This window comes from Pseudomonas sp. PB3P13 (genome assembly GCF_054897735.1).
In genome coordinates, this window is the sequence record NZ_CM142702.1 from 4568932 (window position 1) to 4625320 (window position 56389).

The following is a 56389-nucleotide window of genomic DNA, read 5'->3' on the forward strand; positions in this document are numbered from 1 at the left end:
TCCATTCAGGCAAACCACCGAATAACGCACCGCCGACAATCGCAATCGCCGCACCCAGCGCAGCGCCGCTGGACACACCGACCAACCCCGGATCGGCCAACGGATTACGAAACAACCCCTGCATCGCCACGCCCGCAAGCGCCAGCACACCGCCCACCGCCAACCCCAGCAAAGTGCGCGGTAAACGAATCTGGCCGAGGATCAGTTCAGCCTGCTCCAGCCCGTCCGCCGCAATCGGCAAACCGAGCATACGCAAGCCAACCCGCAGCGTATCGAACAGTGGCAGGCTCACCGGGCCAAGCGCCAGCGACAGCCAGATCGCCAACAAACAGAGGAGACTCAGTCCAACGAACAATGTTCGAGGTTTGACCAGGACCGTCATGGACCGGTAGTGCCAGGAAAGAAACCGTCAGACAGTTTTTCAATCGCATCGGGCAAGCGTGGCCCGAGACCACCTACCAGCAACGTCGGATCCAGCTGCATGACACGTTCGGCCTTCGCGGCACGGGTGGAGGACAGGATCGGGTTTTCCTTGAACAACGCCGCACGAGCCGCGTCACCTGCCAGGACGCGGTCAGCGAACACCAGCACTTCGGGATCAAGGCTGATCAATGACTCGGTAGAAAACGGCTTGTAACCGGTATGGGTTGCCAGATTGTGTCCGCCGGCTTGCTGAATCAGCCAATCGGCAGCGGTGTCCTTGCCTGCTATGAGCGGTTTGCCGCCGGCATGGCCAAGCAGCATCAACACACCGGGCGATTGTTGCTTCCGTTGTGCTTTGGTCACGCGAATCTTTTGCTGCTCAAGCCGTTGCTGATAATCCTCGAACAGCTGCGCCGCCCTGTCCTGCGTACCGAGCAACTGGCCCAGATGCTGCAGGTTAGTCTGCAGGGTCGGCAGATCGGGCTGGGCTGAAAATACCTCGACCTGCACGCCGGCACTGCGAATCTGCGAGATCACCGGCGGCGGCCCCATTTCTTCAGTGCCAATCAGAATGTGCGGACGCAAGCTCAACACGCCTTCCGCCGACAACTGTCGTTGGTAGCCGATGCCGGGCAACGCCTTGAGGCTCGCCGGATGCTGACTGGTGGTATCGACGCCAACCAGTTTCGATTCACCACCCAGCGCACTCACCCACTCCGACAGCGCGCCGCCGGCACTGACCCAACGCTGGGGCAAGTCGGCCGCTGCGACGTGGTGACTCGCGAGCAATCCGAGACAAAGCGCAACAACGCGGGCAGTCAGGCGCATAGACAACTTCCTTGAAGGTTTGCAGGCATTGAGATGACAGGCCAAGTATCCTCGGCATCGAGCATCTGCACCCAAACGGGCGAAGCCGCCATTTGATAATTGTTTTCATTTGCACGTCAAGCCCGGACATTTCCGGTCACGCGTTACGCGTCTTTGAGGATACACATGAAGTTTCTTTGCGCAGGCACGCAAATCAGGGAAGCCGGCAGCCGTGGTTTCGACATCGACGGTCAGAAACTTTTTGCCGTACGCCGGGCCGGTCACGTCCATGTCTACATCAATCGTTGCCCGCACCGTGGCGTGGGGCTGGAATGGACACCGGACCAGTTTCTCGATGCCAGTAACAGCTTGATTCAATGCGCTACCCACGGCGCCTTGTTTCTCATTGAAAACGGCGAGTGTGTATCCGGGCCTTGCGCCGGTCAGTCGCTCACCGGCGTCAAATGTCGCGAGGATGAACAAGGTGTCTGGATCAACCTTTAACCGTTGAGCAGTACGTCCAGACGCCGATCCACAACCATTTCTTCATGGCTCAGTCGCACACCGTAAGCCAGCACCTCCACCCCGCATGCCACCGCTTCACGCAGGGCTGCCGCGTAGGCCGAATCGATTTCTTCTGCAGGACGCACGGCGTCGATGCCGCTGAGATTGACGCAATAAAGCTGCACTGCGCGAATCCCGTCCCGGGCCAGATGAGCCAATTCGCGTAGATGCTTGGCTCCGCGCTGCGTTACCGCGTCGGGAAAAGCTGCCACGGACGATCCGTCGTAACCCAGTGTGACGCTTTTGACTTCAACATAGGCCGGCCCGGCTGGGTAATCGAGGCGGAAGTCGATGCGACTGCTTTCCTGACCGTAAGCCACTTCGCGCCGCAAGTGCGTAAACCCGTTCAACTCAGTGATTACGCCCGCCCGCAGGGCTTCCTCGATCAAGCCATTCGCCCGGCCGGTATTCACACAAAACAGGCGTCCCTGCGGGGTTTCGCCAATCTCCCAGGTGCCAGGCAACTTGCGTTTCGGATCAGTGGATCGACTGAACCAGACCTGCCCGCCTTCAACCTGACAATTGAGCATCGAGCCGGTATTCGGACAATGAATTGTCAGCAATTGGCCGTGAACGGTTTCGATATCGGCCAGAAAACGCTTGTAACGACGGATCAAGCGACCTTCTTCGAGGGGAGGAGAAAAGCGCATCAGCCTTGCCAGCTGCGCAAACCGCGAGCGATGCGTTCGACCGCTTCCTCCAGTCGCACCAGACTCTGCGTATAAGCAAATCGCACGTGATGCCCGGCCTGATAACGCCCGAAGTCCAGCCCTGGCGTAATCGCCACATGCTCGGTTTCGAGAAAATGTCGGCAGAATGCGAAAGCATCGCCGCCGAAACGGCTGATATCAGCGTACAAATAGAACGCACCTTCGGGCTCGACGGCGATGTCGAAGCCGAGCTCGCGCAAGGCGGGCAGCAGGAAGTCGCGACGGCGACCGAACTCGGCGCGGCGCTCTTCCAGAATTCGCAGGGTCGCCGGCTCGAAGCAGGCCAGTGCGGCGTGCTGGGCCATACTCGGCGCGCTGATGTAGAGATTTTGTGCGAGTTTTTCCAGTTCACCGACCGCCGCTTGCGGCGCAACCAGCCAACCAAGTCTCCACCCTGTCATCCCGAAATACTTTGAAAAACTATTCAGGACGAAGGCGCTGTCGTCGACTTCCAATACGCTGGCCGCATCGGTGCCATAGGTCAGGCCGTGATAAATCTCGTCTACCACCAGGTGGCCATGCCGCGCTTTGATGGTCGATGAAAGCCCCGCCAGCTCGTCGCGGGTAAGAATCGTCCCGGTTGGATTGGCCGGGGACGCCACCAGGGCGCCGACACTGTCGTGGTCCCAATGGCGCTCGATCAGGTCCGGTGTCAGCTGATAGCGCACGTCAGGGCCGACCGGTACCAGCTGCGCCGCGCCTTCGACCAGGCGCAAAAAGTGCCGGTTGCACGGGTAACCGGGGTCGGCCAGCAGCCAATGCTTGCCAGGATCCACCAGCAAAGCGCTGGCCAGAAGGAGTGCGCCGGAGCCACCGGGGGTGATGAGGATGCGCTGCGGATCGATGTTCAAACCGTAACGCTGCTGATAGAAACCCGAAATCGCCTCGCGCAGCTCGGGAATGCCACGCGCGGCGGTGTAGCGGGTTTTGCCGGCCGTCAACGCGGCCTGCCCCGCTTGAATGATCGGCTCGGCGGTGGTGAAGTCCGGCTCGCCGATTTCCAGATGGATCACGTCGTGGCCAGCGGCCTGCAAATCGTTGGCCCGCGCCAGCAGCGCCATGACATGGAAAGGTTCGATCGCGCGACTGCGGGCACTGTAGGGCGAAGCCATTGGCGTACCTTCTACGGGGAAAAACAGCAATTCTACCCATGCGCTGGAACGAGCGAGAACTTAAAGCGGTCACAGGCCTTGAGACCCTGGCCGCAAACGACTCAAGCGAGTGTTCCAGGTTTGACTAAAATCATTAATTGATCAGGCCTTCATCACTTCCAGACGAGACTTGGCAACCTTTTGCAAGCACGACGGCGCATTCCCTCGACATCCGGGAGTAGCGCGGTCTGATTTGATCTGGTAAGTTCGCCCGCTTGCAGCCGCAGGGCCGGCAGGTGTCGGTGATGGAGCAATCCTGCGCAGATGGATTACAAGAGTAGAGGCGGTCCATTTCATGCCCACCCAAGCAAAGCAGCAAAATCAGTCGATCAGCGGCTTCGAACCCTACCAGGCAGTTAAGGGCGAGGAGTACATGGGCAAGCCCATGCGCGCTCACTTCACCAAGATCCTGAACAAGTGGAAACAGGACTTGATGCAGGAAGTCGACCGTACGGTTGATCACATGAAAGACGAAGCGGCCAACTTCCCGGACCCGGCAGACCGTGCCAGCCAGGAAGAAGAATTCAGCCTCGAACTGCGTGCCCGTGATCGCGAGCGCAAGTTGATCAAGAAGATCGACAAGACGCTTCAGCTGATCGAAGACGAAGAATATGGCTGGTGCGAGTCCTGTGGCGTCGAAATTGGCGTCAAGCGACTGGAAGCCCGCCCGACCGCCGACATGTGCGTTGATTGCAAAACCCTGGCGGAAATCAAGGAAAAACAAGTCGGCAAGTAATTGCGTTTTGATTCAGAAACGGAGCGTGCGAACGCTCCGTTTTTTGTTTCTGCAAGTTGCTGATATTGGCTGCGCACCAGCAATCGCCTTCGCAGCAAGCTTCGCTCCCACTGGGGCCGGGCGCATGACCGGAAATACATTGCCCTTATGACGGCCACTCCCTACATCGGACGCTTCGCACCAACGCCCAGTGGCCATCTGCATTTCGGTTCGCTGGTGGCGGCGCTGGCCTCGTACCTCGACGCACGCTCGGTCGGTGGGCGCTGGCTGATGCGCATGGAAGACCTCGATCCGCCGCGCGAAGAACCGGGTGCGCAGAAGGCGATTCTCAACGCACTGGAACGCTACGGTTTCGAGTGGGACGGCGAGACGGTCCGCCAGAGCGACCGGCACGACGCTTACGCCGAAGTCCTCAATCGCCTGTTCAATCATGGCCTCGCTTACGCTTGCACCTGCTCGCGCAAACAACTGGAGCCTTATCACGGCATTTATCCGGGCTCGTGCCGCAATGCCGGTCATGGCACCGAGAACGCCGCGATTCGCCTGCGCGTACCGGAGCTGGAATATCACTTTATCGACCGGGTGCAAGGCCAATTCCGTCAGCATCTGGGCCGTGAGGTCGGCGATTTTGTGATCCGCCGCCGCGACGGCCTCTACGCCTACCAGCTGGCCGTGGTGCTCGATGACGCCTGGCAAGGTATTACCGATATCGTCCGCGGTGCCGATTTACTCGACTCGACGCCGCGCCAGCTTTACCTGCAGGAACTGCTCGGACTGGCGCAGCCGCGCTACCTGCACATCCCGCTGATCACCCAGCCGGACGGCAACAAACTTGGCAAGTCGTACCGCTCGCCGCCGCTGACGGAAGATCAGGCAACGCCTTTATTGCTGCGGGCCCTGCGCGCACTCGGGCAGCATCCTGGCACCGAACTGGCGTACGCGACACCGCGAGAAGTGCTGAACTGGGGCGTCGCCCATTGGGATGCGTTGACAATCCCGCGCACGTTCGCCCTGCCTGAAGCGCAACTGCAGTGATCGCACTTGCAGTGGCGCACCCATCCGTTAACATCGCCGCACGTTTTCGGGCACGCGCATAAAAAAGAGAGGCCGGGATGTACATCTATCGCTTGGTCCTGCTTCTGGTAGTGGGGATTTACCTGTTCTCCCCCGCCATCATGGATTGGTGGATCGACGCCACTGGCGCCTGGTATCGCCCCTATCTGCTTTGGCTGATTCTGATCGTTGTGACCTTCATCCTGCAGAGCCAAAAAGATGCCGATGAGCTTTAGCCTGACCCAGATGATCCTGATCAGCGCCGCGTATCTGGCCGTGCTGTTTGGCGTCGCCTGGATCAGCGAACGGGGCATGATCCCGCGAGCGATCATTCGTCACCCGCTGACGTACACCTTGTCGCTGGGGGTTTACGCCAGTGCCTGGGCGTTTTACGGCACCGTGGGGTTGGCCTATCAATACGGTTACGGCTTTCTGTCGAGTTACCTCGGGGTATCCGGCGCGTTTCTGCTGGCGCCGGTGTTGCTCTATCCGATCCTGAAAATCACCCGCACTTATCAACTGTCGTCGCTGGCCGATCTGTTCGCGTTCCGGTTCCGCAGCACCTGGGCCGGGGCGCTGACCACGATCTTCATGCTGATCGGCGTGCTGCCGTTGCTGGCCTTGCAGATTCAGGCCGTGGCGGATTCCATCGGCATCCTCACCCGCGAGCCGGTCCAGCATCGCGTGGCGCTGAGCTTCTGCGCACTCATCACCCTGTTCACGATTTTCTTCGGTTCACGTCACATTGCCACGCGCGAGAAGCATGAAGGGCTGGTGTTCGCGATTGCCTTCGAGTCGGTGATCAAGCTGATCGCCATTGGCGGTGTCGGCCTGTATGCGTTGTACGGTGTGTTCGACGGTCCGCAACAGCTCGAATTGTGGCTACTGCAAAACCAGACCGCCCTCGCCGCCCTGCACACACCGCTGCAGGAAGGCCCATGGCGCACGCTGTTGCTGGTGTTCTTCGCCTCGGCGATCGTGATGCCGCATATGTATCACATGACCTTCACCGAAAATTTGAATCCGCGCTCACTGGTCAGCGCCAGCTGGGGCCTGCCGCTGTTCCTGCTGCTGATGAGCCTGGCGGTGCCACTGATTCTCTGGGCCGGATTGAAACTGGGCGCCACCACCAATCCGGAATACTTCACCCTGGGGATCGGCATCGCCGCCAACAGCAAAGCATTGGCATTGCTGGCTTACATCGGTGGTTTGTCGGCCGCCAGCGGCCTGATCATCGTCACCACCCTGGCCCTCTCGGGCATGGCGCTCAACCACTTGGTGCTGCCGCTCTATCAGCCGCCGGCGGAAGGCAATATCTATCGGTGGCTGAAATGGACCCGTCGGGCGCTGATCGTTGCGATCATCATGGCCGGCTATGGTTTCTATCTGATGCTCGGCGCGGAACAGGACCTGGCCAACCTGGGCATCGTCGCTTTCGTCGCTACGCTGCAATTCCTTCCCGGCGTGCTCTCGGTCCTGTACTGGCCGACCGCCAACCGTCGCGGCTTCATCGCCGGTTTGCTGGCGGGAATTCTGGTGTGGGTGGTCACCATGTTGTTGCCGCTGGTCGGCAATCTGCAGGGCTTCTATATTCCGCTGCTGAACATGATTTATGTGCTCGATGACACCAGTTGGCACATGGCTGCAATCGCTTCGCTGGCGGCCAACGTGCTGATGTTCACGTTGATTTCATTGTTTACCAATGCCAGCCCCGAAGAGGCGAGCGCCGCCGAAGCCTGCGCAGTCGACAATGTGCGCCGCCCGCAACGCCGGGAACTGCATGCCGCCTCGCCTCAGGAATTTGCCACGCAACTGGCCAAACCCTTGGGCGCCAAGGCTGCGCAGAAGGAAGTCGAGCAGGCCCTGCGCGACCTTTATCTGCCGTTCGACGAGCGACGGCCGTATGCGCTGCGACGTTTGCGCGACCGCATCGAAGCCAACCTCTCTGGCCTGATGGGCCCAAGCGTCGCGCAGGACATGGTCGAAACCTTCCTGCCTTATAAGGCCGGCGGCGAAAATTACGTCACCGAAGACATCCACTTTATCGAGAGCCGCCTCGAGGACTACCACTCGCGCCTCACCGGCCTCGCCGCCGAACTCGATGCCCTGCGCCGTTACCACCGTCAGACCCTGCAGGAGCTACCGATGGGTGTCTGCTCGCTGGCCAAGGATCAGGAAATCCTCATGTGGAACAGGGCCATGGAAGAGTTGACCGGGATTGCCGCGCAGCGTGTGGTCGGCTCGCGCCTGAGCACTATCGTCGACCCGTGGAAAGAATTGCTGCAGGGCTTCATCAACCTGCCGGATGAACATCTGCACAAACAGCATCTGGCTCTCGACGGCCAGACGCGCTGGCTCAACCTGCACAAAGCAGCGATTGACGAGCCGCTCGCGCCGGGCAACAGCGGTTTGGTGCTACTGGTTGAAGACCTGACAGAAACGCAGATGCTCGAAGACAAACTGGTGCACTCCGAACGGCTAGCCAGCATCGGCCGACTCGCGGCGGGCGTGGCCCATGAAATCGGCAACCCGATCACCGGTATCGCGTGCCTGGCGCAAAATCTGCGCGAAGAGCGCGAGGACGATGGCGAGCTGAGGGAAATCAGCGGGCAGATCCTCGAACAGACCAAACGCGTCTCGCGCATCGTTCAGTCGCTCATGAGCTTTGCCCATGCCGGTAGCCATCAGCACAGCGACGAGCCCGTTTGTCTGGCCGAAGTGGCGCAGGACGCGATCGGCCTGCTGGCCCTGAACCGGCGCAATTTCGAAGTGCAGTTCTACAACCTGTGCGACCCGGATCACTGGGTCGAAGGCGATCCACAACGTCTTGCACAAGTGCTGATCAATCTGCTCTCCAACGCCCGAGACGCCTCGCCTCCCGGCAGTGCAGTGCGGGTCAAAAGCGAAGCCGGCGAACACACGGTCGATCTGATCGTTGAAGACGAAGGCAGCGGTATTCCGAAGAACATCATGGACCGATTGTTCGAACCTTTCTTCACCACCAAGGACCCGGGCGAAGGCACCGGTCTGGGCCTTGCACTGGTCTATTCCATCGTTGAAGAGCATTATGGACAAATCACCATCGACAGCCCGGCTGATGTTCAAAGCCAGCGCGGCACCCGTATCCGGGTGACCTTGCCGCGTCATGTCGAAGCGACGTCCGCTGTGAACTGAGACCGTCGAGAGTATCGAATCAATGCCGCACATTTTGATCGTCGAAGACGAAACAATTATCCGCTCCGCCTTGCGCCGACTGCTGGAACGTAACCAGTACCAGGTCAGCGAAGCCGGTTCAGTGCAGGAAGCACAAGAACGCTTCACCATTCCCACGTTCGACCTGATCGTCAGTGACCTGCGCCTGCCGGGCGCACCGGGCACCGAGCTGATCAAACTTGGCCAGGGTACGCCGGTGCTGATCATGACCAGCTACGCCAGCCTGCGCTCGGCGGTCGACTCGATGAAGATGGGCGCAGTCGATTACATTGCCAAACCTTTCGACCATGACGAAATGCTTCAGGCCGTTGCGCGCATTCTGCGTGATCGGCAAGCGACGCCTGCCGGCAGCGAACCGGTTTCCGGCAAGACAGTTAACGGTATGGCGAAAACCGGGATCGATAACAGCAACGGCGAGATCGGCATTATCGGGTCGTGCCCGCCGATGCAGGACCTGTACAGCAAGATCCGCAAAGTCGCGCCGACCGATTCCAATGTTTTGATCCAGGGTGAGTCAGGCACCGGTAAAGAGCTGGTGGCGCGAGCCCTGCACAATTTGTCCAGACGCGCCAAGGCGCCAATGATTTCGGTCAACTGCGCGGCGATTCCGGAAAGCCTGATCGAATCCGAATTGTTCGGCCACGAGAAAGGCGCATTTACCGGCGCCAGCGCCGGGCGGGCCGGACTGGTTGAAGCGGCGGATGGTGGCACCTTGTTCCTCGATGAAATCGGTGAACTGCCTTTGGAGGCCCAGGCCCGTCTGCTGCGGGTTTTGCAGGAAGGCGAGATTCGGCGCGTGGGTTCGGTGCAGTCGCAGAAGGTTGATGTGCGATTGATCGCCGCCACGCACCGCGACCTCAAGAGCCTGTCCAAGATCGGCCAGTTCCGTGAGGATTTGTTTTATCGCCTCCACGTTATTGCGTTGAAACTGCCGGCCCTGCGCGAGCGCGGTGCCGACGTCAATGAAATCGCCAACGCGTTCCTGGCGCGGCAGAGCGCGCGGGTCAACCGCACCGATCTCAAGTTTGCCCCGGACGCCGAGCAGGCGATTCGTCATTACTCCTGGCCGGGCAACGTACGCGAGCTGGAAAACGCGGTCGAGCGTGCAGTCATTCTGTGCGAAAGCCCGGAAATTTCTGCCGAGCTGTTGGGCATCGACATTGAGCTGAGCGATCTGGAGGACGAGGATTTCATCGGCCTGCCTCCGCAACAAGGCAACAATACCGGCAGTAACAGCCACGAGCCGACCGAGGACCTTTCACTGGAAGATTATTTCCAGCATTTCGTCCTTGAGCATCAGGACCACATGACCGAGACCGAGCTGGCGCGCAAACTCGGTGTCAGTCGCAAGTGTCTGTGGGAACGCCGGCAGCGCCTGGGCATTCCGCGCCGCAAGACCGGGGTGGCCAGCGAAAGCTGAATGTCACCTGAACGATGTGCAGGTAACGCGTGATCGAGTGAAGAAACTGTTACCTCAGATTTTTCGCGTAACAAAAGCCGGGGCTTACGGTAACGAAGCCCCGGTTTTTTTGTGCCATGAAAAAGCCACCCAGGCACCGCAACCCCTTGTTTTAGCGGGAATCATCAAAGTTGGCACGCCCCCTGCTATATGTTTGGTACAAGAACAATAACAAGCATTGCACAAGACAATAAAAATAAGACGAATCGACTCACGCACAATAAAAACAAGACGGCGAGAGGCGTAGCTAACTGATTCTTTTGGAGAGGCGTTGTATTTGGGGCTAGCCCCACGACCAGGCCGAGAACAACAAAAACTGTCCCGAGACAGAGCCTGAACTGGTTGGATCGCAAGATCACTGCAGCACAGCGACCAAAGCAATCCGTTTGCTCTTGGCTCCCGATTGGGAGGGTCACGAAGGAAACTTCATGACGCGGGCACTTAACAAAAACAAAAAGCCCGAATCAAAAATAAAAACAGAGCATGCAACTACTTTCTTGGGGAGCTTCGGCTCCCCTTGTAGTTTCTGCCATACGCACCCTTGTAGCAGCTGTCGAGCAGCGCGAGGCTGCGCCCCCCAAGACCCGGTGCCACTAGATACCGCGAGCACATGGCTAACCACTTATCCACAGCCGGACACAGCCTCGCGCTGCTCGACATCTGCTACATACCCTGCCGTTGACAAGTCCTTCAGCCGCTTGCGCAGCTTCCTACACCATCCCCTGACTAAATGCTAGAATCCCCGCCCATCATGCGGTCATTCTTCGTTATGGCCGAACATTCCTTCAAACAGTGCATCCCATGCTGAAGAAGTTGTTCCAGTCATTCCGTTCTCCCAAGCGTCATACGCAACACATCCGCAGCACGCCTGAAGTGCTCAATAGCGGCCAGCATTCGTTGCAAAAAGGACAATTCAGCCGGTACGCGGTGAATATTGTCGAGCGCCTGCAGAACGCCGGTTACCAGGCTTATCTGGTCGGCGGTTGCGTGCGTGACATGATGTTGGGCATCACCCCGAAAGATTTCGACGTTGCCACCAGCGCCACGCCTGAGCAGGTGCGCGCGGAATTTCGCAATGCGCGAATCATCGGCCGTCGTTTCAAACTGGTGCATATCCATTTCGGCCGCGAAATCATTGAAGTCGCGACTTTCCGCGCCAATCACCCGCAAAACGACGAGGAGGAAGACAGCAACCAGTCTTCCCGCAACGAAAGCGGGCGCATTTTGCGCGATAACGTTTACGGCACACTTGAAGAAGATGCGCAACGCCGCGACTTCACCATCAACGCCCTGTATTACGACCCGGTCAGCGAGCGCATTCTCGATTACGCCAATGGCGTACACGACATTCGCAATCACCTGATCCGTCTGATCGGCGACCCCAAGCAGCGCTACCAGGAAGACCCGGTGCGAATGTTGCGGGCCGTACGTTTCGCCGCCAAGCTGAACTTCGGCATCGAAAAACACAGCGCTGCGCCGATTCGGGAACTGGCGCCGATGCTGCGCGAGATCCCCTCGGCTCGCCTGTTCGAAGAAGTCCTCAAACTGTTCCTTTCCGGGCATGCGGCGGACACCTTCGAAATGCTGGTTGACCTGCAGTTGTTCGATCCGTTGTTCCCGGCCAGTGCCGAGGCGCTTGAATACAACCCGACTTATACCCACACATTGATCAGTGAAGCGTTGAGCAACACCGATCTGCGGATCAAGCAGAATAAACCGGTGACCCCGGCCTTCCTGTTTGCAGCGCTGTTGTGGCCGGCCCTGCCCGCTCGCGTGTTGCGCCTGCAGGAACGCGGCATGCCGCCAATCCCGGCGATGCAGGAAGCAGCCCACGAGCTGATCGCCGAACAGTGCCAGCGCATTGCGATCCCGAAACGGTTCACCATGCCGATTCGCGAGATCTGGGACATGCAGGAACGCCTGCCGCGTCGCAGTGGCAAACGTGCAGACCTGCTGCTGGACAATCCGCGCTTCCGCGCCGGTTACGATTTCCTGTTGCTGCGCGAAAGCGCCGGGGAGCAGACAGACGGTCTCGGCGAGTGGTGGACGGATTATCAGGACGCCAACGACAGCGAACGCCGCGACATGATCCGCGACCTCAGCGGTAAGGACGACGGCACCGGTGCGCCGCGCAAACGTCGTCGTAGCGGCGGTGCCAAGCGCAAACGCACCGCCGGCGCTCCGAGTGCCACGGGCGAGTAAGCATGGAACGCATTTACATCGGCATGGGCAGCAATCTGGCTGACCCGGTGGAGCAACTGCGCAGCGCCGTCGAGGCGCTGGCCGGGTTGCCGCAGACTGAGCTGATCGGGGTTTCGGGGTTTTATCAGAGCGATTCGCTGCTACCCGGCCAGCCGCGTTACACCAACGCGGTCGCTGCACTCGATAGCGAACTCGCGCCGCTGGACCTGCTCGACGCGCTGCAAACCATCGAAAATGATCAGGGCCGCGAGCGCCTCGAGCGTTGGGGCCCGCGCACGCTGGACCTCGACATTGTGTTGTTCGGGGATCGACTGATCAATGAGCCGCGCCTCAAAGTCCCTCATTATCATATGCAGGAACGTGCCTTCGTTCTGTACCCGCTGGCCGAACTGGCGCCTGCGGATTTGCGACTGGCCGATGGCCGCAGCCTCAAAGCCCTACTCGCCGCCTGCCCGTTTGTCGGCCTGGAACGCCTCCCCCCGAATTGAAAAAAATCCCTGTAGGAGCGAGCCTGCTCGCGATGGCGGTGGGTCATTCAATAAAGCTGCTGCATGACACACCGCCATCGCGAGCAGGCTCACTCCCACAGTGAATCGTGCCGAGCATACGATCCGCTGCTGCTGAATCGCATCAGTTACTTCGGTAACACCGCCCACGTAACAACGCGGTAACACATGCAATTGACTTCCCGAGTTCTCCTCACGACTATAGGCGTCCCGCTGCCGCCAACACGGCACACAAGGGCGCAATCCAGGCCTTAAAAGCACGACAACAGACCGTGCGCCTGTATTTCACGCAGAATCACGCGCGTTACTCGCAATAGTGTCAACAGCGCCTGAACGAGGAACTTTTCATGCCAGCCATCACCCTGACCACGCTGCAAGGTCTCAAGCAAAAAGGTGAAAAAATCACCATGCTGACCTGCTATGACGCGACTTTTGCCCAAGCCTGTAATGAGGCTGGCGTTGAAGTGTTGCTGGTGGGCGACTCCCTCGGCATGGTGTTGCAGGGTCACGACAGCACGCTACCAGTGACCACTGCAGACATGGCTTACCACGTCGCGGCGGTCAAACGGGGCAACCGCGACGCACTGATACTTGCCGATCTGCCGTTCATGGCCTACGCCACCACCGAACAAGCCATGCTCAACAGCGCCCTGCTGATGCAGGCCGGTGCGCACATGGTCAAGGTTGAAGGCGCTTTGTGGCTGGCGGATTCGATCCGCTTGCTCGCTGAGCGTGGCATCCCGGTGTGCGCGCATATGGGGCTGACACCGCAGTCGGTGAACATTCTGGGCGGCTATAAAGTTCAGGGTCGTAATGAAAACCAGGCGCGGCAGATGCGTGCCGACGCCATTTCTCTGGAACAGGCCGGCGCGTCAATGCTGCTGCTGGAATGCGTGCCGAGCGAGCTCGCCGAAGAGATCACTCAAGCGGTGAAGATTCCGGTCATCGGCATCGGGGCCGGCAGCGGCACTGACGGCCAGGTGCTGGTGTTGCACGACATGCTGGGGCTGTCGATCACGGGTCGCGTACCGAAATTCGTCAAGAATTTCATGGTCGGGCAGCAGAACATCCAGGCTGCATTGGGCGCTTACGTCAGCGAAGTCAAAGCCGTCACTTTCCCGGGTATCGAACACGGATTTTCCGCATGAACACCGTCAAAACCGTACGCGAACTGCGAGCCGCCGTGGCTCGCGCCCGTGGCGAAGGCAAACGCATTGCCTTCGTCCCGACCATGGGCAACCTGCACAGCGGGCACATCGCGCTGATCGCCAAGGCCAGCCAACGCGCTGATTTTGTGGTCGCGAGTATTTTCGTCAATCCGCTGCAATTCGGCGCTGGCGAAGACCTCGACAAGTACCCGCGCACCCTGACAGCAGATCAGGAAAAACTGCTTCAGGGCGGTTGCCATCTGCTGTTTGCGCCGACGGTCGAAGAAATGTACCCCGGCGGCATGGCCGGGCAGACGCGCGTCAGCGTACCGCAACTCTCTGAAGGCCTGTGCGGAGCGAGTCGCCCCGGGCATTTCGAAGGGGTGGCGACGGTGGTCAGCAAGTTGTTCAACATGGTTCAGCCGGATCTGGCGATTTTCGGCCAGAAAGACTTCCAGCAACTGGCCGTTATCCGCGCCCTGGTGCACGACCTGAACATGCCGGTGCAGATCATTGGCGAGCCGACTGTCCGCGCAGCGGATGGCCTTGCATTGTCATCACGCAATGGTTTTCTCAGCGAAGAACAGCGAGCGGTTGCGCCGGTCGTTTACCGCGCGCTGAACGCGATTGCCGAGTCGATCAAACAAGGTAATCGTGACTTCCCGGCGCTGGTGCAGGGGCAGTTGCAAACGCTGGAGACGGCTGGCCTGCGGCCTGATTATCTGGAGATTCGCCATGCGCTGACCTTACGCCCGGCGACGGCGCAAGATCGTGATCTGGTGATTCTGGTGGCGGCGTTTCTCGGCACTACGCGGTTGATCGATAACCTGCACCTGAATCTCGACACGCCGGCCTGAGACACGCCATCCAATTTGCAGGAGCGAAGCTTGCTCGCGAAGAGGCAGCCACATCCGACATCTGCGTCGGCTGATACGGCGCTTTCGCGAGCAAGCTTTGCCACACACAGAAGATTGCCCAATTTCGCGCCTTGTTGCCGCCTGAGGCCTGCAGACAAATGCCCGCCGTTCCATTTTATCCCTCCCGTTTGTCGGACCGTCCCCGCGCTGATGTATAAAAAAGTACCGCCGTCGGGTCAGACAAAGTCAAGACAGATCGCAGCGCGAGGTTTACTGTATTCGCCCTGTGCCATGAATTCGTGTCGACGCAGTTGACCGGACGCTCACCGCAGCGCGCCGGGTATTTTTAGTGTTCAAAAAGCCGTTCAAGTAAAAAGGAAACCCGCAGCGATGGCGTATTACCGCACTCCTCACGATGTGACCGCCCTGCCCGCTTGGCAGGCGTTGAATGATCACCGCCAAGCCATGCAGGATTTCAGCATGCGCGAAGCCTTTAATGCCGATCCGCAGCGTTTTACTCAGTTCACCCTCAGCAGCTGCGGCCTGTTTCTGGATTATTCTAAAAACCTGATTAACGCCCAGACCCGCGATTTGCTGGTGGGTCTGGCCAACGAAGTCGATCTGCACGGCGCGATCAAAGCGCTGTTCGACGGTGAAATCGTCAACTCTTCCGAAGGTCGTCCGGCGCTGCACACCGCGCTGCGCCGCCCGGTGGGCGACAAGCTGTCGGTCAACGGCGTCAACGTGATGCCGGAAGTGCACAAAGTGCTGAACCAGATCACCGACCTCGTTGGCCGAATTCACGACGGTTTGTGGCGCGGTTACACCGAAAAGCCGATCACCGACGTGGTCAACATCGGGATCGGTGGCTCGTTCCTCGGCCCGGAGCTGGTGTCCGAAGCGCTGCTGTCCTACGCCCAGAAAGGCGTGCGCTGTCATTACCTGGCGAACATCGATGGCAGTGAGTTCCATGAACTGACCATGAAGTTGCGCGCCGAGACCACGCTGTTCATCGTCTCGTCGAAATCCTTCAATACACTGGAAACCCTGAAGAACGCCCAGGCCGCTCGTGCCTGGTACCTGGCCCAGGGCGGTTCGGAAGCCGAGTTGTATCGTCACTTCATTGCCGTTTCCAGCAACAACGCGGCGGCCGTGGCCTTCGGGATTCGTGAAGAGAACATTTTCCCGATGTGGGACTGGGTCGGCGGGCGCTACTCGCTGTGGTCGGCGATCGGTTTGCCGATTGCCCTGGCGATCGGCATGTCGAACTTCAAGGAACTGCTGTCCGGTGCCTACACCATGGACCAGCATTTCCAGAGCGCGCCTTTTGAACAGAACATGCCGGTGCTGCTGGCGCTGCTCGGTGTCTGGTACGGCAACTTCTGGGGTGCGCAAAGTCACGCGATCCTGCCGTACGATCACTACTTGCGTAACATCACCAAACACTTGCAACAACTGGACATGGAGTCCAATGGCAAAAGCGTACGCCAGGACGGCACGCCCGTGTCCACCGACACCGGTCCGGTGATCTGGGGTGGCGTCGGCGCCAACGGTCAGCACGCCTATCACCAGTTGCTGCACCAGGGCACACAAGTCATACCGGCCGACTTCATCGTGCCGATCGTCAGTTTCAACCCGGTGTCCGACCACCACCAGTGGCTCTATGCCAACTGCCTGTCGCAAAGCCAGGCGCTGATGATGGGCAAGACCCGCGCCGAAGCCGAAGCCGAGTTGCGGGACAAGGGCATGGCCGAAGCCGACGTGCAGAAACTGGCGCCGCACAAGGTCATCCCCGGCAACCGTCCGAGCAATACGCTGGTGGTCGAGCGCATCAGCCCGCGTCGCCTCGGTGCGCTGGTGGCGATGTACGAACACAAAGTCTTCGTGCAAAGCGTGGTCTGGGGCATCAATGCTTTCGATCAATGGGGCGTTGAGTTGGGTAAAGAGTTGGGTAAAGGTGTCTACAACCGTCTGGTCGGCAGTGAAGAGACTCCGGCGGACGATCCGTCTACCCAGGGCTTGATCAACTTCTTCCGCAGCCGCCATCGCGGTTAATCAACGCGCACTGTTACACCTTGCGGGAGCGAGCTTGCACGCTCCCGCAATTATTTTGTGTTGCCGCACATTTTTGCACCTTGGCATTCGACTTGAACCCGTTCGCGACTCGGCGCATCTTTATCCTTGTCAAAAAACAAGAATAAGGAACCGTCATGTTCGATATCAGCACGTTCCCCCAAGCCGATGCCGTCCGCCGGGCTGCGAATTTGAGTCAAGACGACTATCAGCGCCTGTATCGCCAATCCATCGATCACCCCGACACCTTTTGGGCCGAACAGGCCACCCGGTTTCTCGAGTGGAGCAAGCCTTGGGATACCGTTCAGCGGTATAACCTGAAGACTGGCGCAGCGAGCTGGTTTGCCGGCGGCAAGCTGAACGTCAGTTACAACTGCATCGACCGCCACCTGAAACAGCGCGGCGATCAGATCGCAATCATCTGGGAAGGCGATGACCCCGCCGAATCCGCGCAGATCACCTACAAAAAACTCCATCACCATGTCTGCCGACTGGCCAATGTGCTGAAAAGCCGCGGCGTGAAGAAAGGCGACCGCGTGTGCATTTACATGCCGATGATTCCCGAAGCCGCTTATGCAATGCTCGCCTGCACCCGCATCGGCGCAGTGCATTCGGTGGTGTTCGGCGGATTCTCCCCGGACTCCGTGCGCGATCGTATTCTCGATGCCGACTGCCGCACCGTGATCACTGCCGATGAAGGCGTGCGCGGTGGCAAATTTATCCCGCTCAAAGAGAAGGTCGACAAGGCCCTGGAGAGCTGCCCGAACGTCAGCACGGTGATTGTGGTCGAACGCACCCAGGGCGACGTGAATATGGTCGAAGGCCGGGACATCTGGTATCACCAGGCCCTGCGCGACGTCAGCGACGACTGTACGCCCGAGCCGATGGACGCCGAAGATCCGCTGTTCATCCTTTACACTTCCGGCAGCACCGGCAAACCCAAAGGCGTGCTGCACACCACGGGCGGTTACCTGCTGCAAGCGGCGATGACCTTCAAATACGTGCTCGATTACCGCGATGACGAAGTGTTCTGGTGCACCGCCGACGTCGGTTGGGTCACCGGCCACAGCTACATCGTCTACGGCCCGCTGGCTAATGGTGCCACCACGCTGATCTTCGAAGGCGTGCCGAGCTACCCAAGCAGCTCGCGTTTCTGGCACGTCATCGACAAACACCACGTGAATATTTTCTACACCGCGCCGACCGCCCTGCGCTCCCTGATGCGCGAAGGCGCCGAACCGTTGAAGGAAACTTCCCGCGCCAGCCTCAGATTACTCGGCAGCGTCGGTGAGCCAATCAACCCGGAAGCGTGGGACTGGTACTTCAATGTCGTCGGCGAGCAGCGTTGCCCGATCGTCGACACCTGGTGGCAGACCGAAACCGGCGGCATCATGCTCAGCCCTTTGGTCAGCGCTCAGCGGATCAAACCCGGCTGCGCGACACAACCGATGTTCGGCGTGCAACCGGTGCTGCTGGACGAAACGGGCAAAGAAATCAAAGGCGCCGGCAGTGGCGTGCTGGCGATCAAATCCAGTTGGCCGGCACAGATCCGCAGTGTCTACGGCGATCCACAACGGATGGTCGACACCTATTTCAAACCCTACCCTGGCTACTATTTCACCGGCGACGGCGCCCGTCGCGACGCAGATGGCGATTACTGGATCACCGGACGCATCGATGACGTCATCAACGTTTCCGGCCATCGCATCGGCACCGCCGAAGTGGAAAGTGCGCTGGTGTTGCACGACAGCATCGCCGAGGCCGCCGTCGTCGGTTATCCCCATGACGTCAAAGGCCAGGGCATCTACGCCTTCGTCACCCCCATGAACGGCACCGAGCCCGATGACGAATTGAAGAAAGAACTGCTGGCCCATGTCAGCAAGGAAATCGGCAGTTTCGCCAAACCGGACCTTATTCAGTGGGCGCCGGCCTTGCCGAAAACCCGGTCTGGCAAGATCATGCGGCGGATTTTGCGCAAAATTGCCTGCAATGAACTGGATACACTGGGCGACACTTCTACGCTGGCTGACCCGAGCGTGGTTCAGGAGCTGGTTGATAAGCGTCTGAATCAATAACGCATGCGCCCAATGCAGGAGCGAAGCTTGCTCGCGAAGGACGTGAGGACAACGCGCTAATCCAGAACACCCGCGTTATCGCTACCGTCTTCGCGAGCAAGCTTCGCTCCACGAGAGCCCATTTTTTCGCCACTGAGTCGCCATGGAATTCATTCGCAGCCGCATCGAAAGCCAGGTCATGAGCCTCTCCGGACTGTCCCTCGGCAAGCTTGACCTGGAACATCCCAAAGGCGATCCGGGCCTGTTCGGTCCCGATTCGGTGAGCTGGCAGGTGCATGGCGACTTCAGCAGCATGCTGATCGGTGGCATCAGCGCGTTGATGCTGCAGGCCCTGCACCCACTGGCCCTGGCCGGGGTCTGGGACCACTCGAATTTTCGCGAGGACATGCTCGGCCGCTTGCGCCGCACCGGGCAGTTCATTTCCGGCACCACTTTCGGCTCGCGCCGGGACGCCGACTGGTTGATCGAGAAAGTGCGCACCATTCACCTGCATGTCACTGGCACCGCGCCGGATGGCCGGGCTTACGCGGCCAGTGATCCAGACCTGTTGACCTGGGTGCACGTGGCGGAAGTCAGCAACTTCCTGGCGGCGCACCTGCGCTATCGCAATCCGGATTTATCGCTGGTCGATCAGGACCGGTATTACGCCGAGATCGCGTTGGTCGCCGAACGCCTGGGCGCGCGCGACGTACCGCGCTCGCGGCAGGAAGTTTCCGACTACCTTGAACGAATGCGTCCGCAGCTGCTGTGCGATGCACGCAGCCGTGAGGTCATGCGGCTGCTGCTGAACGCTCCTGCCCCCAGTTATCTGGCCAAGCCGTTCGGCAGCTTGATGATGCAGGCCGGGATCGATTTGCTGCCGGACTGGGCCAGCGACATGCTCGGCGTTCACCAGAACCTGCTGCAACGCAAAATGATCCGCGCCAGCGTCAATCGCAGCGCGCCCATGTTGCGCTGGGCGGTACGCAATGGCTCGGTACAGCGGGCGCGACGGCGGATGGGGTTGAGCTGACGCTCACAGCTGCAAGCTTGAAGCTCGAACCTTGAAGCTTGAAGTTTGAAGTTTGAAGCTTGCAGCTTGAAGCTTGAAGCTTGCAACTCAGTAACTGCTAAACTCCCGCGCCAAATTCCCTCCTGCAAGGCGCCCAGCATGTCTTCCTTGAATCAGGCGCTGTGCGCCGCCCTCGATCGTCGCCAGGACCTGCTTGCCGAGCTGCATCAGCAAGGCACCGATTGCTACCGCCTGTTCCACGGTAGCCAGGAAGGCGCCGGTGGCCTGACCATCGACCGTTACGGTCCACAATTATTGGTACAAAGCTTTCACCAGTCGCTCGAACGCGACGAGCTCCTGCAGCTGCACGACATCGTCAATCGGCAAGTGAGACTCGACAGCCTGCTGGTCTACAACGATCGGTCCCGGGGCAACTCGCGCATCGACCGTGAAGACACCGTCTACCGTGCCGAGCAGGCTGCGCTGCAAGACCTGATCGGTCACGAATGGGGGTTGAATTATCGGGTTCGCGGCCGCCACGCCGGCCAGGACCCGCTGCTGTTCCTCGACCTGCGCAACACCCGCGGCTGGGTCAAGGCGCACAGCCAAAACAAAAGCGTGCTGAACCTGTTTGCCTACACCTGTGGCGTTGGCCTCAGTGCTGCCGCAGGCGGGGCGAGCGAGGTGTGCAACCTGGATTTCGCCGAGGGCAACCTTGCGGTCGGTCGTGAGAACGGCCAGCTCAACCCACAGTTGCCGACGATGCAGTTCATCCAGTCGGACTACTTCCCCGCGATCCGCCAACTGGCCGGCCTGCCGATCAGCCAGCGACGCGGGCAGAAACTGCCGAGCTATCCGCGCCTGCAACAACGCCAGTACGATCTGGTATTGCTCGACCCGCCCGCCTGGGCCAAAAGCGCATTTGGCACAGTCGACCTGTTGCGCGACTATCAAAGCCTGCTCAAACCGGCACTGCTGACCACCGCGGACGATGGCGTGCTGATCTGCTGCAACAATTTGGCGAAAGTCAGCATGGACGACTGGCGCGAGCAGGTTTTGCGCTGCGCGGAAAAAGCCGGACGGCCGGTGCGCGAGTGGACGGTGATGCAGCCGGGCGGCGATTTCCCGTCGAAGGATCAGCAGCCGCCGCTCAAAACCCTGATTCTGCAGCTGTGAAATTGAAAAGGTAAATCCGCTGAAGCCGGACCACTTCGGAACCGGATTCGCGTGCCATACTCCAACGCACTCCGATTCAGACAGATGAAGCCGCACATGCCCAAAGGATTGATCCGCGCTCTCGGCGCCCTGTTGACTGCACTGGCCCTCTACAGCCTGTTGGGTTTCCTGATTTTGCCGGGCATCGCGTTGCGGGTGGCCAACCAGCAACTGGCCAACTACGCGACGACGCCCGCGACGCTGCAGCGCATCGAACTCAACCCCTTCAGCCTTGAGGTGACCCTGTGGGGCCTGGTCGTCGGCGAGCCGGGCAAAGAACAGGTCGGCTTCGAACGTCTGTACGCGAATCTGCAGATCGACAGCCTTTGGACCAAAGCGCTGCATTTGTCCAACATTGAACTCGACAAACCCAAAACCGAAATACTCTTCGGCAAGGACGGCAAACTGAATTTGCTGGGCCTGTTCAAATTGCCGGCCAGCGAGCCAACCCCGGCCGACCCGGAGGCCAAACCGTTCCCGCTGCGCGTAGAGCGCATCAAACTCGCCGACGGCTATGTGCATTTCCAGGACGCACGGCCCAGCGAGCCGATTGAATTCCTTTACGACAAGCTCGATTTCGAGTTGAAAAACCTCAGCACCTTGCCCGAAGACAATGCCGACATGACCTTGGTGGCGGCGGGCCCCGCCGGCGGGCAGATCGACTGGACGGGCAATTTCAGCCTGATCCCGATGGCCTCCGAAGGTAAGCTGAAAATCACCGATGCCAATATGAAAGTCTGGTGGCCCTACGTGCGCGATTCAGTGCCGCTGGACCTGGAAAACGGCACGCTGAATCTGAGCACCGACTACAAGCTGAACCTCTCCAGGCAAACCGAACTGCTGCTGAGCAACATGGCGCTCAGCGTTGCGCCGTTTGCCATCAAGGCGCCAGACGGGCGACCACTGGCGAAGCTCGGGCGGCTGGACGTCAGCGAAACGACGGTCGATCTGGCCAAGCAGCAAGTGATCGTCGGCAAGATTCGCAGCCAGAAACTCGAAACCTGGGCAGCACTTGACGCAGACGGGCAACTCGACTGGCAAAAGCTGTTCGCCAGCCAGCCTTCCAAAGAGGCTGCCAAGGCCAAAGCCGAACCGGTGAGCGCTCCGGCCGCCGCTGATTCGCCGAAAAGCGAATCGACACCACCGGGCAAACCGTGGCAAGTGCTGCTCAAAGACGTGCAGCTGCGTGATTACCAGGTGCACCTGGAGGACCGCAAGGCGCAACCCGTCGTCGCGCTGGATATCGGGCCGCTGAACCTGGATCTGCAGAATTTCGACAGCCTCAACGGTTCGCCCTTTGCCCTCAAACTCGACACCGGCGTGGGCAAGCAAGGCAAACTGATGGCGGACGGCGAGGTCAATCTGGCACCGGTCAGCGCCAGACTGAAGGTGCAAACCCGCGACATCGACCTGCGGGTTGCGCAGTCCTACATCAATCCGTTCATTCGCCTCGAACTGCGCAGCGGCATGCTGGGCAGTGATCTGGCCGTGGACCTGAAAAGCACCGAGCCGCTGGCATTCAGTGTTACCGGCAAAGCCCAGGTGGATCAACTGCACACCCTCGACACCCTGAAAACCCGTGACTTTCTCAAGTGGCAGCAATTGGTGCTCGAAGGCTTGAACTACCAGCATGGCGACAGCCTGAAAATCGCCAAGGTCAACCTGCTCCAGCCCTACGTGCGCTTCATGATCAACGACGACCGCACCACCAATGTCGATGATCTGCTGATTCCGCAGCCAGCCGACTCCAGCGCGAAAACTACAGCGGCCAAGCCTGCCAGTCAGGAAAAACCGCTGGGCATTCACGTCGGCGGCATTGCCATCAATGACGGTTCGGCCAACTTCGCCGACTTCAGTCTCACACCGAATTTCGCCACGGCCGTGCAACAACTCAACGGCCGGATCGGCACCATCGACAGCCGTCAGGCAAAACCGGCGACTGTGGACATAAAAGGCAAGGTCGATCGCTATGCACCGGTGACCATCAAGGGCGCCGTCAATCCGTTCGACCCGATGGCCAGCCTCGACATCGCCACCAGCTTCAAACGGGTCGAGTTGACTACGCTGACGCCCTACTCCGGCAAGTTCGCCGGTTACCGTATCCGCAAAGGTCGGCTCAATCTCGACCTGCATTACATGATCACCAAAGGTCAGCTCAAAGCCGAAAACAAAGTGGTGGTAGAGCAATTGCAACTGGGTGAAAAAGTCGACAGCCCGGACGCTACCAGCCTGCCGCTGAAGCTGGCCATTGCTCTGCTGAAGGATGTCGACGGCAAGATCTCCATCGAGTTGCCGGTGACGGGCGACCTGAACAATCCGCAGTTCAGCGTCATGCCGATTGTCTGGCAGACCCTGCGTAACCTGATCGTCAAAGCTGCAGCGGCACCGTTCAAGATGATTGGCGGGCTGGTCAGGGGCGGCGGTTCGGAAGATCTGGGCACAGTGTCGTTTGCGCCAGGTTCGAGCCAATTGAACAAAGACGCCGAGGGTTCATTGATCAAGCTGTCCCAGGCACTGAAAGAACGTCCGGCCCTGCGCCTGGAAATCGAAGGCACCGCCGCTGCTCGCAGCGACGGCCCGCTGATTGCCGAACAACGTCTGGAACGTGAATACCAGTACAACTATTACAAGATGCTCCAGCGTCGCGGCGAAAAAGTCCCGGCGCAGGCGTCATTGCTGGAAGTGCCGGACAGCGAGAAAGGTCCGCTGCTGGAAGGCATCTATCGCACGCGTCTGAAAACCCAGCCACCGGCTGAGTGGAAAGACCTCGGCAAGGAAGAACGCACGGCAAAAATGCGCGAAGGCGTGCTCGCCTTCTGGAGTTCCAGCGAAGTGCTGCTGCGCGAACTCGGTCAGGACCGTGCCAGCAGCATCAAGGACTACCTGGTCGACAAGGGTCAACTGGCCGATGACCGCGTGTATTTCATCGACTCCAGCCTCGGCGAACCGCAAAGCGATGGACGGGTAGTGACGCCCATGCACCTGGATGCCGAGTGATGATCAACCGGCTGTTGTTGGGCCTGACTCTGACGGTTGCCGCGAGCCATGCGACGGCCGCCGATACCTTGCGTTGCGGCAGTCAGTTGGTCAGCGTCGGCGATCGGTCCAGCGAAGTCCTGCACAAATGCGGGGAGCCGGTAAGTCGCGATGTGTTGGGCTTCAAGCGCAGCGCCAACCGTCGGGAGGAGTTTCAGGTGGAAGAATGGACCTACGGACCGAATGGCGGAATGTATCAGTACTTGCGATTCGAAGGTAATCGCCTGAAACAGATCACCAGCAACCGCGGCAATTGAAGCACGCTCGGTCTTTTAGCAGCTGGCAGCCTGCGTCAGGTTTATATGTGCGCCGTATTCTACGACTGCTGCGCAGCCGGACGCAGGCTTCGCCAGCTGCTACGGGTTTTCTGTTAGCCACAATAGAACAGGCCCCGGACACGAATGTCCGGGGCCTGTAATGGCCACAATCCTTGTGGCCGTCGCATGAACTCTCAACTGCGGTAGACGTATAACCCGGCTCGTCTACCGCACCTTCTCCCGGTTCAGGCGAGAAGTCTTGCCTTACTCGGCTTTCAGGCCGGCGGCGGAGACGTCTTTAACGCCTTTGATTTTCTTGGCGATGGCGACTGCAACGTCTTTCTGCGAATCAGTCACTGTTGTGGTCGACGACAGGGAAACAACGCCTTTGTTGGTTTCTACCTTGATGTCGGTGCCAGGGATGCCTTTTTCGGTAACCAGGTCAGCTTTGACTTTGGTGGTGATCCAGGTGTCGGACACGTCAGCTTTAGCTTCGGTGACTTCACCAGCGGCCAGAACCATTGGCGCCTGAGTTGCTTGAGCAGCAAAGGCAGCGTTGGCCATAGTCAGGGTCAGCGCGGTAGCAGTAGCGGCAACGATAGCGAACTTCTTCATACGAGTAACTCCTGTTTTTCTCTAAAGTCTGCTGGTGTGTTCCCAGCAGGGCTACTGGGTATATTGCGAAGGGTGTGCCAACTTTGAGACAGTATATTAATTGTTATAAATCAACAGCTTATGGAAACAGCTGATTTTCGAAATCATGCAAATTGCATGAGTGGGAAATTTTCTACATGCAAGTTGCGGGATTTGGGATGGGCGTAAGGCCATGAATTTACGAGGTTTTGTGAAATACGGGCGGTACGCAGCTCAGCAGGTGCCTCAGCAAAAAAATGCCCCATCTCTCGATGGGGCATTTCCTTTATCTTTGTATTATCAGCCCCCGGTACCAGTACCAGTACCAGTACCGGTACCGGTACCAGTCCCAGTCCCACCCGCGGCGGTGCAGCCAGTTGGAGCATAGTCGGCAATAGCCGTCGTTGCGCATGTCCAATCACCTACCGCAGTGCGTGAAAGCGTAATGGTTTTATCTGCAATTGCAGCTGGTGCTTTTTCCAACGCACATACAATACTGCCAGTGCCAGCACTCGGGTTGCCCGCCACGGTGAACTTGCAGTTATTCGTGGTAGCCGGTCTATCTCCCAGCCCTGGCGCCGCGCCTTGGTTCATAGCGTCCTCAAATGGAATTTTCAACGCCGATATCTCTGCCAAACCAGCTGTCATTTTCGCCCGCGCCTGATACTTCGAATAAGCCGGCAAAGCAAACGTCGCCAAAATCCCGATAATCGCCACCACGATGAGCAGCTCGATAAGCGTAAAACCTTTCTGTGTGTTCATTAACAAAGCTCCGGTGCATGAGTCAAAATCCCATGATCTGATTAGCCCAAAGCACAGCTCATGCCAAACCCTTTACCCGCAGTCGGCCACGGGGAAAAGACGTCAGAGTGCCCTTTCCTACCCCCAGCATCCGCACTTTCTGACAATTATTGTCACCTCGGCATCCATGGTTTGGCTCTGCCGGTTGACTACGCTATAAGTCATGCATAGTTTGCGTCCGGAATTTCCATGAACGATATCGCCCTAAGCGGCCTGGCCAAGCAATTGGTCCTGGCCGAGCTGATCACTGAAAAAACTGCGCAGCAGGCCTACCTGCAAGCCCAGCGCAGCAAAATCTCCCTGGTCAGTTATCTGGTGCAGAACAAACTGATCAAGAGCCGCCAGATTGCCGAGATCGCGTCCGAGCATTTCGGCATGCCGTTGCTTGATCTCAGCTGCCTCGACAAAGAATCCCAGCCCAGAGGCCTGGTCAGCGAAAAACTCCTGCGCCAGCACCACGCCCTGCCCCTGTGGCGCCGCGGCAACAAGCTGTTCGTCGGCGTTTCCGACCCGACCAATCATCAAGCCATCAACGATATCCAGTTCAGTACCGGGCTCGGCACCGAAGCCATTCTGGTCGAAGACGACAAGCTCTCCGACGCGCTCGACAAATTCTTCGACAACCACAGCACCGGTCTTGAAGACATGGCCGATGTCGACCTCGATGGCGTCGACATCGAGTCGGGCGTCGACAATCGTCAGGATTCCATCGCCGGGCAGGATGCCGATGACGCGCCGGTGGTGCGCTTCGTTCACAAGATGTTGCTCGACGCGATCAAAAGCGGCTCTTCCGACCTGCACTTCGAACCTTATGAAAAAAACTATCGCGTGCGGATGCGCACCGACGGCATATTGCGCGAAGTCGCCAAACCGCCGATCCAGCTGGCCGCGCGAATTGCCGCGCGCCTGAAAGTCATGGCCAGCCTGGACATTTCCGAACGGCGCAAACCTCAGGACGGGCGAATCAAGATGCGCCTGTCGAAGAGCAAATCCATCGACTTTCGGGTCAACACCTTGCCTACCCTATGGGGGGAAAAAGTGGTGATCCGGATCCTCGACCCCACCAGCGCACAAATGGGCATTGACGCGCTCGGCTACGAGCCCGGCCAGAAAGATTTGTACATGGCCGCCCTCAAACAGCCGCAGGGAATGATCCTGGTCACTGGCCCCACTGGTTCCGGTAAAACCGTGTCGCTTTACACCGGGCTTAATATCCTCAATACCGTGGACATCAACATTTCCACGGCCGAGGACCCGGTGGAAATCAACATGGAAGGCATCAATCAGGTCAACGTCAATCCTAAACAGGGCATGGGCTTTCCCCAGGCGTTGCGCTCATTTTTGCGTCAAGATCCTGACGTGATCATGGTCGGCGAGATCCGCGACCTCGAAACCGCCGAGATCGCCATCAAGGCGGCGCAGACCGGTCACCTGGTGTTATCGACCCTGCACACCAACAGCGCCGCCGAAACCCTGACGCGACTGCACAACATGGGCATCCAGGGTTTCAACATCGCCACCTCGGTCACGTTGATCATCGCCCAGCGTCTGGCGCGCAAACTCTGCAGCCATTGCAAGAAACCCATCGACATCCCCCGCGAAGCGCTGATCAAGGAGGGTTTCCCCGAACAGTTGCTCGGCTCGTTCACCATTTATGAGCCGGTCGGCTGCGATCACTGCAACGGCGGTTACAAAGGACGCGTGGGAATTTATGAAGTGGTGAAGAACACGCCAGACCTGCAACGGTTGATCATGGCCGAAGGCAATTCGCTGGAAATCGATACTCAGATGCGCAAGGACGGCTTCAACGACCTGCGAACTTCCGGGCTGATCAAAGCCATGCAAGGCATCACCAGCCTTGAAGAAATCAACCGGGTTACCAAGGATTGAACATGGCGGTCAAAGCAGCAAAAATCAGCGTTTATACTTGGGAAGGTACGGACAGGAAAGGCACCAAAATGGCCGGCGAACTCACCGGCCAGAGCCCGGCACTGATCAAGGCGCAATTGCGCAAACAGGGGATCAACCCGGGCAAGGTGCGCAAGAAATCCGCGTCGATCCTGAACCTGGGCAAACGCATCAAGGCTCAGGACATCGCCCTTTTTACCCGGCAGATGGCGACCATGATGAAGGCCGGTGTGCCGCTGTTGCAGTCGTTCGACATCATTGGCGAGGGCTTCGACAACCCGGCCATGCGCAAACTGGTCGACGAGGTCAAACAGGAAGTCGCGGCAGGCAACAGCTTCGCCGCGGCCTTGCGCAAAAATCCGCAGTATTTCGATGAGCTCTACTGCAACCTCGTTGATGCCGGCGAACAGGCCGGTGCGCTCGATACCTTGCTGGAACGTGTCGCCACTTATAAAGAGAAAAGCGAGGCCCTCAAAGCCAAGATCAAGAAGGCAATGACCTACCCGGCGGCGGTGGTGTTCGTGGCGATCATTGTGACCGGCATCCTGCTGGTCAAGGTGGTGCCGCAATTCGAATCGGTCTTCAAAGGTTTTGGAGCGGAATTGCCGGGCTTCACCGTGATGGTCATCGGCCTGTCGGAGTTTCTGCAGGAATGGTGGTGGGTCATCCTTGGCCTGTTGATCGCGGCAATATTCGGCCTGCGTCATGCTTTCAAAAAATCCCAGGCCTTCAGGGACCGCACCGACACCTGGCTGCTGAAACTGCCGCTGATTGGCACGCTGATGTACAAATCTGCCGTGGCGCGTTACGCGCGCACCCTCTCGACCACGTTTGCGGCCGGCGTGCCGCTGGTGGAGGCGCTTGAGTCAGTAGCAGGCGCCACCGGCAACATCGTGTTCAAGCGCGCGGTGTTGCGCATCAAGCAGGACGTGTCGACGGGCATGCAGCTGAATTTCTCCATGCGCACTTCGGGGATCTTTCCCAACATGGCGATTCAGATGACGGCCATCGGCGAAGAATCCGGTGCACTGGATGACATGCTCGACAAGATCGCCAGTTTCTACGAGGCCGAAGTGGATAACATGGTCGACAACCTCACCAGTCTGATGGAACCTTTCATCATGGTGGTGCTTGGCGTCATTGTCGGCGGTCTGGTGGTTGCGATGTACCTGCCTATCTTCCAACTCGGCTCAGCGATCTGACATGCCTGTGAATGAAATCCTGACTGTCTATCCACTGGCCTTCATCGCTATTGCCGGCATCGTCGGCCTGCTGGTTGGCAGCTTCCTCAATGTAGTGATCTGGCGTCTGCCGAAAATGCTCGCGCGTGAGTGGCGCCAGCAAGCCCTGGAAATCCTCGACTTGCCTGGCGAGCCCGCGCTGCCGACCTATAACCTGATGCTGCCGCATTCCCAATGCCCACACTGCGAACATCGCATTCGCGCCTGGGAAAACATCCCGGTGCTCAGTTATGTGTTTTTACGCGGCCGCTGTGCTGGATGCGCTGCGCCCATCAGCAGACGCTATCCATTGATCGAACTGGCGTGCGGCGCGCTGTCGGCGTTCGTGGCCTGGCATTTCGGTTTCGGCTGGCCGGCGGCGATGGTGCTGCTGCTGACCTGGGGCTTGTTGGCGATGAGCCTGATCGACGCCGAACATCAACTGCTGCCGGATGTGCTGGTGCTGCCGTTGCTGTGGCTGGGGTTGATCGTCAACAGTTTCGGCCTTTTCGTACCGCTGCATGAGGCCTTGTGGGGGGCAGTGGCCGGTTACCTGGCGTTGTGGTCGGTGTTCTGGCTGTTCAAGTTGATCACCGGCAAGGACGGAATGGGTCATGGCGATTTCAAATTGTTGGCAATGCTGGGCGCCTGGGGCGGCTGGCAGATTTTGCCGCTGACGCTCCTCCTGTCCTCACTGGTCGGTGCCGTCATTGGCCTGATCATGCTGCGCCTGCGAGACGCGCAAACGTCGACGCCAATCCCTTTTGGTCCTTATCTGGCCATTGCCGGCTGGATTGCCTTGCTCTGGGGTGGTCAAATAACCGCCTTCTATTGGCAGCTTGTCGGTTTGCAATGAATACCCCTGTGGAAAAACCCTGGATTCTCGGCCTGACCGGCGGTATCGGCAGTGGCAAAAGTGCGGCGGCCGAGCATTTCATCGACCTCGGCGTGCACGTGGTGGACGCCGATCACGCAGCACGCTGGGTGGTCGAGCCGGGCCGTCCGGCGCTGGCGAAGATTGCCGAACATTTCGGTGCCGGCGTGCTGCAAGGCAATGGCCAACTCGATCGCGCCGCGCTACGCAAGTTGATCTTTGAGGTGCCCGAGGAACGCCTCTGGCTCGAGGCGCTGCTGCATCCGCTGATCGCCGAGGAGATCGTCGAGCATCTGGGCAAGGCACAATCGCCTTACGCGATCCTGGTGTCGCCGCTGCTGATCGAGTCCGGCCAGCACAGCATGACCCAGCGTGTGCTGGTGGTCGATGCCCCCGAGCAGTTGCAGATCGAACGCACCTTGCAACGTGATCGGACCAGCGAGCAACAGGTTCAGGCGATCCTCAAGGCGCAATCCAGCCGCGAGGATCGCGTGAGCCATGCCGACGATGTCGTGGTCAACGACCGCGACCTCGCCTGGTTGCACAGCGAGGTCGAGCGTCTGCATCACTTTTACCTTACTTTGCGTGGAGGCCAGTCATGAGCCAAACCCCAACCGTTGATTGCCCAACCTGTGGCGCCCCTGTCGAATGGAGCCCGCAAAGCACCTTCCGGCCGTTCTGTTCCGACCGCTGCAAACTGATCGACCTGGGCGCCTGGGCGTCGGAAGAACACAAGATTCCGGTCAGCCCGGACGCCGAAGACGATCTGTTCAGCGAAGACTTCGAACCTCGTCATTGACCGCGTCAGCGATGACCGCCCGTCAACCTGATCGCATCGGGCGTCGCGGCAAGATCGATCAGGGTTTCGGGTCCTCGTCCTTCCACGGCGCTGAAAGGTAGCGCGTGCGGTTGAAGGTTTCCAGCCACTCCGGGCTGAACACCACCAGCGCGCTGACCACCATCCCGTTAATGAATGCCTCCGGAAAAATGATCAACCACAGGTAACCGACGAAATCCTCCAGCCAGTACGGCATGGCGAATCGTCCGTCGAACCACAACAACCACAGCGTCAGCAACAGGCACAACAACGCCGATACGGCCGCTGCAAAAAAACCCGAAACGAAGATATACACAAAAGGATTTCGCGGTTGCGCGCGCTCCACCAGAATCGCGCAGCACTCGGTCACCAGCACCGGCAGCAAAATCAGCAGCGCACCGTTCACCCCCATCGCCGCCAGGTCCTGACGCCCCATCAGCATCAGCCCCACCTGCGCAACCAGCCCGCCGACGATCGCCAGCGGCCAATCGAGCAGCAGTGTCACCGCCGTCATGCCCAAAAAATGGTAGGACACCCCGGTGTCGAAATCCCGCCGCACCAGCCACAGCATGAACAGCGCAAACACAGTGCCGAACAACAGATGCTGGCGCCGCCTGTCCGCGAACAACTCCACCCAGGGCGCTCGACAGACGGCCCACAGCAACACCGGCGCATAGATGAGCCAACCCACTGCGAGGCTCTGCGGTGATAACAATTCGGCGCCGATCATGGGTGCAAGGTCTCCGGCACTTGGGCCAATACACGCGAGAGGATCGCCAGGCCTGCAGAGCGCTCCTGAGGATCGCCCTCAGTCTAAACCGGGGTTTGCGGTGGCATTAAGTAACGCATCCCACCGACGTTAATGGATTTATTGCCTAGACTCTTTTTTGTCCACCGTACGTTTTGGAATAAACGTCACCATAACAACAAGAGGAACACGTGAATGCTCAAGTCTTTTTGCAAGGCAGCCGTCTGCGCGCTCGCAGTGGGGGCGTCGGGTCTGGCGCTGGCCGACGATCCCGTCATCATCAAATTCTCCCACGTCGTTGCCGAACAGACACCCAAGGGTCAAGGCGCGCTGATGTTCAAGAAGCTGGTGGAAGAACGCCTGGCCGGCAAAGTCCGGGTCGATGTTTATCCCAACTCTTCGTTATTTGGTGACGGCAAGGAAATGGAGGCACTGCTGTCGGGCGATGTGCAGCTGATTGCGCCGTCGCTGGCAAAATTCGAGCAGTACACACCCAAGTTGCAGCTGTTCGACCTGCCGTTTCTGTTCAACGACATCGCCGCAGTCGATCGTTTTCAGCTCAGTCCTGAAGGGCAGAACTTGCTCAAGTCCATGGAGAGCAAGAACATCACCGGCCTGGCGTATTGGCACAACGGCATGAAGCAGTTGTCGGCCAACAAGGCGCTGCGTGAACCCGGCGATGCCCGCGGCCTGAAATTCCGCGTACAAGCCTCCGCTGTGCTGGAAGAGCAGTTCAAGGCTGTTCGCGCCAACCCGCGCAAAATGAGCTTCGCCGAGGTGTACCAGGGCTTGCAGACTGGCGTCGTGAATGGCGCGGAGAACCCCTACTCGAACATCTACAGCCAGAAAATGCACGAGGTGCAGAAATTCATCACGGAAACCGACCACGGATTGCTCGACTACATGCTGATCACCAACACCAGATTCTGGAGCGGCTTGCCGGCGGATGTGAGAACCGAGCTGGACAAGATCATCGTCGAGGTCACTGCGCAGGTTAACAAGGATGCCGAGAAGCTGAACCAGGACGCCAAACAGAACATTCTCACCGCCAAAACCACCGAGATCATCACCCTGACTCCGGATCAGCGCGGCAAATGGCGTGAAGCGATGAAACCGGTGTGGGCGAAGTTCGAAGCGGCTATTGGCGCTGACCTGATCAAGGCCGCCGACGCCGCCAACCAGGCTCAGTAATCTGCCCGTGGGCGCCGCCCGAACGGGCGGCCCCTCATGCACCGTCGTCACTCGATCGGGAGATGCCACTCATGAATGCCTTGCGGCGCATCTGGGAACATTTCGAAGAAGGCTTCATCGTTTTCCTGCTGGCGGCGATGACGCTGGTGACCTTTGTTTACGTCATCGTGAACAACCTTTACAGCGTGTTCTACAGTTTTGCCGACTCATGGCCGAGCGCCAGTGAGCCGCTGTTCGCGATCGGCGACAGCATCATGGGCATGGCGCAGGCGATGACCTGGAGTATTTCGATGACCAAAGCCTTGTTCGCCTGGCTGATCTTTTTCGGCTTGTCGTACGGGGTGCGCACCGCAGGGCACATAGGCGTGGACGCTTTAGTGAAACTGGCGAGCAAACCGGTGCAGCGCTACATCGGCATCGTTGCCTGCCTGTGTTGCCTCGGCTACGCGGGCCTGCTCAGTGTCGCCAGTTTCGAATGGATTCAAACCCTGTTCGTTGCCGGCATCGGCGCCGAGGACCTCGGCCATTACGGCATCATGCAATGGCACATCGGGCTGATCGTGCCGGTGGGATTCGCCCTGGTGTTTATCCGTTTTGCCGAAATTTTCGTGCGCATCGTGCAAAACCGTCAGACCGGTCTGGGTCTGGCGGACGAAGCAGCGGACGTTTTGAAGCTCACCGAGCACGAGGATGACCGTAAATGACCATCCTCTTTCTCTTTGTCGCGCTGTTCGTGCTGATGTTCATCGGCGTGCCGATTGCCGTGTCTTTGGGGTTGGCCGGTTCATTGACGATCCTGATGTTCAGCCCCGACTCCGTACGCTCGCTGGCCATCAAGCTGTTCGAGACGTCCGAGCATTACACGCTACTGGCGATCCCGTTCTTCCTGTTGGCGGGCGCGTTCATGACCACGGGTGGCGTGGCGCGGCGCCTGATCGACTTCGCCAACGCCTGCGTCGGTCATATCCGCGGCGGTCTGGCCATCGCCGCGGTGCTGGCGTGCATGCTGTTCGCCGCGCTGTCCGGCTCCAGCCCTGCCACGGTGGCAGCGGTGGGTTCGATTGCCATCGCAGGCATGGTTCGCTCCGGTTATCCACAGGCGTTCGGTGCCGGGATCGTGTGCAACGCCGGGACTCTGGGCATTCTGATCCCGCCCTCCATCGTGATGGTGGTGTATGCCGCGGCGACGGAAACCTCGGTCGGCAAGTTGTTCATGGCCGGCGTGGTGCCGGGGCTGATGCTGGGTACGTTTCTGATGATCGCCATCTACGTTGTAGCGGTCAGGAAAAACCTGCCCGCCATGCCGCGAGCGACGATCCGTGAATGGCTGACGGCTGCCCGCAAGGCCATATGGGGCCTGCTGCTGATGGTGATCATCCTCGGCGGCATCTACTCCGGAATGTTCACCCCGACCGAAGCTGCGGCAGTGGCGGCGGTTTATTCGGCGTTCGTGGCATTGTTCGTCTACAAGGACATGACGTTTCGCGAAACGCCAAAAGTACTGCTCGAATCGGCCAAGCTGAGCATCATGCTGATGTTCATCATCGCCAACGCCATGCTCTTCGCCCACGTGCTGACCACTGAGCAGATACCGCAAACAATTACTGCGTGGGTGATCGCTGCAGGCCTGACACCCGTGACTTTCCTGCTGGTGGTCAACATCGTGCTGCTGATCGCGGGGGCTTTCATGGAACCGTCAGCGATCATCCTGATTCTGGCTCCCATCCTGTTTCCGATTGCCATGGAGCTGGGGATCGATCCGATTCACCTCGGCATCATCATGGTGGTCAACCTGGAGATCGGACTGATTACGCCGCCCGTGGGGCTCAACCTGTTCGTCACGTCGGCGGTTACCGGCATGTCGCTGGGCGCAACCATCCGCGCGGCCATGCCGTGGCTGATCATTCTGCTGCTGTTCCTGATATTGATCACCTATGTGCCGTGGATTTCCCTGGTTCTGCCAAACTGGCTGGGAATGACGTGACGGGGCGTTACCATGACGACGCATTAGAACGCTAAGCTTGGGTCTATGGATGATTCAGATTACTTACGCCTGCTGACCATTGCGGCCGAGCAAGCCAACGCGTTCCTCTCCAATGCCCGCAAATGGGAGCGTGAGCGGTGGGTGTGCCAGCGCCTTTTGCAGGGGCTGAACATTCCCTACCGCGTCGACGAATTCGCCCCCGCCGGAGAGCCGCCGGACGTGCTGTTTCGCGACGCCAGTTTTGAAGTGTTCTTCGTCCTCGATGAAGGACGCCGCCTCAATGACGAATGGCGCGATGAACTGCAACGCCGACGCAGTGCATTTTCCCTGAGCCAGCTGGTGCGGCGCGAGGCCAAACCCAAGCGCATCCCCGCCAATGAATTCCTGATGAGACTGGCGCCGACCTTGCGCAAAAAAGCCCACAACTACAAAGAGCGCGGCATGGACCTGGGGGAGCTGGACATCATTGCCTTCGCGAGTCTCAAGCGCGAAGTGCTCGACCTCAACAGCCATTTCCCGCCGCCGACTGAATACCTGCGCCAGGGCTGGCGCTCGTTGTCGCTGGTCGGACCGACGTTCGCGCGCGTGCTGTTCGCCCACCCGGATGCGCCGGATTTTCTGCGCAGCAATCTCGGGCGCAGCATCGTCTTCGACGTCGGGATCAGCCTGTGACGCCATTGCAGGAATTGATCGCCGCAGTGCCGCAACAAGGTCGCGTTCGCTGGATCGGTGTGCGCCCGGAAAGGCATGCGCCGATGATTGAACTCGAAGCGGTGGAAGCGCGCCTTGAGGCTGGCTTGACCGGTGATCGCGCGCGACCCGGCATACGCAATGCGCGGCAAGTTACGCTGATTCAGTGGGAACATCTGGCTGTCATCAGTTCGCTGCTGGGCCGGGCCGATGACCATCCGCTGACGCCTGCGGACTTGCGGCGCAACATCGTCGTCAGCGGCATCAACCTGTTCAGCCTCAAGGGGCGGCGCTTCAGAATCGGCCAGGCGATTTTCGAAACCACCGGCTGGTGTCAGCCCTGCGCGCGCTTGCAGAACAACCTCGGCCCGGGCACTTTCCAGGCCGTGCGCGGGCATGGCGGAATCACCGCCCGGGTGCTACAAAGCGGGATCATTCGCCTCGAAGACGCAGTAAGCATCGAGCCGATTCCAGACACCGGTTATGCTCCGTTCAACGTGCGATGAAACGCGCTGTAGCTTCTTTACATTCAGCAACGTCTACCTGACGAGGCCTATATGACCAGCCGCCTGAACCCCGACGACCAGAAGCATGTCGAAGAGTACCTGCAATTGGCACAGCACCAGGTCGAGCGCCGGCCTTTCCGGCCGTGGATGCTCCTGGTACTGGTCGTCGCAGTGACCATTGGTTTAGGCCTGTTGAGCCGATTTATCAGTTACCTGACGCTATGAGCTGCCGAGGGTCTGTTGACGTTTGATGACGAACCGTCATCAAACGTCAACAGACCCTCATGCTCGCTCGGGTAATTGCACCGATTTCTTTTAGCCTTGCGAGATATCCCCATGACTCATCGTATTGTCATCGTTGGCGGCGGCGCCGGCGGTCTGGAGTTGGCTACCCGTCTGGGTAAGACTCTGGGCAAGCGCGGCACGGCCAGTGTGATGCTGGTCGACGCCAACCTGACCCACATCTGGAAACCGTTGTTGCACGAAGTGGCGGCCGGTTCTCTGAACTCTTCCGAAGACGAACTCAACTACGTTGCCCAGGCAAAATGGAACCACTTCCAGTTTCAGCTGGGGCGTATGAGCGGGCTTGATCGCGGGCAGAAAAAAATTCAGCTGGCCGCCACCTATGACGAAGCCGGGCTGGAACTGGTGCCGGCACGTGAAGTGGGCTACGACTCGCTGGTAATCGCGGTCGGCAGCACCACCAATGATTTCGGTACGCAAGGCGCGGCGCAGCACTGCCTGTTCCTCGATACGCGCAAGCAGGCCGAGCGTTTCCATCAGCAATTGCTCAATCACTATCTGCGCGCCCACGCCGGGCAAACCGACAAGGTAGAGCAGATCAGCGTCGCCATCGTGGGTGCCGGTGCCACCGGTGTCGAACTGGCCGCCGAGCTGCACAACGCCGCGCATGAATTGGCGGCGTACGGGCTGGACCGGATCAAACCGGAAAACATGCACATCACCCTCATCGAGGCCGGGCCACGGGTGTTGCCTGCCCTGCCGGAACGGATCGGCGGGCCTGTGCATAAAACCCTGGAGAAACTCGGGGTGAATGTCATGACCAATGCGGCGGTCAGTGAAGTGACGGCAGAAAGCCTGATTACCGCCGATGGCAACGTGATCAACGCCAGCCTGAAAGTGTGGGCAGCCGGGATTCGCGCGCCGGGTTTTCTCAAGGACATCGACGGTCTGGAAACCAACCGAATCAATCAACTGCAAGTGCTGCCGACCCTGCAAACCACTCGCGACGAGAACATCTTCGCGTTCGGCGATTGCGCGGCTTGCCCGCAACCGGGCACTGATCGCAACGTGCCGCCACGGGCGCAAGCAGCGCATCAACAGGCGTCGTTGCTGGCGAAGTCGCTGAAATTGCGGATCGAAGGCAAAGCGCTGCCGGAATACAAATACACCGATTACGGCTCGCTGATTTCGCTGTCGCGCTTTTCCGCTGTGGGTAACTTGATGGGTAACCTGACGGGGAGCGTGATGCTTGAAGGCTGGCTGGCGCGGATGTTTTACGTGTCGCTGTACCGCATGCACCAGATGGCACTGTATGGCGCGTTTCGTACGGCGATGTTGATGTTGGGCAGCAAGATCGGACGCGGGACGGAGCCTCGGTTGAAGCTGCATTAAGATTTTCAGCGTCCATTAGGGCGTCTTCGCGGGCAAGCCACGCGCCCACAAGTTATGTGTCGACCATGAAATCTGAGCCCGGCACATGACCTGTGGGAGCGTGCGAGCGGCGATCCGACTTGTCCGCGATGCGGGCACCCTGGTCTTCACTTGTGTGTCCCAGTGTATCTACCTCCGCCGTTTCGCCACTTCGCTTACAAACTCCTCCTCCCGCGACTCAGTAGCGATACAACATCGCCGCTAAATGGCCACACCCGGGCAAGGCACCCTGCCCGCCACGGGTATCTCGCGCCGAATTCCAGACAGTCGCGCCGAAGTCCGATTTCGCCAGGATCGACACCAACCATGACGGCTTCATTGACGAGCAGGAGGCTTACGACAACGTCAAAGCCAGTTTCGAAGGCAACGGCAAAAAAATGCCCACAGGGCTGTTCCAACACCTGAAAGATCAAGACGGCGCTTAAGCCTGTCAAAATAAAGCAGGCAAAAAAAATCCCCGTATCTTTCGATACGAGGATTTTTAATATGGTCGGGGTAAGGGGATTCGAACTCCTGACATCCTGCTCCCAAAGCAGGCGCGCTACCGGACTGCGCTATACCCCGGTAAAAAAAAGGCACCTTTAAAAGGCGCCTTCTGCGAACAGAGCTTTTGGCGTCTGATCTTAAGATTCGATTCCAGCGTTAACTGGTTTCAAAAATGGTGGGTCGTGTGGGATTCGAACCTACGACCAATTGGTTAAAAGCCAACTGCTCTACCAACTGAGCTAACGACCCAAAAATGGTCGGGGTAAGGGGATTCGAACTCCTGACATCCTGCTCCCAAAGCAGGCGCGCTACCGGACTGCGCTATACCCCGGTTTGAAATTGGCTCCGTGACCAGGACTCGAACCTGGGACCCAATGATTAACAGTCATTTGCTCTACCGACTGAGCTATCACGGAACTACATATTTCAATTACAACGTTTGAAGCTTTACTGCGACTCTTCGACCCGCTCGCATCACTGCGTTCGTGTGTCTGAGGCGCGCTATTCTACAATCTTAAGAACCTCTGTCAACCCTTTAAATTGCTTTCAAGTTAATGATTTGCAACTTATTTCAGATTTCTGCTTGGGGAGCAAAAACCCTTCCGGGTGACGTACTGCGGGGCGCACTTTACAAGCCTTTTCCTTTGAGTTCAACAACCTGACGAAAAAAAGGCCCCGCAATGCGGGGCCTCTCGGGTTCCGCAGATTACGTGGATCAGACGAAGACGATTTCGTCGTTTTCCACCACACCTTTCGCCGTGTTGCCGGGCATGAAATGCCCCGACAGAATCAGCTGGGCCAGCGGGTTTTCGATCCAGCGCTGGATCGCTCGTTTCAGCGGTCGCGCACCGTAGACCGGGTCGTAACCGACGGCGATCAACTTGTCCATCGCCTCCGGACTGAGCTCCAGCTTCAACTCGCGCTCGGTCAGGCGGCTGCGCAGACGACCCAACTGAATCTCGGTGATGCCCGCAATCTGATCCCGCGCCAATGGCTCGAAGATCACCACTTCGTCGACCCGATTGATGAACTCCGGACGGAAGTGCGTGGAAATCGCATCCATCACCGCCGCACGTTGCGCCTCCCGATCACCGACCAGCTCCTGGATCTGCGCCGAGCCCAGGTTGGAAGTCATGACAATCACGGTGTTCTTGAAATCCACCGTGCGCCCATGACTGTCGGTCAGGCGGCCGTCTTCCAATACTTGCAGCAAGATATTGAAAACATCCGGGTGGGCCTTCTCGACCTCGTCCAAGAGGATCACCGAGTAAGGCTTGCGACGCACGGCCTCGGTCAGGTAGCCGCCCTCTTCATACCCCACATAGCCTGGTGGCGCGCCGATCAATCGAGCCACGGAATGCTTCTCCATGAACTCGGACATATCGATCCGCACCATCGCCTCTTCGGTATCAAAGAGGAACTCGGCCAGCGCCTTGCACAGCTCGGTTTTACCGACACCGGTCGGGCCGAGGAACATGAACGAACCGCTCGGACGATTCGGATCGGACAAACCGGCCCGCGAACGCCGCACGGCGTTGGAAACCGCGATCACCGCTTCGTCCTGACCGATCACGCGGTGATGCAACAGGCTTTCCATCTTCATCAGCTTGTCGCGCTCGCCCTCGAGCATTTTCGACACAGGAATGCCCGTCCACTTCGACACGACTTCGGCGATCTCTTCTTCAGTCACTTTACTGCGCAGCAACTGGTTTTCGCTTTTGCCATGCTGGTCGACCATCTGCAGGCTGCGCTCCAGGTCCGGGATCACCCCATATTGCAGCTCGGCCATGCGGTTCAGGTCGCCTTTGCGGCGTGCGGCTTCCAGCTCCTGACGGGACTGTTCGATCTTCTGCTGGATCTGGGCAGAGCCCTGGACTTCGGCTTTTTCCGAGTTCCAGATCTCCTCAAGGTCTGAATATTCACGCTCATGACGGGCGATTTCTTCCTGGAGCTTTTCCAGACGTTTCTTCGCTGCGTCGTCGCTTTCTTTCTTCAGCGCCTGGGATTCAACCTTCAGCTGAATCAGACGCCGCTCCAGACGGTCGAGCACTTCCGGCTTGGAGTCGATCTCCATGCGAATGCGGCTCGCCGCCTCATCGATCAGGTCGATGGCTTTGTCCGGCAACTGGCGATCGGTGATGTAACGGTGGCTGAGCTTGGCCGCAGCGATGATCGCACCGTCGGTGATCGCCACCTTGTGGTGAACCTCGTAGCGCTCTTTCAGGCCGCGCAGAATCGCGATGGTGTCTTCTTCGCTGGGCTCTTCCACCAATACCTTCTGGAAGCGACGCTCGAGTGCGGCGTCCTTCTCTATATATTGGCGGTATTCGTTCAGCGTGGTGGCGCCAACGCAGTGCAATTCGCCACGAGCCAGTGCCGGCTTGAGCATGTTACCCGCGTCCATCGAGCCTTCGCCTTTGCCGGCGCCGACCATGGTATGCAGCTCGTCGATGAACAGAATGATCTGTCCTTCCTGCTTCGACAGTTCATTAAGCAGGGATTTCAGGCGTTCTTCGAACTCGCCACGGTACTTGGCGCCTGCAATCAACGCGCCCATGTCCAGCGACAACAGGCGCTTGCCTTTGAGGCCGTCCGGCACTTCGCCATTGATGATGCGCTGCGCCAAACCTTCGGCGATCGCGGTTTTACCGACGCCAGGCTCACCAATCAGCACCGGGTTATTTTTGGTGCGGCGTTGCAGCACTTGAATGGTCCGGCGAATTTCGTCATCACGGCCGATTACCGGGTCAAGCTTGCCCTCTTCGGCGCGCTTGGTCAGGTCGACCGTGTATTTGTCCAGCGCCTGGCGCGACTCTTCGTGGTTGGCGTCATTGACAGCTTCGCCGCCACGCAGGTTGTTGATCGCGTTTTCCAGGGCTTTCTTGCTGACACCCTGACCGAGCAACAGCTTGCCAAGCTTGCTGTTCTCGTCCATCGAGGCGAGCAGCACCAGCTCGCTGGAGATGAACTGGTCACCTTTCTGCTGGGCCAGACGGTCAGCCTGATTGAGCAGGCGCGCCAGGTCCTGGGCCATGTTCACGTCGCCAGTCGGGTTCTGGATTTTCGGCAGTTGGTCGAGTTCTTTGGTCAGCTCTTTACGCAGGCTGTTGACGTCGAAGCCCACCTGCATCAACAGGGGTTTGATCGAGCCACCCTGCTGTTCAAGCATGGCTTGCATCAAGTGCGCCGGCTCGATGCCGGGATGGTCAAGGCCGACGGCCAGAGATTGGGCGTCGGACAGAGCTAACTGCAATTTGCTGGTTAAACGATCTATACGCATGGGTCACCTTCCTTTTGAGCAGGCCGGACCTTTGAAACATCCTGAATGAAGAAACCTGCCAGATACCACTGTAGATGCGGTCGATTCCGAGAGTTTCAAGCGGCGATCAGTTGATGCAGATCAGGGGAGTCTAGCGTTCCAGCCAAACAAAGGAGGCAAACCGACCAGTGCGTGACGCGCGGCGGTAAGAAAAGAAGCGCGGATCGCTGACGGTGCAGAAACCGCCGCCGTATACCGCGGTGACACCACGAGCAGCCAGCCGCAAACGTGCCAGCTCATAGATGTCCGCCATGAATTTTCCATCGTTCCGACTGGGCACGAAGGCCTTGGCAGCTTGCGGCAGTTGCTCGACAAAGGTCTCGCGTACTTCCGGGCCAACCTCAAAAGCGTTCGGGCCAATGGCCGGACCGAGCCAGACCAGAATCTCTTCCGGCGGTACGGCCAGCGTATCCAGGGTCGCCTCCAGCACACCGGCTACCAAACCGCGCCAACCGGCATGGGCCGCCGCCACGCGGGTACCCGCACGATCGCAAAACAACGCGGGCAGGCAATCGGCGGTCATCGCCACGCAGGCGATACCGGGTGTTGCCGTCCAGCTCGCGTCAGCGGTCGCTGTTACGCGTGGGTCGGCGTGGGCCACGGCAATGCCGTGAACCTGCTTCAACCAGGCCGGACGGATGGAAAAATGATCGGTGAGACGACGGCGGTTTTCGGCAACCGCTTCAGGGCTGTCGTCAACGTGATTGCCAAGGTTGAGGCTATCGAACGGCGCCAGACTGACGCCGCCCGCACGGGTGGTTACACAGGCTTTTACCCCGGCAGGCACAGGCCAGTCGGGAATCAGCCAGTCACTCATCCGATGAATGCCTCGCGGTCTTGCTTGAGCAAGGTCAGCAACCAGACAAAATCGTCCGGAAGTGGCGATTCCCAGCTCATGCGCTTACCGGTCGTCGGGTGATCCAGCTCCAGGAACCGCGCGTGCAGTGCCTGACGCGGGAACGCTTTCAACGATTCGACCATGGTCACACTTGCCGCCGGCGGAATACGGAAACGACCGCCGTAGGCAGGATCTCCGACCAACGGGAAGTTGATGTGCGCCATGTGCACACGAATCTGGTGCGTACGTCCCGTTTCCAGCTTCACCCGCACGTGGGTGTGGGAGCGGAAACGTTCAAGAACACGATAATGGCTGACGGCTTGCTTGCCGCCTTCCATCACCGCCATGCGCTGGCGTTGCTGGCCGTGCCGACCGATCGGCGCGTTGATTTTGCCGCCGGCCGTCACGACACCGATCACGATGCATTCGTAGATGCGGCTGACGCTGCGGCTCTGCAACTGTGTAACCAGCTGCGTCTGCGCTTGAATGGTCTTGGCCACCACCATCAGACCGGTGGTGTCCTTGTCCAGACGATGCACGATACCGGCGCGGGGCACATTGATAATGTCCGGCACGTGGTGCAGCAAGGCGTTGAGCAAGGTGCCGTCAGCGTGGCCGGCAGCCGGATGCACCACCAGACCCGCAGGCTTGTTGATCACCAGGATGTCGTCATCTTCATAGACGATGTCCAGCTCGATGTCCTGGGCGATCCATTCACCCTGAGCTTCCTGCTCGGCAGTGAGCTCGAGAATGGCGCCACCGTGGACGATGTCTCGCGGGCGGATAACCGCTCCATCCACAGTCAGGCGGCCGTCCTTGATCCAGGCGGAAAGGCGCGAGCGCGAGTGCTCAGCGAATAATTGTGCGGCGATTTGATCGAGGCGTTGGCCGCCCAAATCGGACGGCACCTCTGCGCGAAGTTCAATTTTATCGGACATGCTCAGACTAGGCGTCGGCACAGCCTTTGGTTTCGGCTGCGCGCTTGTGGTTAAATACGGCGTCTTTTGCCCCGAGGCTATTCAACGGGGCGCTCATCATAACAGGACGGCCCCGCCCAAGACAGCGGCCGTCATAGGGACGCAAGCCGCCATGCAAGTGAAACACCTGCTGCTGATCGCCATCCTCGCATTGACCGCTGCTTGCTCATCGAAGGAAGTCGTAGACGAAAACCTGAGCGAGGTCGAGCTGTACCAGCAGGCTCAGCGCGATCTGGACAACAACAGCTACACCGCCGCCACAGCCAAGCTGAAGGCGCTGGAGTCGCGTTATCCGTTCGGGCGCTACGCCGATCAGGCTCAACTGGAACTCATCTACGCCAACTACAAGAACGCCGAGCCTGAGGCTGCGAAGTCTGCCGCCGAGCGTTTCATTCGTTTGCATCCCCAGCATCCGAACGTGGATTACGCGTATTACCTCAAGGGTCTGACGTCTTTCGACCAGGACGTCGGCCTGTTGTCGCGTTTCCTGCCGCTCGACATGACCAAGCGTGACCCGGGCGCTGCTCGCGACTCCTACAACGAGTTCGCTCAGCTGACCAGCCGCTTCCCCAACAGCCGCTACTCGCCGGACGCCAAGCAGCGCATGATTTACCTGCGCAACCTGCTGGCGGCCTACGAGATTCACGTCGCCGACTATTACCTGACCCGTCAGGCCTATGTCGCCGCCGCGAACCGTGGCCGTTATGTGGTGGAAAACTTCCAGGAAACCCCGGCGGTCGGCGACGGCCTGGCGGTGATGACCGAGTCTTACCAGCGTCTGCACCTGGACGAACTGGCGGCCACCAGCCTGGAGACCCTGAAGCTCAACTATCCGGATCATCCAAGCCTGCAAGACGGTCAGTTCGTGCCTTCTCGTGACGAGGCTGACAACCGGTCGTGGCTGAGCAAGGCGACATTGGGCCTGATCGAATCGCGTCCACCACTGCCACCGGGCGAAACACGCGCCAATCAGGATGTGCAGAAGCAATTCCAGGACGCCAAGGATGCCATTCCCAGCGACCTCAAACCTAAAGATGAAAATGGCGATGTGATTGAAGAAGAGGAACCGGAAGCGGAAAGCAACGACCGCTCGTGGTTCAGCTACATGACCTTCGGCGTGTTCGACTGACACTCCCGGTTGTGCCAAAAGGAGCCTTGCGAGGCTCCTTTTTTATTGCCTGTTGTTTTGCCGCGAATGATTGAGCTGTGCGCTGGTGATGTCCTTGGCTAAACTGCGGAATCACTCGTCATAAAGCAGCTCATCATGCTTCGTTTATTGTTCTGGATCGCCCTGATTGCCGCTGCGATATGGCTGTGGCGCAAGTTCAAGGGATCAAATTCCAGCCGGTCCACTGCTGAAAAAGATGCGGCGCCTATGGTTCGCTGCGCTCATTGCGGCGTGCATCTGCCCCGCGATCGCGCGCTGAGCCTAGAACAGCAGTGGTATTGCAGCCAGGCTCACCTTGAGCAAGGCCCGGGCTCCAGTGATCGCTGAGGCCTCCAGCCCCGGCGACAAACAGGCGCGGCGACTGCTGCGCCTTTACCATCTCTACCGTTTGAGTGTCGGCGTCATTCTGGTGCTGCTGATTTCCAGCAACATGGACCAGTTGCTGACGTCCGCCAATGACGACTTGTTGCGCAGTGGCAGCTGGCTTTATCTGATCCTGAACATCGTGCTGGTGGTGTTCTTCGAGAAGACCCGCCGCCCAACGCAGCTGTTCACTCTCGCTCTGGTTGACGTTTTATTGCTGTGCGGCCTGTTCTATGCGGCCGGCGGTGTTGCCAGCGCCCTCGGCAATTTGTTGATCGTATCCGTAGCCATCAGCAATACACTGCTGCGCAGCCGGATCGGTTTGCTGATTGCCGCCGTCGGCGCGCTCGGCATTGTCGGGCTGAGCTTTCTCCTGAATCTCAGCCATCCCGCCAGCCCCAACGATTACCTGCAGGTCGGCACGCTCGGCGCGCTGTGTTTCGCCGCCGCGCTGCTGGTGCAAGGTCTGGTCCAGCGGCTGGAGGTCAGTGAAACCCTGGCCGAGCAACGGGCCAGCGAAGTCATGGGGTTGGAGGCCCTGAACGCGTTGATTCTGCAGCGCATGCGCACAGGCATCCTGGTGCTCGATGATCAGCGACGGGTGCAGCTGGCCAACCACAGCGCCCTCTCGTTACTGGGCCGCAGCCACCTTGAAGGCCAACGGCTCGAGGACTGCTCCTCCGATCTGGTCGAACGCCTTCAGTTATGGCGCAACAACCCGACCCTGCGCCCGCAAAGCGTAAAAAGCCCCACCAACGGGATAGAACTCCAACCCAGCTTCATTGCCCTGGACCAGAGCTTTACTCCTCAGACGCTAGTGTTTCTTGAAGACATCGCGCAGATTGCGCAACACGCTCAGCAACTGAAACTGGCCGGCCTTGGCCGCCTGACGGCAGGCATCGCCCATGAGATTCGCAACCCGTTAGGCGCCATCAGTCACGCGGCGCAGCTGCTGCGCGAATCAGAGGAACTGAACAGCGCCGACCGCCGTCTGACGCAGATTATTCAGGATCACTCACAACGGATGAACCGGGTTATCGAAAACGTCCTGCAGTTGTCTCGTCACCAGCAAACCGAACCGCAACGGCTTGATCTGAAACCGTGGCTGGAGCAATTCGTTGCGCAAACGCGCGAGAGCGCCATCGATCGACAACACATTCATCTGCGCATCGGCTCGGGCGACCTCAGAACCCTGATGGACCCGAATCAGTTGACGCAAATTCTCGATAACCTGGTGCGCAATGCCTGGCGGCACAGCGCTCAAGAGCACGATCAGGCGCAGGTATGGCTGAATCTGTTTGTTGATCCCGACAGCCAGTTACCTGTCATCGAAATACTGGACGATGGCGCGGGCGTAGCGCCGGAACAGCAAGCGCATCTGTTCGAACCGTTTTTCACCACCAGCGCTCAAGGCACGGGGTTGGGGCTTTATCTCTCCCGTGAGCTGTGCGAAAGCAACCAGGCGCGCCTGGACTTCAAACCACGCCAAGACGGCGGCTGTTTTCGCATTACTTTTGCTCACGGACGGAAACAAAGTTGAATACAAGCCCAAAGCAAAAAGTCCTCATCGTCGACGACGAACCGGACATCCGCGAACTCCTGGAAATCACTCTGGGACGGATGAAACTCGAAACGTTCAGTGCCTGCAACTTCGCCGAAGCCCATGCCCTGCTCAAGCGCGAGACCTTCGACCTGTGCCTGACCGACATGCGTCTGCCCGACGGCACGGGCCTTGAGCTGGTGCAGCACATTCAACAACGCTGCCCGCAAGTGCCAGTGGCGATGATCACTGCCTACGGCAACCTTGAAACGGCGATCAACGCGCTCAAGGCCGGCGCTTTCGATTTTCTGACCAAACCGGTGGACCTCACGCGGCTGCGCGAACTGGTCAGCAGTGCCCTGCGCATGCCGGCACCCGGCGTGGTCACTGACCGTCGCCTGCTCGGTGACTCGCTGCCCATGCGCAACTTGCGCAAAAAAATCGACAAACTCGCGCGCAGCCAGGCCCCCGTATATATCAGCGGCGAGTCCGGTAGCGGCAAGGAGCTGGTCGCCCGGCTGATTCACGATCAAGGGCCGCGTGCCAACCAGTCGTTCGTCCCGGTCAACTGCGGCGCGATCCCGACGGAATTGATGGAAAGCGAATTTTTCGGCCATCGCAAAGGCAGCTTCAGCGGCGCCATCGAAGACAAGCCCGGGCTGTTCCAGGCGGCCCAAGGCGGGACACTGTTCCTCGATGAAGTGGCTGATTTGCCATTGGCCATGCAAGTCAAACTGTTGCGGGCGATTCAGGAAAAAGCCGTTCGCAGCGTGGGCGGGCAACAGGAAACCGTGGTTGATGTGCGCATCTTGTGCGCCACGCACAAAGACCTAGATGCAGAAGTCGCCGCCGGACGCTTTCGCCAGGACTTGTACTATCGACTAAACGTCATCGAACTGCGGGTGCCGTCCTTGCGCGAACGCCGCGACGACATCGAGGCGCTGGCCAGCCATGTGCTGGAGCGCCTGGCAGCGGCCAGCGGGCAACCGGCAGCCAACCTGTTGCCTCAGGCGCTGGAGGCATTGAAGAGCTATCGCTTCCCGGGCAATGTGCGAGAGCTGGAGAACATGCTGGAACGCGCTCACACCCTGTGCGAAAACCAGCAGATCGAGGCCAGTGATTTGCGTCTGGCGGAAGGCAACTGCAGTGCCGAGAATGGCATGCCGGATCTGACGCGGATCGATAACCTGGAAGATTATCTCGATAACGTCGAACGCAAATTGATCCTCCAGGCATTGGAGGAAACGCGCTGGAACCGCACGGCGGCGGCTCAGCGGCTGAATCTGTCGTTTCGGTCGATGCGCTACCGGCTGAAGAAATTCGGTCTGGATTAAAGTCGGCCGGCCGGGGCATAGGGTCCCGGATCAATGATCGGCGCTCTCCCCAACATCACATCGGCAAACAACTGACACGATGCCGGTGCCAGCACCAGACCATTCCGGTAGTGCCCGCAATTGAGCCACAACCCCTCGAACCCCGGCACCCGACCAATGTAAGGAATGCCTTCCGGCGATCCCGGACGCAAGCCAGCCCAGTGCCCCACTACCTGGGCATCCGCCAACGCCGGGATCAATTCGACCGCCGAGGCTTTCAGACTTTCCAGTGCGGAATCGGTGGGCGTCTTGTCGAAACCTTCGTGTTCCAGCGTGCTGCCAATCAAGATATGCCCGTCGCGCCGGGGAATCGCATAACGCCCCTTGGCCAGCACCATGCTTGGCAAGAAATCGGCCGCGCATTTATACAGAATCATCTGCCCTTTCACCGGTTCCACCGGCAATTCGAGCCCGAGCATCTTCAGCAAATCCCCGCTCCAGGCCCCTGCCGTCAAGACTATCTGGTCACCATGTACGGCACCTGTGCTGGTCTGCACACCGACGACCTTATCGCCTTCCCGAATAAATCCGCTGACTTCGCATTGCTCATGAATCGTCACGTTCGGCAGTGCCAGCAGCGCTGCCTTGAGCGATTTCACCAACCGCGGATTGCGCACGTTGGCAACGTCGGCCATGTAGACGGCGCGGGAAAAACCACCGCCCAACACCGGCACCGCATCATGAACCGTCGAAATATCTACCGTACGCAACGGGCGATTCTCCCGTCTGGCCCATGCGAGCGCCTCGGCTTCATCGTCCAGGTCGAGCCAGTACAACCCGGTGATGTGAACTTCAGGATCAACCCCGGTCGCCGCAAACAGACGCTTGCCCAGTTGTGGATAAAAATCCTGCGACCAGTGCGCCAACGCGGTAACGGCCGGGCTGTAACGCCACGGGTAAAGCGGCGAAACGATACCGCCCCCCGCCCACGACGATTCCTGCCCGACATCCGCCCGATCCAGCAGCACCACGCTGCTCACTTCGCTAGCGAGGTTGAACGCCGTCAGCAAGCCAATCACGCCACCGCCGACAATCACCACTTGTTGTTGCAGGGTCATGTTTCTGATCCAACCGGGAAATAGACAGGGGCGCAAAGGGCGCCCGAAAAAAGAAACTCAGCGACCCCAACAGTCTTTCTTTGTCACGCCGGCCTTGGCGTTGACGATGTCGCGGACACCGGTGTTGTTGATTGTGAAATCGCCGCACTTGTCTGCTGCCATGGCTTTACCGGGCCTGCGCACGGCAGTCAGCGAGAACGTCTGGTCAGCGAGGGTCGGGGTGATGGCGTAGAAATCATTGCCCGCGCTCAGCCCGGTAGCATCGGTGTAGACGCTTTTGTTCGAATAAAACCTTTCGAGAATCTGTGCCTGCTCGGACAGCAGCCCCGCCACTTCCGCCCGACGTCCCTTGTTCACGTATTCAGTAAGGCTGGGGTAACCGATGGTGATAATGATGCCGACGATCGCCACCACAATCAGAATTTCGATCAGGGCGAAGCCTCGGTTGGTTCTGCGCATGCTTCAGCTCCCGCTTATTGAATTTGTCGCCACATGATGCGACGGCTGCCGCTACCGCCGCCGCCCCTCGCGTCCAATGATGTGGGATTACCAGCCGTATCAGTCAGTAGCAGACGCGTTCCGCGATTGACGATAGCGTTCAGCGTCGGAATACCACCGATAAAAATCACGCCGCTGGATATCATGTCAATGTTGTCGACCACCCCGTCGTTATTCGTGCCGAGTATCGAATAGTTGAACATTTTACCGCTGAAGGCATCGAGCACGACCAGCTTGCCGGAACCGAAGCTGGCACATGGGTCCGTGGTGTCCACACTGGCAGTGGTAAAGAAAATTCGCCCCTGCGACAGAGCGGCCTGACTGATCACCCGTTCGCCGGTCAATACGCTGCCGTAACTCAGTGGAAGGTACCACCCTTTCTCTGCCGGATAAGTCACATCGTTCTGGCTGGTGGTGATGAACTGGCCCGAGGCTCCCGAGAACGTGCCGGTTATCGACTGGGCCTGCAAACTCGCCGTGGTGATCTGTCCCGAGCCACCGTCCGCGTCCCACACCGCATAAAACGCCTGCAGGTCCTTGTTGGTCTTGTCGACGGTCTCATTGAATTTGCCTGTGCCGAAAAATACCACTTTGCCACCCACGGAATTGTCTGCCAGCAACGGCTGCGCGGTAATGGGCTGTGTGGCACCTCCCGGGGCGGTGAACAACGGTTTGCCGGCAAATGCCACGCCCCAGCTGTCCGTGCTTTTCGAACTCAAATCAAACTTCCATAACCGGCCTTGCAAGTCCCCACCATAAGCAGCCTGGACCACATTCTGCGAGTTGACCTTGAGTTTCACCGAAGACAAACCATTTCTGGTGTCCTTACTGTCGACGACGATTTTCTTGATCAAAGACCCATCGCGCAGATCCACCACATACAACGCCGCCAGACCCGAACTGCTGCCATAGCCATTGGAAATGAACGCCGCCCACCGACCATCGTCCAAGCGTGCCACTTCCGGACGCGCGTAGGCATAACCCAGATCATTGAATACATTCGCCGGATTTGCCGGCACCGGAGCGCTGATCTCCCAAAGCGCCTTGATCGCGTCACCCGCGGAAGCGTCAAACAGTTGCAGCGCGTAGAACGTCTTGCCACCCGCGCCTGTTCCGCCGACCGCCAGAGTTTTCCAGACATTATCGAGCCGGGCGTCGAACACGCCGAGCTGACCATCGACCAAAAACTTGTGGCCGACGCCATTGATGTAGCCGGGATCGGCGATGATGCGCAACGCTGGCAACACACTAGAGGGCATGTAGGCGTAGCGTCTGTTACCGCTGACCGTGTCGATGACACTCACAAAACCATCGTTGGCGTTGACTATCAGATTGCTGTCCATGTTGATAGCTTTGAAGGACAGATAGGTGCTGTAGCTCGTGTCATTCACCAGATCAGCAGCGGTTTGTTCGGTTGGCGAGGCCAGGACCAGGGGTGAGTTAATGATGTCGCCGAGCAACACACTGCGCACTCTCAAACCATTTTTGTTGGTGCCTTTGCTCCACTCCACCAGATCGATACCAGTAATGCCGATCGGCAATCCCTGACTCAGAACAGCCTGCTGCGCTGTCGAAAAGTTGCGGTAATCCAAGGTGATCAGCGCATTGTTCCACGACTGGTAAACCGGCGGCGGCGCACCCGGTACGATAGTTGTGTCAGTCGTCCAGTGCAGATCAGCGGTATTCACCACCCCGGTGGCAGTGAATCCGAACGATTTGATCGTACCGCGCCAATCTTTAGGGTCGTAAGTCGTCTGGTAAAAAGCCGATCCCAGCCCGACGACCGGAGCGCTCACGGCGCCGCTTCCACCCGAACCGGCTTTCGAGGTGATATCACTGAACGCAGAGCCCAGCGCCGTATTCAGCCCCGCGCTGTCTGTCGCCTGATAGTACTTGCCCTGCCCATATCTAGCCGCTGCGGACAACATTTGATTGGCAGCGGTGAACCCCACCGTGTAGGTGTTCATGTTCTGCCTGACGAAATCCTCGTCCCAGCTTTTGCCACCGACATCAGTGCCGGAGGTGCGCATGTCGATATCGAAGGCGAACTTTGCAATGTCATCCAGGTACAGGGTGTCACCCTCGCCGTCACCCTGCAGATTGTCTCCATCGTTTTTGCTGTCGCCGTCCCAGTTCGGCAGGCGTGCGCCACCGGCCGGATCGTCGGTTGGGAAGTTCCTGTCAAACGTCGGAAGGCCGTCTGTGACGACCACCCCGTAGTTTTTCTGGCACCGATACTGGATCGGGCTGGTGTAGGTTGTCGGCGACGAGTTGTAGTACGGCGTCAGTCCGCGCATATAGCGGGTGATTTCGTAATAGGATTCGGCCAACGGCGTATTGGCGATAGCGCCCAAGCCGTTGATCGACGAAATCAATGAGTTGTAATTGCTGTTCGCTTGGGACTGCGTGACGCTGCCGCTCACAGGTGTCAGATCACTCACGGCGCGGGCGATGAAACCGCCCGGACCCGAGTTATTGCTGGTGGGCGGATTGAAGGTCGCCAGGCCGATCCGCAACGAGCGATTACTGGCGACCAACTGCTGCGCAACATCCTTGGCCACGTTGATGCGAACGTCGTCGGGAATCGCATCGGCACCGCTGGTGAAGTCCTTACTCGAACCGGTTACCTTGCTGACCAGAAAAGACAGGTAGCCAGCCGTGTAGCGAGTGTTTTCATTGCCGACGGGGTCGGGCAGCTTCATGCAGGCCGGCGACTGGCGGGATCCACGATAAAAACCGTACCAGTTTCCGTTGCCTGAACAACCGCCTCGATTGAGACTCGACAAGAGAATATTTGCATTACTCATATCCAGATTCTGGCCGCTGGAACATGAGGAATTGGAACTGCAGTTGGCAATCTGGTCGCGTTTGATTGACGGATCGAAGTTCGAAGCCCAGATGATGTTGTTCATGCTCCCTGAGTCATCGATCAACAGCATCACGTTCGGCGGCACCGTGGCGGCGCTCAGCAAGGGCGACTCCGAAGGAGTGAATGCATAAGCGGGGGCCGACAGGTACAACGCCAATACCGCGCCGACCAGTGTTCGCCACAATCCCCGGCACTTCTCAATATTTGGCATAAACGCTCTCCACCACACTACGAACGTTGTTACCAACAATTGCCACTGCCGTGATTCGATAAAGCGTTGCGGAGGTGTTGCTTGGCACATTCACGGCATCCAGCGTAGTGCCGATATTCTGGACACCGTAAAAACCGTTACCGGCCGCAACCCAGGTGACTCCCGATCTGGTGCCTGCGGTGGTCAACGTCAGTGCATCTTGTGGCGGCAGACACTGAGCGCCGGCACATGGTGCCAAGTTGTAGGTTTCCAGCTGAACGGCGCTCTCCCCGATGCGCAGCGCCGCTTCTGCGATCTGAAAGGATTGATTGCGCAGCGTCACGCTGCTGGCCATTTTTTCCTGCAGGTTGGCGTTCTGCATCGAGGAAATGCCGATCAGTGTCAGCAACAGCAAAAACACCAGGCTGACCAGTAACGCCATGCCGCTTTGGGCCCCAAAAGATTTGTTCATCGGCGCGCCCCTCATGGCAAGCGGTTGCGCAGAGCGGCAACCACGTTGAAGGTTTGATCGCGAACCCGCTTGTCGGGATCACTGAGGGTCAGCGTCAGCCGTACGCTGCGGATTCGCGCTGCGTCAGTCGGGTTGAGGCTGTAGCTGGAAGCGGAGTCATCACTTGCAGAACTGGCCAGGCCGAAACTCACTTTGAAATCGCTGACGTTATCGACCAGTGCATATTGAGGCGGCGTTCCAGTGCCGACGCCCATGGTCAGTTGGTTGTTCTTGAGGGTGTAAATCAGTCGGCGAATCGGGAAGGCCTGCTCGCCCGCTGCGGGAGCGCGCACGTCGGAGTAAGCGGTGGCCACACTCCGGCAGTCGGAAACCACTGTCCATGTCGGTTTACCACCGCTCGTCCCCACATCCGCTGTCACCAGAGTCAGCTTGGCGGCCGCGTTGTCCCAACTGATCGGCGCCAATTGACTGGGATAAAAACTGGCCTCCTTGCTCACGTCTTTAATGGTGCCCAGGCAGCCAAACATGCCGACCATGCGAATTTCCTGAATCATTTTGCTGAGGACGAATCGTGCGTCTTCCTGCATGTTCGCCGCTGCGTTCTGGCTGACGAAGGTGTTTTTGGCGGAAATGAAAATTTGCGCTACGCCAAGCACCACCACCAGGCTCAATGCCAGCGCGATCAGCAATTCGATCAGGCCGAAACCTCTGCACGTGCGCTTCATGGTATTGCCACCGGATCAACGCTGGCGCGACTGACCAGGACAAAATTGCGGCGGGTATCGGCGACATTCGCCGCCCTTGAGTCATCCCAAGTGATGGTAATGGTGTAAACGCGCTCTTTAAGGGTGACACTGCCAGTCGCAGTGGCGCCCAAGGACGTGACGATGTTGTTGGTGAAGTCGTAAAGGTCCTGATCCCGGGCGACGCTGAGGTTGCCCGCCGCCGGTGGCGTGCCGGTGTAATCGGCACCGGCGTTCGCGCGAATGCGGTCCATCATGTCATAGGCGATGAAACTGGCCTGACTGGTCATCCGCGAGCTGTCGGTGTATTTCAGCGCATTGAGCTGAAACGCAGCGGCGCCCAACAGACCCACAGTCAGAATCAACAACGCGACCAGCACCTCGATCAGCGTCGTGCCCTCCTGAGCAACCTTGCTCCATCCCCTCATCCGCAGTTTCCGCCCAATAGAATTCGTCCGTTCAGACACACATTAAGCTTTCTGCTTTGCGCCCCCAGTACATAGTCGATCACCACCGCAGTGGACGATGACGACAAACCGCCCAGATTATTGAAATCGATGGCGGTCACTTCTGAGGTTAGCGTCAGAGTGGCTCCGCTGCTCATCGCGGGAACAACACGCAATACTTTCGGCTCATCGCCAGTACTGTCGTAGACAGACAGCTCCCCCGTCCAGGCGCCGCCCTCGGTTGTGGGACGAAGACGGGTGGTGACCCCGCGATCAATAGCCTCAAGCCGGGCGTAATTCAAGGCGCGTTGCAGGTCACCGATTTCGGTGTCGGCCTTGGTCGATTGCACGGAACGGGTAAAGGCCGGCACCGCTATGGTGATCAAAATCAGGAATACCGCGAGCGCGACCAGCAACTCGATGATTGTGAAACCTTTTGTACGAAGATCCATCGGTGCCCTCCGATCCCGTCGGCTATACCTGCATCTACACGCTAGAACATTCGACCGACAGATGTAACTTTGCCATTACTCGCGCAAGGAATGCGCGGGCCGCAGTCACCCAAGGAGGAAATGACATGCACCAGCGAGGCTTCGGCCTGATCGAACTGCTCATGGGACTGACGATTGCCGGGATTGTTCTGTTACTGGTGAGTCCAGCCTTTGCCGCGTTGACTCAATCGACCTATCGCGATGACGCGGCGCAATCGCTCATCAGCGGTATACGCACCGCCAGAACCCTCGCCATCTCGCGCAATGAAGCCGTGATGATTTACGGCATCAATGGTGACTGGAGTCAGGGTTGGCGAATCATACGGGACATTACCGGAAAAGGACCGGACGACCGCGATAATCCTGTGATAGCCGAGCACGCAAACAGTGACCGCGTAAAGGTTATCGGCAACAAGTGGGTAAAACATTACATTCGCTTCACCAGCCTGGGAGAACCTTTTATGCCGCACGGCGCATTTCAGGGCGGGACGCTGCATTTCTGCAGCAGCGTTGAGCCGGTGAGCAGGCTTCAGATAGTACTGTCGCCGACCGGTCGGACCAGGCTGTTCAACCAGGAGGCTGAGCAGCCCCGGTGCCAGAGGGAGAAGACTTAAAGCAATGAACGAACGCGCAGCTCTTTGGGCATGGAGAACGTGATGTTCTCTTCTCGCCCGGCCAATTCGTCTGCGCCCGTAGCACCCCACGCCTGCAATTGCTGGATCACACCGCGTACCAGCACTTCCGGGGCGGAGGCACCGGCAGTGATGCCGATCCGCTCGACACCGTCGAACCAGCTCTTTTGCAGGTCTTCGGCGCCATCGATGAGGTAGGCCGGCGTGGCCATCCGTTCGGCCAGCTCGCGCAGGCGATTGGAGTTGGAGCTGTTCGGGCTGCCGACCACCAGCACCACGTCGCATTCGTCAGCCAATTGTTTAACCGCATCCTGGCGGTTTTGCGTGGCGTAGCAGATGTCGTCCTTGCGCGGACCACCAATGGCCGGGAAGCGTGTGCGCAAGGCGTCAATAACGCGGCTGGTATCGTCCATCGACAAGGTTGTCTGGGTCACGAAAGCCAGTTTTTCGGGGTTGACCACCTGCAAGGAGGCGACATCTTTCTCGTCTTCAACCAGATAGATCGCGCCACCATTGCTGCCATCGTACTGGCCCATGGTGCCTTCGACTTCCGGGTGACCGGCGTGGCCGATGAGGATGCATTCCCGGCCGTCGCGGCTGTAGCGTGCGACTTCGATGTGCACCTTGGTCACCAGCGGGCAGGTCGCGTCGAACACTTTCAGGCCCCGCCCGGCGGCTTCGGTGCGCACAGCTTGGGAAACGCCGTGAGCACTGAAGATCACGATGACGTCGTCCGGTACCTGATCCAGTTCTTCAACGAAGATCGCGCCGCGAGCACGCAGGTCTTCGACGACGAATTTGTTGTGAACCACTTCGTGGCGCACGTAGATCGGCGGCCCGAAAACTTCCAGAGCGCGGTTGACGATTTCGATCGCCCGGTCCACACCGGCGCAGAAGCCACGGGGGTTGGCGAGTTTGATTTGCATGCTGTGCCTCGTGCCTTGCGCGCAGGAAATAGCGAAAACATTGAAAAACGTACTGTGGAGCGAGCCTTTTGTGGAACTGGGCTCATGTGGCGAGGGGGCTTGCCCCCGTTCGGTTGCGAAGCAATCGGAAACCAGTCAGCACTTTCTCATTCGAGATCGCGGTGTCTGGTTTCAGGGGCGCTTCGCACCCCAACGGGGGCAAGCCCCCTCGCCACAACAGCTCGCTACAGGTTACAACGACCTGACGCTAATGATCTCAACGTCGAAGGTCAACGTCTTGCCGGACAGCGGGTGATTGAAGTCGATGGTCACTTGCTGGTCATCGAACTCTTTTACCACGCCCGGCAATTCAGTATTCGCTGCATCGTTGAAGATCACCAGCAAACCTGGCGACAGGTCCATATCGGTGAACTGCGAACGCGGGATAACCTGCACGTTTTGCGGGTTCGGCTGGCCGAACGCGTTTTCCGCAGCGATG

Annotated in this window: 52 protein-coding genes, 4 tRNA genes and 1 pseudogene (2 of these 57 running past the window's edge); 34 read left to right on the forward strand and 23 right to left on the reverse strand. The window is 58.9% G+C overall.

Annotated elements, in window-relative coordinates; translation table 11 throughout:
• Window positions 1-328: the beginning of a FecCD family ABC transporter permease gene (locus tag ACYZT1_RS21055; protein WP_462019296.1), read on the reverse strand. 656 nt of this gene lie to the left of the window's left edge; the window shows 328 of its 984 coding nt (coding positions 1-328); it begins with the start codon at window positions 326-328; its stop codon lies off the left edge, out of view.
• Between the two features lie 50 nt (window positions 329-378).
• Entirely contained in the window at window positions 379-1251 is an 873-nt protein-coding gene (locus ACYZT1_RS21060; protein ID WP_462016541.1) for a heme/hemin ABC transporter substrate-binding protein, read from the reverse strand.
• Between the two features lie 165 nt (window positions 1252-1416).
• On the opposite strand from ACYZT1_RS21060, the gene ACYZT1_RS21065 reads away from it, so the two are divergent.
• Window positions 1417-1734, forward strand: a complete 318-nt coding sequence (locus ACYZT1_RS21065; protein ID WP_462016542.1) for a Rieske (2Fe-2S) protein — start codon at window positions 1417-1419, stop codon at window positions 1732-1734.
• Here the strand turns inward: ACYZT1_RS21065 and sfsA are convergent.
• Both sfsA and ACYZT1_RS21075 read right to left on the reverse strand, forming a co-directional pair.
• A complete protein-coding gene (gene sfsA / locus ACYZT1_RS21070; protein ID WP_462016543.1) occupies window positions 1731-2444 on the reverse strand; it encodes a DNA/RNA nuclease SfsA in 714 nt (237 codons plus the stop codon). The genes ACYZT1_RS21065 and sfsA overlap by 4 nt on opposite strands.
• Complete coding sequence (locus ACYZT1_RS21075) at window positions 2444-3616, reverse strand: pyridoxal phosphate-dependent aminotransferase (RefSeq protein ID WP_462016544.1); 1173 nt, start codon at window positions 3614-3616, stop codon at window positions 2444-2446. Before ACYZT1_RS21075 ends, sfsA begins: the two co-directional genes overlap by 1 nt.
• A 334-nt stretch (window positions 3617-3950) precedes the next feature.
• Here ACYZT1_RS21075 and dksA point away from each other — a divergent pair, with 334 nt between their 5' ends.
• From dksA to ACYZT1_RS21150, 15 genes are all read left to right on the forward strand, one after another.
• The gene (dksA, locus tag ACYZT1_RS21080) at window positions 3951-4391 is read left to right on the forward strand and encodes an RNA polymerase-binding protein DksA (RefSeq protein ID WP_045059401.1); all 441 of its coding nucleotides are present in this window, start codon (window positions 3951-3953) and stop codon (window positions 4389-4391) included.
• Between the two features lie 147 nt (window positions 4392-4538).
• Complete coding sequence (gene gluQRS, locus ACYZT1_RS21085) at window positions 4539-5426, forward strand: tRNA glutamyl-Q(34) synthetase GluQRS (RefSeq protein WP_462016545.1); 888 nt, start codon at window positions 4539-4541, stop codon at window positions 5424-5426.
• Between the two features lie 77 nt (window positions 5427-5503).
• The gene (locus ACYZT1_RS21090; RefSeq protein WP_003176118.1) at window positions 5504-5680 is read left to right on the forward strand and encodes a hypothetical protein; all 177 of its coding nucleotides are present in this window, start codon (window positions 5504-5506) and stop codon (window positions 5678-5680) included.
• Window positions 5664-8618 carry a sensor histidine kinase gene (locus tag ACYZT1_RS21095; RefSeq protein ID WP_462016546.1) on the forward strand — a complete coding sequence of 985 codons (2955 nt, stop codon included), beginning with the start codon at window positions 5664-5666 and terminating at the stop codon, window positions 8616-8618. Before ACYZT1_RS21090 ends, ACYZT1_RS21095 begins: the two co-directional genes overlap by 17 nt.
• A 22-nt stretch (window positions 8619-8640) precedes the next feature.
• The gene (locus ACYZT1_RS21100) at window positions 8641-10077 is read left to right on the forward strand and encodes a sigma-54-dependent transcriptional regulator (RefSeq protein WP_462016547.1); all 1437 of its coding nucleotides are present in this window, start codon (window positions 8641-8643) and stop codon (window positions 10075-10077) included.
• A gap of 840 nt (window positions 10078-10917) precedes the next feature.
• Window positions 10918-12318 carry a polynucleotide adenylyltransferase PcnB gene (locus ACYZT1_RS21105; protein ID WP_028623023.1) on the forward strand — a complete coding sequence of 467 codons (1401 nt, stop codon included), beginning with the start codon at window positions 10918-10920 and terminating at the stop codon, window positions 12316-12318.
• A gap of 2 nt (window positions 12319-12320) precedes the next feature.
• Window positions 12321-12806: a 2-amino-4-hydroxy-6-hydroxymethyldihydropteridine diphosphokinase gene (folK, locus tag ACYZT1_RS21110; RefSeq protein ID WP_462016548.1), complete on the forward strand. Its 486-nt coding sequence runs from the start codon at window positions 12321-12323 to the stop codon at window positions 12804-12806.
• 365 nt (window positions 12807-13171) lie between these two features.
• Window positions 13172-13972 (forward strand): 3-methyl-2-oxobutanoate hydroxymethyltransferase, encoded by an 801-nt coding sequence (gene panB / locus ACYZT1_RS21115; protein ID WP_462016549.1) that lies wholly within the window; start codon window positions 13172-13174, stop codon window positions 13970-13972.
• Window positions 13969-14829, forward strand: a complete 861-nt coding sequence (gene panC, locus ACYZT1_RS21120; protein WP_462016550.1) for a pantoate--beta-alanine ligase — start codon at window positions 13969-13971, stop codon at window positions 14827-14829. The genes panB and panC overlap by 4 nt, the downstream gene beginning before the upstream one ends.
• 390 nt (window positions 14830-15219) lie before the next feature.
• Entirely contained in the window at window positions 15220-16884 is a 1665-nt protein-coding gene (gene pgi / locus ACYZT1_RS21125) for a glucose-6-phosphate isomerase (RefSeq protein ID WP_462016551.1), read from the forward strand.
• Between the two features lie 155 nt (window positions 16885-17039).
• Window positions 17040-18977 carry an acetate--CoA ligase gene (gene acs / locus ACYZT1_RS21130; protein ID WP_462016552.1) on the forward strand — a complete coding sequence of 646 codons (1938 nt, stop codon included), beginning with the start codon at window positions 17040-17042 and terminating at the stop codon, window positions 18975-18977.
• Window positions 18978-19119: 142 nt separating this feature from the next.
• Window positions 19120-19989: an oxygenase MpaB family protein gene (locus tag ACYZT1_RS21135; protein ID WP_462016553.1), complete on the forward strand. Its 870-nt coding sequence runs from the start codon at window positions 19120-19122 to the stop codon at window positions 19987-19989.
• Window positions 19990-20127: 138 nt separating this feature from the next.
• Window positions 20128-21144: a class I SAM-dependent rRNA methyltransferase gene (locus ACYZT1_RS21140; protein WP_462016554.1), complete on the forward strand. Its 1017-nt coding sequence runs from the start codon at window positions 20128-20130 to the stop codon at window positions 21142-21144.
• Between the two features lie 84 nt (window positions 21145-21228).
• A complete protein-coding gene (locus ACYZT1_RS21145; protein WP_462016555.1) occupies window positions 21229-24180 on the forward strand; it encodes a DUF748 domain-containing protein in 2952 nt (983 codons plus the stop codon).
• Window positions 24180-24476, forward strand: coding sequence for a DUF2845 domain-containing protein (locus ACYZT1_RS21150; RefSeq protein WP_462016556.1), 297 nt, complete (start codon window positions 24180-24182; stop codon window positions 24474-24476). The genes ACYZT1_RS21145 and ACYZT1_RS21150 overlap by 1 nt, the downstream gene beginning before the upstream one ends.
• Window positions 24477-24740: 264 nt before the next feature.
• Here the strand turns inward: ACYZT1_RS21150 and ACYZT1_RS21155 are convergent, their stop codons facing one another.
• Together ACYZT1_RS21155 and ACYZT1_RS21160 are read right to left on the reverse strand one after the other, a co-directional pair.
• Window positions 24741-25091: a BON domain-containing protein gene (locus tag ACYZT1_RS21155; protein WP_462016557.1), complete on the reverse strand. Its 351-nt coding sequence runs from the start codon at window positions 25089-25091 to the stop codon at window positions 24741-24743.
• Between the two features lie 318 nt (window positions 25092-25409).
• Window positions 25410-25871 carry a pilin gene (locus ACYZT1_RS21160; RefSeq protein ID WP_462016558.1) on the reverse strand — a complete coding sequence of 154 codons (462 nt, stop codon included), beginning with the start codon at window positions 25869-25871 and terminating at the stop codon, window positions 25410-25412.
• Between the two features lie 228 nt (window positions 25872-26099).
• On the opposite strand from ACYZT1_RS21160, the gene pilB reads away from it, so the two are divergent.
• Genes pilB through yacG form a run of 5 tightly spaced genes read left to right on the forward strand, consistent with a single transcriptional unit; the run spans window position 26100 to window position 30711 of the window.
• Window positions 26100-27800 carry a type IV-A pilus assembly ATPase PilB gene (pilB, locus tag ACYZT1_RS21165; protein ID WP_462016559.1) on the forward strand — a complete coding sequence of 567 codons (1701 nt, stop codon included), beginning with the start codon at window positions 26100-26102 and terminating at the stop codon, window positions 27798-27800.
• 2 nt (window positions 27801-27802) lie between these two features.
• Window positions 27803-29020 carry a type II secretion system F family protein gene (locus tag ACYZT1_RS21170; RefSeq protein WP_462016560.1) on the forward strand — a complete coding sequence of 406 codons (1218 nt, stop codon included), beginning with the start codon at window positions 27803-27805 and terminating at the stop codon, window positions 29018-29020.
• Between the two features lies 1 nt (window position 29021).
• Window positions 29022-29894 (forward strand): prepilin peptidase, encoded by an 873-nt coding sequence (locus ACYZT1_RS21175; RefSeq protein ID WP_462016561.1) that lies wholly within the window; start codon window positions 29022-29024, stop codon window positions 29892-29894.
• Entirely contained in the window at window positions 29891-30514 is a 624-nt protein-coding gene (gene coaE / locus ACYZT1_RS21180) for a dephospho-CoA kinase (protein WP_462016562.1), read from the forward strand. The genes ACYZT1_RS21175 and coaE overlap by 4 nt, the downstream gene beginning before the upstream one ends.
• Window positions 30511-30711 carry a DNA gyrase inhibitor YacG gene (gene yacG, locus ACYZT1_RS21185; protein ID WP_462016563.1) on the forward strand — a complete coding sequence of 67 codons (201 nt, stop codon included), beginning with the start codon at window positions 30511-30513 and terminating at the stop codon, window positions 30709-30711. The genes coaE and yacG overlap by 4 nt, the downstream gene beginning before the upstream one ends.
• A gap of 58 nt (window positions 30712-30769) precedes the next feature.
• Here yacG and ACYZT1_RS21190 read toward each other — a convergent pair whose 3' ends face one another.
• A complete protein-coding gene (locus ACYZT1_RS21190; protein WP_462016564.1) occupies window positions 30770-31459 on the reverse strand; it encodes an energy-coupling factor ABC transporter permease in 690 nt (229 codons plus the stop codon).
• A gap of 213 nt (window positions 31460-31672) precedes the next feature.
• On the opposite strand from ACYZT1_RS21190, the gene ACYZT1_RS21195 reads away from it, so the two are divergent.
• The 8 genes and pseudogenes from ACYZT1_RS21195 to ACYZT1_RS21230 form a co-directional block, all read left to right on the forward strand.
• Window positions 31673-32668 (forward strand): TRAP transporter substrate-binding protein, encoded by a 996-nt coding sequence (locus ACYZT1_RS21195; RefSeq protein WP_462016565.1) that lies wholly within the window; start codon window positions 31673-31675, stop codon window positions 32666-32668.
• 71 nt (window positions 32669-32739) lie between these two features.
• Window positions 32740-33372: a TRAP transporter small permease gene (locus ACYZT1_RS21200; protein ID WP_462016566.1), complete on the forward strand. Its 633-nt coding sequence runs from the start codon at window positions 32740-32742 to the stop codon at window positions 33370-33372.
• Entirely contained in the window at window positions 33369-34652 is a 1284-nt protein-coding gene (gene dctM, locus ACYZT1_RS21205) for a C4-dicarboxylate TRAP transporter large permease protein DctM (RefSeq protein ID WP_462016567.1), read from the forward strand. The genes ACYZT1_RS21200 and dctM overlap by 4 nt, the downstream gene beginning before the upstream one ends.
• A 45-nt stretch (window positions 34653-34697) precedes the next feature.
• Complete coding sequence (locus ACYZT1_RS21210; protein ID WP_462016568.1) at window positions 34698-35324, forward strand: DUF1780 domain-containing protein; 627 nt, start codon at window positions 34698-34700, stop codon at window positions 35322-35324.
• Complete coding sequence (locus tag ACYZT1_RS21215) at window positions 35321-35848, forward strand: MOSC domain-containing protein (protein WP_462016569.1); 528 nt, start codon at window positions 35321-35323, stop codon at window positions 35846-35848. The genes ACYZT1_RS21210 and ACYZT1_RS21215 overlap by 4 nt, the downstream gene beginning before the upstream one ends.
• A gap of 51 nt (window positions 35849-35899) precedes the next feature.
• Window positions 35900-36073, forward strand: a complete 174-nt coding sequence (locus tag ACYZT1_RS21220) for a DUF3094 domain-containing protein (protein ID WP_033050735.1) — start codon at window positions 35900-35902, stop codon at window positions 36071-36073.
• Between the two features lie 111 nt (window positions 36074-36184).
• Window positions 36185-37483: an NAD(P)/FAD-dependent oxidoreductase gene (locus tag ACYZT1_RS21225; RefSeq protein ID WP_462016570.1), complete on the forward strand. Its 1299-nt coding sequence runs from the start codon at window positions 36185-36187 to the stop codon at window positions 37481-37483.
• Window positions 37484-37761: 278 nt separating this feature from the next.
• Window positions 37762-37947: pseudogene (locus tag ACYZT1_RS21230) on the forward strand (EF-hand domain-containing protein); the annotation flags it as partial.
• 62 nt (window positions 37948-38009) lie between these two features.
• Here the strand turns inward: ACYZT1_RS21230 and ACYZT1_RS21235 are convergent.
• The 7 genes from ACYZT1_RS21235 to rluD all read right to left on the reverse strand — a co-directional run bounded on the left by ACYZT1_RS21235 (window position 38010) and on the right by rluD (window position 43103).
• Window positions 38010-38086 (reverse strand) — tRNA-Pro (locus tag ACYZT1_RS21235).
• A gap of 95 nt (window positions 38087-38181) precedes the next feature.
• Window positions 38182-38257, reverse strand: a tRNA-Lys gene (locus ACYZT1_RS21240).
• Window positions 38258-38262: 5 nt separating this feature from the next.
• Window positions 38263-38339, reverse strand: a tRNA-Pro gene (locus tag ACYZT1_RS21245).
• A gap of 9 nt (window positions 38340-38348) precedes the next feature.
• Window positions 38349-38424: transfer RNA gene (locus ACYZT1_RS21250), tRNA-Asn, on the reverse strand.
• A gap of 299 nt (window positions 38425-38723) precedes the next feature.
• A complete protein-coding gene (clpB, locus tag ACYZT1_RS21255) occupies window positions 38724-41288 on the reverse strand; it encodes an ATP-dependent chaperone ClpB (RefSeq protein ID WP_462016571.1) in 2565 nt (854 codons plus the stop codon).
• Between the two features lie 130 nt (window positions 41289-41418).
• Window positions 41419-42144, reverse strand: coding sequence for a peptidoglycan editing factor PgeF (pgeF, locus tag ACYZT1_RS21260; RefSeq protein WP_462016572.1), 726 nt, complete (start codon window positions 42142-42144; stop codon window positions 41419-41421).
• Window positions 42141-43103 carry a 23S rRNA pseudouridine(1911/1915/1917) synthase RluD gene (gene rluD / locus ACYZT1_RS21265; protein ID WP_462016573.1) on the reverse strand — a complete coding sequence of 321 codons (963 nt, stop codon included), beginning with the start codon at window positions 43101-43103 and terminating at the stop codon, window positions 42141-42143. The genes pgeF and rluD overlap by 4 nt, the downstream gene beginning before the upstream one ends.
• A gap of 151 nt (window positions 43104-43254) precedes the next feature.
• Here rluD and ACYZT1_RS21270 point away from each other — a divergent pair, with 151 nt between their 5' ends.
• The 4 genes from ACYZT1_RS21270 to ACYZT1_RS21285 all read left to right on the forward strand — a co-directional run bounded on the left by ACYZT1_RS21270 (window position 43255) and on the right by ACYZT1_RS21285 (window position 47547).
• Window positions 43255-44271 carry an outer membrane protein assembly factor BamD gene (locus ACYZT1_RS21270; RefSeq protein WP_462016574.1) on the forward strand — a complete coding sequence of 339 codons (1017 nt, stop codon included), beginning with the start codon at window positions 43255-43257 and terminating at the stop codon, window positions 44269-44271.
• 135 nt (window positions 44272-44406) lie between these two features.
• Window positions 44407-44637 carry a PP0621 family protein gene (locus ACYZT1_RS21275; protein WP_462016575.1) on the forward strand — a complete coding sequence of 77 codons (231 nt, stop codon included), beginning with the start codon at window positions 44407-44409 and terminating at the stop codon, window positions 44635-44637.
• Window positions 44627-46213 carry a sensor histidine kinase gene (locus ACYZT1_RS21280; protein ID WP_462019297.1) on the forward strand — a complete coding sequence of 529 codons (1587 nt, stop codon included), beginning with the start codon at window positions 44627-44629 and terminating at the stop codon, window positions 46211-46213. Before ACYZT1_RS21275 ends, ACYZT1_RS21280 begins: the two co-directional genes overlap by 11 nt.
• A complete protein-coding gene (locus ACYZT1_RS21285) occupies window positions 46210-47547 on the forward strand; it encodes a sigma-54-dependent transcriptional regulator (protein ID WP_462016576.1) in 1338 nt (445 codons plus the stop codon). Before ACYZT1_RS21280 ends, ACYZT1_RS21285 begins: the two co-directional genes overlap by 4 nt.
• Here the strand turns inward: ACYZT1_RS21285 and thiO are convergent.
• From thiO to ACYZT1_RS21320, 7 genes are read right to left on the reverse strand one after another with little or no spacing between them, the layout of a single operon-like run.
• Window positions 47544-48644: a glycine oxidase ThiO gene (gene thiO / locus ACYZT1_RS21290; RefSeq protein ID WP_462016577.1), complete on the reverse strand. Its 1101-nt coding sequence runs from the start codon at window positions 48642-48644 to the stop codon at window positions 47544-47546. The two genes, ACYZT1_RS21285 and thiO, sit on opposite strands and share 4 nt — an antisense overlap.
• 57 nt (window positions 48645-48701) lie before the next feature.
• Window positions 48702-49103: a type IV pilin protein gene (locus ACYZT1_RS21295; RefSeq protein ID WP_462016578.1), complete on the reverse strand. Its 402-nt coding sequence runs from the start codon at window positions 49101-49103 to the stop codon at window positions 48702-48704.
• Between the two features lie 14 nt (window positions 49104-49117).
• Entirely contained in the window at window positions 49118-52222 is a 3105-nt protein-coding gene (locus ACYZT1_RS21300) for a pilus assembly protein (RefSeq protein WP_462016579.1), read from the reverse strand.
• On the reverse strand, window positions 52209-52688 hold the full coding sequence (locus ACYZT1_RS21305; protein WP_462016580.1) for a pilus assembly PilX family protein: 480 nt from the start codon (window positions 52686-52688) through the stop codon (window positions 52209-52211). Before ACYZT1_RS21305 ends, ACYZT1_RS21300 begins: the two co-directional genes overlap by 14 nt.
• Entirely contained in the window at window positions 52685-53398 is a 714-nt protein-coding gene (locus tag ACYZT1_RS21310; RefSeq protein WP_462016581.1) for a PilW family protein, read from the reverse strand. Before ACYZT1_RS21310 ends, ACYZT1_RS21305 begins: the two co-directional genes overlap by 4 nt.
• Window positions 53395-53844 (reverse strand): type IV pilus modification protein PilV, encoded by a 450-nt coding sequence (gene pilV / locus ACYZT1_RS21315; RefSeq protein ID WP_462016582.1) that lies wholly within the window; start codon window positions 53842-53844, stop codon window positions 53395-53397. The genes ACYZT1_RS21310 and pilV overlap by 4 nt, the downstream gene beginning before the upstream one ends.
• The gene (locus tag ACYZT1_RS21320; protein WP_462016583.1) at window positions 53841-54314 is read right to left on the reverse strand and encodes a GspH/FimT family pseudopilin; all 474 of its coding nucleotides are present in this window, start codon (window positions 54312-54314) and stop codon (window positions 53841-53843) included. Before ACYZT1_RS21320 ends, pilV begins: the two co-directional genes overlap by 4 nt.
• Before the next feature lie 125 nt (window positions 54315-54439).
• Here ACYZT1_RS21320 and ACYZT1_RS21325 point away from each other — a divergent pair, with 125 nt between their 5' ends.
• On the forward strand, window positions 54440-54967 hold the full coding sequence (locus ACYZT1_RS21325; protein WP_462016584.1) for a GspH/FimT family pseudopilin: 528 nt from the start codon (window positions 54440-54442) through the stop codon (window positions 54965-54967).
• Here ACYZT1_RS21325 and ispH read toward each other — a convergent pair.
• Together ispH and fkpB are read right to left on the reverse strand one after the other, a co-directional pair.
• On the reverse strand, window positions 54964-55911 hold the full coding sequence (gene ispH / locus ACYZT1_RS21330) for a 4-hydroxy-3-methylbut-2-enyl diphosphate reductase (RefSeq protein ID WP_462016585.1): 948 nt from the start codon (window positions 55909-55911) through the stop codon (window positions 54964-54966). The genes ACYZT1_RS21325 and ispH overlap by 4 nt on opposite strands.
• Window positions 55912-56142: 231 nt before the next feature.
• Window positions 56143-56389: the 3' portion of an FKBP-type peptidyl-prolyl cis-trans isomerase gene (gene fkpB / locus ACYZT1_RS21335; RefSeq protein WP_462019298.1), read on the reverse strand. Its footprint extends 191 nt past the window's final position; 247 of the gene's 438 nt are visible here — the last part of the coding sequence; its start codon lies off the right edge, out of view; its stop codon occupies window positions 56143-56145.

What these genes read in the sequence shown, in the direction of transcription:
- ACYZT1_RS21060 (WP_462016541.1), bottom strand. Translation starts at nt 1,251, where the DNA reads ATGCGCCTGACTGCCCGCGTTGTTGCGCTTTGTCTCGGATTGCTCGCG.
- ACYZT1_RS21065 (WP_462016542.1), top strand. Translation starts at nt 1,417, where the DNA reads ATGAAGTTTCTTTGCGCAGGCACGCAAATCAGGGAAGCCGGCAGCCGT.
- sfsA (WP_462016543.1), bottom strand. Translation starts at nt 2,444, where the DNA reads ATGCGCTTTTCTCCTCCCCTCGAAGAAGGTCGCTTGATCCGTCGTTAC.
- ACYZT1_RS21075 (WP_462016544.1), bottom strand. Translation starts at nt 3,616, where the DNA reads ATGGCTTCGCCCTACAGTGCCCGCAGTCGCGCGATCGAACCTTTCCAT.
- dksA (WP_045059401.1), top strand. Translation starts at nt 3,951, where the DNA reads ATGCCCACCCAAGCAAAGCAGCAAAATCAGTCGATCAGCGGCTTCGAA.
- gluQRS (WP_462016545.1), top strand. Translation starts at nt 4,539, where the DNA reads ATGACGGCCACTCCCTACATCGGACGCTTCGCACCAACGCCCAGTGGC.
- ACYZT1_RS21090 (WP_003176118.1), top strand. Translation starts at nt 5,504, where the DNA reads ATGTACATCTATCGCTTGGTCCTGCTTCTGGTAGTGGGGATTTACCTG.
- ACYZT1_RS21095 (WP_462016546.1), top strand. Translation starts at nt 5,664, where the DNA reads ATGCCGATGAGCTTTAGCCTGACCCAGATGATCCTGATCAGCGCCGCG.
- ACYZT1_RS21100 (WP_462016547.1), top strand. Translation starts at nt 8,641, where the DNA reads ATGCCGCACATTTTGATCGTCGAAGACGAAACAATTATCCGCTCCGCC.
- ACYZT1_RS21105 (WP_028623023.1), top strand. Translation starts at nt 10,918, where the DNA reads ATGCTGAAGAAGTTGTTCCAGTCATTCCGTTCTCCCAAGCGTCATACG.
- folK (WP_462016548.1), top strand. Translation starts at nt 12,321, where the DNA reads ATGGAACGCATTTACATCGGCATGGGCAGCAATCTGGCTGACCCGGTG.
- panB (WP_462016549.1), top strand. Translation starts at nt 13,172, where the DNA reads ATGCCAGCCATCACCCTGACCACGCTGCAAGGTCTCAAGCAAAAAGGT.
- panC (WP_462016550.1), top strand. Translation starts at nt 13,969, where the DNA reads ATGAACACCGTCAAAACCGTACGCGAACTGCGAGCCGCCGTGGCTCGC.
- pgi (WP_462016551.1), top strand. Translation starts at nt 15,220, where the DNA reads ATGGCGTATTACCGCACTCCTCACGATGTGACCGCCCTGCCCGCTTGG.
- acs (WP_462016552.1), top strand. Translation starts at nt 17,040, where the DNA reads ATGTTCGATATCAGCACGTTCCCCCAAGCCGATGCCGTCCGCCGGGCT.
- ACYZT1_RS21135 (WP_462016553.1), top strand. Translation starts at nt 19,120, where the DNA reads ATGGAATTCATTCGCAGCCGCATCGAAAGCCAGGTCATGAGCCTCTCC.
- ACYZT1_RS21140 (WP_462016554.1), top strand. Translation starts at nt 20,128, where the DNA reads ATGTCTTCCTTGAATCAGGCGCTGTGCGCCGCCCTCGATCGTCGCCAG.
- ACYZT1_RS21145 (WP_462016555.1), top strand. Translation starts at nt 21,229, where the DNA reads ATGAAGCCGCACATGCCCAAAGGATTGATCCGCGCTCTCGGCGCCCTG.
- ACYZT1_RS21150 (WP_462016556.1), top strand. Translation starts at nt 24,180, where the DNA reads ATGATCAACCGGCTGTTGTTGGGCCTGACTCTGACGGTTGCCGCGAGC.
- ACYZT1_RS21155 (WP_462016557.1), bottom strand. Translation starts at nt 25,091, where the DNA reads ATGAAGAAGTTCGCTATCGTTGCCGCTACTGCTACCGCGCTGACCCTG.
- ACYZT1_RS21160 (WP_462016558.1), bottom strand. Translation starts at nt 25,871, where the DNA reads ATGAACACACAGAAAGGTTTTACGCTTATCGAGCTGCTCATCGTGGTG.
- pilB (WP_462016559.1), top strand. Translation starts at nt 26,100, where the DNA reads ATGAACGATATCGCCCTAAGCGGCCTGGCCAAGCAATTGGTCCTGGCC.
- ACYZT1_RS21170 (WP_462016560.1), top strand. Translation starts at nt 27,803, where the DNA reads ATGGCGGTCAAAGCAGCAAAAATCAGCGTTTATACTTGGGAAGGTACG.
- ACYZT1_RS21175 (WP_462016561.1), top strand. Translation starts at nt 29,022, where the DNA reads ATGCCTGTGAATGAAATCCTGACTGTCTATCCACTGGCCTTCATCGCT.
- coaE (WP_462016562.1), top strand. Translation starts at nt 29,891, where the DNA reads ATGAATACCCCTGTGGAAAAACCCTGGATTCTCGGCCTGACCGGCGGT.
- yacG (WP_462016563.1), top strand. Translation starts at nt 30,511, where the DNA reads ATGAGCCAAACCCCAACCGTTGATTGCCCAACCTGTGGCGCCCCTGTC.
- ACYZT1_RS21190 (WP_462016564.1), bottom strand. Translation starts at nt 31,459, where the DNA reads ATGATCGGCGCCGAATTGTTATCACCGCAGAGCCTCGCAGTGGGTTGG.
- ACYZT1_RS21195 (WP_462016565.1), top strand. Translation starts at nt 31,673, where the DNA reads ATGCTCAAGTCTTTTTGCAAGGCAGCCGTCTGCGCGCTCGCAGTGGGG.
- ACYZT1_RS21200 (WP_462016566.1), top strand. Translation starts at nt 32,740, where the DNA reads ATGAATGCCTTGCGGCGCATCTGGGAACATTTCGAAGAAGGCTTCATC.
- dctM (WP_462016567.1), top strand. Translation starts at nt 33,369, where the DNA reads ATGACCATCCTCTTTCTCTTTGTCGCGCTGTTCGTGCTGATGTTCATC.
- ACYZT1_RS21210 (WP_462016568.1), top strand. Translation starts at nt 34,698, where the DNA reads ATGGATGATTCAGATTACTTACGCCTGCTGACCATTGCGGCCGAGCAA.
- ACYZT1_RS21220 (WP_033050735.1), top strand. Translation starts at nt 35,900, where the DNA reads ATGACCAGCCGCCTGAACCCCGACGACCAGAAGCATGTCGAAGAGTAC.
- ACYZT1_RS21225 (WP_462016570.1), top strand. Translation starts at nt 36,185, where the DNA reads ATGACTCATCGTATTGTCATCGTTGGCGGCGGCGCCGGCGGTCTGGAG.
- clpB (WP_462016571.1), bottom strand. Translation starts at nt 41,288, where the DNA reads ATGCGTATAGATCGTTTAACCAGCAAATTGCAGTTAGCTCTGTCCGAC.
- pgeF (WP_462016572.1), bottom strand. Translation starts at nt 42,144, where the DNA reads ATGAGTGACTGGCTGATTCCCGACTGGCCTGTGCCTGCCGGGGTAAAA.
- rluD (WP_462016573.1), bottom strand. Translation starts at nt 43,103, where the DNA reads ATGTCCGATAAAATTGAACTTCGCGCAGAGGTGCCGTCCGATTTGGGC.
- ACYZT1_RS21270 (WP_462016574.1), top strand. Translation starts at nt 43,255, where the DNA reads ATGCAAGTGAAACACCTGCTGCTGATCGCCATCCTCGCATTGACCGCT.
- ACYZT1_RS21275 (WP_462016575.1), top strand. Translation starts at nt 44,407, where the DNA reads ATGCTTCGTTTATTGTTCTGGATCGCCCTGATTGCCGCTGCGATATGG.
- thiO (WP_462016577.1), bottom strand. Translation starts at nt 48,644, where the DNA reads ATGACCCTGCAACAACAAGTGGTGATTGTCGGCGGTGGCGTGATTGGC.
- ACYZT1_RS21295 (WP_462016578.1), bottom strand. Translation starts at nt 49,103, where the DNA reads ATGCGCAGAACCAACCGAGGCTTCGCCCTGATCGAAATTCTGATTGTG.
- ACYZT1_RS21300 (WP_462016579.1), bottom strand. Translation starts at nt 52,222, where the DNA reads ATGCCAAATATTGAGAAGTGCCGGGGATTGTGGCGAACACTGGTCGGC.
- ACYZT1_RS21305 (WP_462016580.1), bottom strand. Translation starts at nt 52,688, where the DNA reads ATGAGGGGCGCGCCGATGAACAAATCTTTTGGGGCCCAAAGCGGCATG.
- ACYZT1_RS21310 (WP_462016581.1), bottom strand. Translation starts at nt 53,398, where the DNA reads ATGAAGCGCACGTGCAGAGGTTTCGGCCTGATCGAATTGCTGATCGCG.
- pilV (WP_462016582.1), bottom strand. Translation starts at nt 53,844, where the DNA reads ATGAGGGGATGGAGCAAGGTTGCTCAGGAGGGCACGACGCTGATCGAG.
- ACYZT1_RS21320 (WP_462016583.1), bottom strand. Translation starts at nt 54,314, where the DNA reads ATGGATCTTCGTACAAAAGGTTTCACAATCATCGAGTTGCTGGTCGCG.
- ACYZT1_RS21325 (WP_462016584.1), top strand. Translation starts at nt 54,440, where the DNA reads ATGCACCAGCGAGGCTTCGGCCTGATCGAACTGCTCATGGGACTGACG.
- ispH (WP_462016585.1), bottom strand. Translation starts at nt 55,911, where the DNA reads ATGCAAATCAAACTCGCCAACCCCCGTGGCTTCTGCGCCGGTGTGGAC.